Here is a 40,798-nt window from a genome sequence, read left to right as displayed (position 1 = left end):
TCTGGCGCACGGTGGAGGTCAGTTCCTCCATCGAGGCGGCGGTTTCTTCCAGGTTGGCGGCCTGCTGCTCGGTGCGGCGCGACAGGTCGCTGTTGCCGGAGGCGATCTCGCCGGCGGCCAGGGTGATGCTGGAGGCGCTGGCCTGGATCTGGCCGACGATCTGGGTCAGCTGTGCAACGGTGGTGTTGGCATCATCCCGCATGCGCGCGAACACGCCATTGAACTGGCCTTCCATGCGCGCGGTCAGGTCGCCGGCGGCGATCGACTGCAGCAGCTGCGAGAGCTGGCCGAGGTTGCCGTCGGCCACCTGCATCATGGTGTTGAGATGCTCGATCATCAGCTTGAAGTCATGCTGGAAACGCTGTGCGTCGCCGCGCTGGCTGAAGTCACCGGCAGCGGCCGCCGCGGCCAGCTGCTGGATCTGCGAATTGATCGCCAGCAGGCTGGCCTTGGCCGCGTCCATCGATTCGTGCAGGATCGCGCGGCTGCCGGGCAGGCGGCGTGCATCCGGGGTGAGATTGCCGATGGCGTACTGGTTGAGCACGTCGATGGCATCGCGGATCGCATCCAGGTGCTCGAAGATCACCGTATTGATGCCGCCGGCCAGCTGGCCATAGACACCCGGGAAATCTTCCGGAATGCGATGGCTGATGTCCGGTCCCGCGTGCATCTGTGCCATCAGCTGGGTCTGCTCGCTGAAGCGGCGGAGCATTGCGGTCATCTCGGTCGTGGCGGCCAGCATCCTGCCGGCTTCGTCCTTGCTGGTGGCCTGGGTGCTGACGCTGAGGTCGCCGCGGGCAACCGCCTGGATGGCATGCACGGCCTTGCCCAGCGGGCCAGTAACGGCGCGCGAGATGACGATGGCCAGCGCGGCGGCCACCAGCGACAGCAGCACGATGCAGCCGATGATGGCGATCATGCTGGTGCGATGGGTGGCGTTGGCGTCGGCGATCTTGCCGTCCATCTGCCCGGCGATGTGGGTGCCCAGTGCCTTCATCGCAGCGAACAGGTCGCGGCGCGCCGGGCGTGACTGCTCATCGGAGATCTGCTGGGCCTGCGCGCCATCACCGGCGGCCACGGCGTCGCGCATCGCCTTGTTGGCAGCGAAGTAGCGATCCAGCTGGGTGCTGGCGGCGCGATACAGTTCGCGCTCCTTGTCCAGCGCCGGCAGCGCCGCGTACGCCGCCAGTTCGTCATGTACGGCCTTGGCGGTGTCGTCCATGCGCTTGTTGTAGTCGGCGACCTTCTCCGGCTGGTCGAGCATGCTCAGCTGGGCCAGTTCGTAGGTGCGGAACTCACCGAGCTGCGAGCGCGCCTCGCCCAGGTGCTGGACCGAGGGGATGTCGTTGCCGGCCATCTCGCGCAGCTGCGCGTTGGCTTCGCTCAGTCGCAGCAGGGCGAACGCGCCGAGGACCAGGGTCATCAGGGTGGTAAGGGTGAACCCCACGGCCAGCTTGCGGGCGATGGGCAGATCTTGGAACCACTTCATGCAGGGTGCTCCAGGTGGGCAGAGTGCCGGCGTCTGTGCGCCGGTTTGGGGGTGGTTGCAGAGCGAACGGTGGTGCCCGGTGGGGTTCGGTGACGGCCGTCATTGCGAAATAACGGCGCCGTCCGCGTGGACTTTATGGACGCAGATCACATTCGGTTGCGTAGGGATGACAGCGCGAAAGCGTTGCAGCGGCGTGCTTTCGCTTGGATGAAGTAGTTGCGCCCGCAACCATCATGGCGACGGAGTTCACAGAAGGGATGGGGTCGGATCCCTTTCCTGCGGAAAGGGATCCGACCCCCTTGGCAGAGCGCGCAAACAAAAACCGCCGCCCCGAAGGGCGGCGGTCCAGTACACGCATGCAGTGTGGATCAGGCGGCCTGCGGCATCCGCAGTGAACGCACCAGCCCGCCGATGTCGACGATCAATGCGACGCGGCCGTCGCCGAGAATGGTCGCACCGGACACCCCGCCGATGCGGCGGTAGTTGTTCTCGATGTTCTTCACCACCACCTGCTGCTGGCCGACCAGTTCGTCCACTTCCAGGGCGATCTTCTGGCCATCGCCTTCGACCACCACCACCAGCGATTCGCTGCCGGGTGCACGGTTGCCGTAGCCGTAGTACTCGCTCAGCGACAGGATCGGCAGGTATTCACCGCGCACGCGCAGCACGCGGCCTTCGCCGGCCATGCTGCGGATGTCCTCGGCTTGCGGCTGCAACGCCTCAAGCACATAGGCCAACGGCAGGATCAGGGTCTCACCGGCTACCGCCACGGTCATGCCATCGAGGATGGCCAGGGTGAGCGGCAGGCGGATCAGCGTGCGGGTGCCAGCGCCGAGGCTGCTTTCAATCTGCACCTCGCCCCCCAACGCCTGGATGTTGCGGCGGACCACGTCCATGCCGACGCCACGACCGGACAGGTCAGTGACCGCATCGGCCGTGGAGAAGCCGGGCTGGAAGATCAGGTCCCAGACCTGCGAATCGGTCGGGTTGTCCGGCACCGCCAGGCCGCGCTCGGTGGCCTTGGCCAGGATCTTGGCGCGGTCCAGGCCGCGACCGTCGTCGCTGACTTCGATGACAATGTGGCCGCCCTGGTGCGAGGCCGCCAGGGTGATCGTGCCGGTTTCGTCCTTGCCTGCACCGCGGCGCACGTCGGGCATTTCCAGGCCGTGGTCGATCGAGTTGCGCACCAGGTGCACCAGCGGATCGGCGATCTTCTCGATCAGGCCCTTGTCCAGCTCGGTACCTTCGCCGACGGTGCGCAGCCGCACCTGCTTGCCGAGGCGGCTGGACAGGTCGCGGACCAGGCGCGGGAAGCGACGGAACACCGCATCGACCGGCAGCATGCGCACGCCGATCACCGCTTCCTGCAGGTCGCGGGTGTTGCGTTCAAGCTGGTCCAGGCCAGCGAACAGGCTCTCGGCGTGGACCGGGTCCAGCGCATGCGAGACCTGCTTGAGCATGGCCTGGGTGATGACCAGTTCGCCGACCAGGTTGATCAGCGCGTCGACCTTGTCGACGCTGACGCGGATGGAGGTTTCCGCTTCCTGGCTGGCGCCACCGCTGGCGGCAGGCGCGGCGGGTGCCGACAGCGACGCTGCCGCCGGAGCGGGAGCAGCCGCGGCCGGCGCCTGGGTGGCCAGGCTCGGCGGTGCGGCCGGACGGATGTCCAGCTCGCAGTCGTCCAGTACCCACGCGAAGGTGTCTTCGATCTTGCTGCGCGGCACCTTGCCGACCAGACCCAGGTCCCACGCCAGGTGGGCTTCGAGCGGATCGAGCTGGGCGAAGCCCGGCAGGCGGTCCATGCGCGCGGCGACCTGCAGCGAACCGAGGTGTTCCAGTTCGCGGATGATGCGCAGCGGGTCGTTGCCGCTCATGAACAGCGACGGCGCCGGGGTGAAGCCGATCTGCCAGGCTTCCGGCGTATCGTCCACCTTGGCTGCGGCGGCCGCCGGGGCGCTCGCTGCGGCCTGGCCGGACAGAACCGCTTCCAGGCGTGCCTTCACCGCAGCGACGGCAGCCGGATCGGCAGCCTGGCCATGTTCGGCTTCGCGCAGCAGGGCGCGCAGCACGTCCACCGAAGACAGCATGGCGTCGACGGCGTGGCCTTCCAGTGCCCGCTTGCCGGCGCGCAGCTCATCGAGCAGCGTTTCCAGCACGTGGGTCAGGCCGGCGATCGCGTCGAAGCCGAAGGTGCCGGCGCCGCCCTTGATCGAATGGGCAGCGCGGAACACCGAATTGATGATCTCCGCGTCCTGCTGCCCCGATTCCAGGGCCAGCAGGCCAGCCTCCATCGCGTCGAGGCCTTCGCGGCTCTCCTCGAAGAAGGTGGCGTGGAAGCGTTGCAGGTCCATGCTCATGGCAGTGGTGGTCCGGAAGCGAAGAGGGGGAGCGGTGCCGGGCGATCAGCCCAGCACTTTCTGCACGGTGGCGACCAGCTGTTCGGGATTGAACGGCTTGACCAGCCAACCCGTAGCGCCAGCGGCCTTGCCTTCGGACTTCTTGTCGGCGGCAGATTCGGTGGTCAGCATCAGCAGCGGGGTGAACTTGTAGTCCGGCAGCTGGCGCAGTTCGCGGATCAGCGCGATGCCATCCATGTTCGGCATGTTGACGTCGGTAACCACCGCATTGAAGCGCTGGCCCTTGGCGCGACCGAGCGCGACCGCGCCGTCTTCAGCTTCTTCGACGGCAAAACCGGCCGAGGTGAGGGCGAAGGACACCATCTGGCGCATCGACGCCGAATCGTCCACCACCAAGATACGTGCGCTCATGCAGCGTTCTCCACAGATTTCAGGTTGTCATGGGTTACGTCCAGGCCGAGGGCCTGGGTGACGCCCAGCAGGCGCGCGGCGTCACGGAAGGTTGCAGTGCAACCGTGGAAGCCGGTGCCCAGGCCTGCCTCGCGGCGGGCCTGCACGAACGCACACAGCACCTGCACGGCGGCCGTGTGGATGCGGGCGACCTGGCTGGCATCCAGGGTCAGCTCGCCTGCCTGCTCCACCAGGGGGGCAAGGCGGTTCTTGAGCTCGGTAGTGCTCTCGATGCCGAGATCCCCACCCAGTTCGACAGTGCTCATCGTTGCTCCGGACAAACGGTTCCGTGATCCATAACGGCATCCCGGTGGGGTTCTTTAGAAGAATCGACGCGGTGCGTCGATGTGGTCGCTGTTGAAAAGGGGACGGAGGGGATTAAGTCGCAAGCGACCTGGCTCTGCCGCAGCCCCCTCGGCAACGGCGACCGCGCAGTGGGGATGTAAGGTGTTGATCCAACGGATCAACCCCTTGCGTCCCCGACAGGCACCGCTTCGGCGCCAAGCGCCGAGCCACTTGCGACTTAATCCCCTCCGTCCCCTTTTTGGGGGTCAGCTCAACAGCCGTGTGGCGTCGAGCAGGATCATCGGGCGCTGGCTGACGCGGGCCACGCCGCGGAACAGGTCGTTGGAAATCTGGCAGATGCGTGCGGTATCGGGAGGTTCGATCTGCGAATCGGTGAGGTTGGCGACATCTTCCACTGCCGACACGCGCAGGCCGATGGTCTCGCCGTCTTCTTCCAGCACCACGATGCGGGTCTGGGCGTCGTCCTCGGCGGCAGCCGCGCCCAGGTGCAGGCCCAGATCCATCACCGGGACCACCTGGCCGCGCAGGTTCATGATGCCCAGCATGGCGGCAGCGGTGCCGCGCAACGGCAGCAGCGGCACCGGCAGCACGACCTCCTGGACCTTCAGCAGTTCCAGCGCATAGGCCTGGGTGCCACAGCGCAGGCGCAGCCAGCGCGAGGTGCGTTCACCGGCGCGACGGTTCTGCGGATGCGGGCTGCGGGCCGGTTGGTGGGCCTGCGCCTGCAGCTCCTGCCAGGTGCCGGGGCGGTTGCCTGCGGGTGCATCGACGGCGACGCGCGGCGGCGGCGTGGCGGCGCGTGCGGCCGGGGGGGCCACCGGCGCTGCGACCACGGCGGGCGGCGGCGCAGGCACGTCTTCGCCACCAGCGGCCGCCTCGAAGGCGGCCTGCAGGCCGGGGCTGTCGGTGTGGGCGAGACGATGGCTGTCCGCCGGGTCGGTCTCGTAGATCACTTCGTCCGGCAGATCGTCCCAGGTGGGTTCCGGGCCGGTGTTCGCAGCGGCCGCAGCGGGTGCCGGCGCGGTTTCGTGGATGACCTCGTCGGGCAGGTCATCCCAGGTCGGCTCGCGTTCGGTGGACGAGGCGCTGGCCGGCGCGGCGGCGGCCTCGAAGGCGGCCTCCAGTGCAGCCTCATCCTCGGCCGGGGCCGCGACGACGGCATCCGTTTCGTAGACCACTTCAGCGGGCAGGTCGTCCCACGTGGGTTCGCGTTCGGCATCGATCACGCTGACGGGCGCGGACGCAGCATCGAAAGCGGCTTCCAGTGCGGCATTGTCCACGGCAGGGGCAGCGGCAACGCTCTCGGTTTCGGTTTCGTAGATCACCTCGGCCGGCAGGTCATCCCAGGTGGGTTCGCGTTCGGCGGCGGCTTCGGTGGACGTGGCCGGGGCGGTGCTGATCGGCGCGGGGTGGGGAGCGGCGGCCGGGGCGATCGCCTCGCCCAGCAGTTCGTCCAGGTAGTCGTCGAGGATGCCGGTGCTGTTCATGCGGCCTGCTCCAGGGCGCGGGCATCCTCGCCGAGGATCCAGTTCAAGGCGCGCCGGTAGGCGGCCAGGCCACGCCCCGGGTAGTCTTCGCCGACGCTCGGCAGGGTCAGCCCGGCGGCGTTGCTGATGCGGGTGTCGATCGGAATCGCGTCTTCCCAGACGCGGCTGCCATGGCGGTCCTGCATGGTGCGCAGCGATTCGTTGCCGGCGCGGGTGCGGCGGTCGAACAGGGTTGGCAGGATCGAGATCGGCAGCGGCCGGCGGCGCGAACGCTCGACCATCTCGCCGGTGCGGACCATGCCATCCAGGCCGTGCAGCGCCAGCGGCTCGGCCTGGGTCGGAATGATGAGACGGTCCGCTGCGGCCAGTGCGTTGATCATCAGCAGGCCGAGCGTCGGTGCGCAGTCCAGCAGGATGTAATCGTGCTGGCCCTGGTGGCGCGCCAGCGCGTTCTGCAGCGCCAGGCCGAGGCCGGGTTGGTTGGCGCTACGGCGTTCCAGCGTGGCCAGTGCGGACTGCGCGCAGACGTAGTCCAGGCCCTGGATGTTGCTGGCATGGCACAGGCCGGACAGGTCCGCTGGCGGTGCGCCGAACAGCTCCAGCACGCCGGCCGGCGGCGGGTCCACCGGCACGCCGAAGGCGCGGCTGAGCGAAGCATGCGGATCGAGGTCGATCAGCAGCACGCGATGGCCGAGCGCGGCCAGGCCGCGGCCGAGGGCGAGGGTGGTGGTGGTCTTGCCGACTCCGCCCTTCTGGTTGGCGACTGCCCAGATGCGCATCGGATTACTCCTTCATTGCCGGGGGAACGGCGGCGCCGACGCGGCTGCCAGCCGGCACCGGTGGCAACGTCACCGGTGCGATGGGGGAGGTGGGGGCGCTGGCCGGCGTTGCGGCGGCCTGTTCGGTGACGGTGCTGCCGGTGGCGCCGGTGGCTGCGTTCAGGCGCTGGCCGAGCGGGTCCACCGAATGCGAGGTGTCGGCCAGGATGATGACCATCACCCGGCGGTTGCGGTTGCGGCCCTGTGCGCTGTCGTTCTCTTCGCGCGGGCGGAACTGGCCATAGCCGACCATCGCCAGCCGCGACGGCTGCACGCCCTGGTCGGCGAACAGATGCACCACGCTGGCGGCGCGTCCGGCCGACAGCTCCCAGTTTGACGGGAAGGTGGCGGTGGCGATCGGCACGTTGTCGGTGTGGCCTTCCACGCGCACGCTGTTGGGCACGTCGCGCAGCACCTCGGCCAGGCTGGCCAGGGTCTGCCGCGCATGTACGTCCAGTGCGGCCGAGCCGGTGGGGAACAGGATGTCGCTGTTGATCTCGACCTCGATCCACAGTTCCGTGCGGCGCACGCTGATCATGCCGCGGTCGATCAGCGGCGCCAGGGCGGCGGTGAGGCGGTCGGCAATCGTATTGAGCTGGCGCTCGGCACGGGCGATCTGCTCCTGGTTGTGCACCGACACCGGCATGCGCATCTGCGAGGCCATCGACGGCAGCAGCGTCGGGTCGTGCGAGGGTGCCGGCGCGGACGGTCCGATCTTGGTGCCGGACTTGATCACCGACGGGCTGTCCCAGCCGCCACCCTGCACCTGCTTGTTGCCCACCTGCACCGGATTGATCGTGCGCGGCGCGCCACCGAAGGCATCGGTGAGCGCGTCGGCCATGATCCGGTACTTGCCCTCGTTCACCGACGAGATCGCGTACATGACCACGAAGAAGGCGAGCAGCAGCGTCATCAGGTCGGCATAGGGGATCGCCCATGCTTCGTGGTTGGCGTGCTCTTCGTGGTGCTTGCGGCGGGCCATGTCAGTGCAGGAAGCCGGAGAGGTTGGTTTCGATGTTGCGCGGGTTCTCGCCCTGGGCGATCGAGATCAGGCCTTCGATGACCATTTCGCGGTCGCGCGTGTTGTGCGAGATCACGCTCTTGAGCTTGGCGGCGATCGGCAGGAACAGCAGGTTGGCCGAGGCGATGCCGTAGATCGTGGCGGTGAACGCCGCAGCGATGCCGTGGCCGAGCTTGCTCGGGTCCGCCAGGTTCTTCATCACCGCGATCAGGCCCAGCACGGCGCCGATGATGCCGAGCGTCGGTGCGTAGATGCCCATCGCTTCGAACACCTTGGCGCCGGCCTGGTCCTGGTGTTCCTGGCTGCCCAGTTCGATTTCCAGCATGTGCCGCATCGATTCGGGCTCGACACCGTCCACCAGCAGCTGCAGGCCCTTGCGCAGGAACGGGTCCTGCTGCGCTTCCACCTGCGATTCCAGGCCGAGCAGGCCCTGGCGGCGGGCGATGTTGCTCCACTCGACGATCTGCTGGATCAGTTCGCGACGATCGCTGTGCGGCGGGCGCACGACCCAGCGCACGATCTTGAACGCATGCTTGAACACCGCCGGCGAGGTGTGCAGCAGGATCGCGGCAACGGTGCCGACGATGACGATCACGAACGCCGCAGGCGACCACAACGACGCCAGACCGGCGCCCTTGAGGATGCTGCCACCGACCAGCGAGGCCAGGGCGAGAAAGAGTCCAATGAGGCTGAGTCTATCCATGGATCCGGTATCGGCTTGTATGAATGGGACTTGAGACACCGGTACGGGCTACTGGTGCGACTTCACGGTTTTACGGGTTCAGCAAGCGGGTCAGTCGTGCGGGCTGCGCAGGCCATCCACATCCAGGATCAGCGCCATGCGACCATCGCCGATCAAGGTTGCACCGGCGTAACCGCGCAGGCCGCGCAGGGCCTTCGGCAGTGGCTTGATGACCACTTCCTCGCGCCCACGGACCTGGTCCACGACCAGGCCGAAGCGCGCTTCGCCGGCCTGCAGCACCACGATGGTCAGCAGGGTCGATGCGGCCGGCGTCACATCCAGCCACTGGCGCAGATCGACCAGCGGCAGCGTGTGCGAACGGCGGTCGAGCACGGCACGGCCATCGAACCAGCCCAGCGAGGTGCGCGGCGCGTGCAGTACCTCCATCACGCGCGCCAGCGGCAGCGCATAGACGTCCTCGCCGGCCTGCACCAGCAGGGTCGGCAGGATCGCCAGGGTCAGCGGCACGCGGATCAGGAAGCGGCTGCCGCGGCCCAGCTCCGACTGGATCTGGATCTGCCCGCTGAGTTCGCGGATGCGCGACTGCACCACGTCCATGCCGACGCCGCGCCCGGAAATATCCGTGACCTGCTGCTTGGTCGAGAAGCCGGGCAGGAACACCAGGTGCAGGCACTCCTCGCTGCTCAGGCGGGCGGCGGCTTCCGGATCGATCAGGCCCTTCTCGCGTGCCTTCGCGCGCAGCTTTTCCGGATCGATGCCGGCGCCATCGTCCTGCACCTCGATGCTGACGTAGTCACCTTCCTGCTGCGCCGACAACCGCACATGGCCCATCCGCGGCTTGCCCTGCGCTTCGCGCAGGTCGGGCATTTCCACGCCATGGTCGATGGCGTTGCGGACCAGGTGCACCAGCGGGTCGGCCAGCGCTTCGACCAGGTTGCGGTCGAGCTCGGTCTCCGCGCCGATCAGCTCCAGGTCCACTTCCTTCTTCAGCGAGCGGGCGACGTCGCGGGCGACCTTGGGGAAGCGCGAGAACACCTTGCCCACCGGCTGCATGCGGGTGCGCATCACCGCCGACTGCAGGCGCGCGGTGGCGATGTCCAGGGTGGACACGGCGCGGTCCAGCTCCTCGTCGCGCAGGCGCGCACGCAGGGTCTTGAGCCGGTTGCGCGACAGCACCAGTTCGCCGATCAGGTTGACGATCGCATCCAGGCGCTTGGTGTCCACGCGCACGGTGTGTTCGGCTTCGGCCAGCGGCTTGGCGGCCGGCTTGGCCACCGGTGCCGGTGCGGCGGCCGGGCGCGGGGCGGCGATCGGTGCCGGCGCCACCGCAGCCGCGGGCCTGGCGCCGGGTGCGGCGCCGCCGTGCAGCTGGTCGAGCAGGGCTTCGAACTCATCTTCGCTGATCAGGCCGTCGTCGGCCTTCTTTGCCGGCGCCACCGCAGTCGGTGCGTTGCCACCGTGCAGCTGGTCGAGCAGCGCCTCGAACTCGTCGTCGGTGATCAGGTCGCCGGCACCGGCCGTCGGTGCGGCGGCAGCGGCGGCAGGCGCTGCTGCACCTCCATGCACGTCGAACTGGGCGATCAGGTCCGGCGGTGCATAGCCCGGCTCGGTGCCGGAAGACACGGCATCGAGCATCGACTGCAGGTAGTCCAGCGATTGCTGGGCGGCGTCGAAGTGATGGGCCTGCAGCACGGCCTGGCCGGCACGTGCAGCGCCCAGCGCTTCTTCAGCGGCGTGGCACAGCTCGACCATGGCGGTGACACCGAGGAAACCCGCGCCGCCCTTGAGCGTGTGGTAGCCCCGGAACACCGCGTTGAGCTGTTCGGTGTCCTGCGGTGCCTGCTCCAGCGACACCAGCTGTTCGCCGAGGCGATCCAGGATTTCCTGTGCCTCGATGATGAAATCGGCAGTGATGTCGTCGGATACCGCGCTCATGCTTACAGCCCCAGATCCGACAACAGGTCGTCGGCGTCGTTCTGCGAGACCGCGTGGCGGTCCAGTCCCTTCAGTGCCGGCCCGGCCAGTTCCGGGTCGGTGCGATGCTGTTCCGGCGGCAGGCCGAGCGCGCCGAAGCCTTCATGCACGCGGCGGACGATGCCGACCACGCGACGGATGATCTGCCCGGTCAGGTCCTGGTAGCTCTGGGTCAGGGCGATCTCGGTCAGGTTGTGGCGGATGCGCTCGAGCTGCGCGTCCTGGCCTGGCTGCAGGCCTTCGGCGCGCAGCTGCTCGGTCAGACTGCGGCATTCCTCGGCCAGGTCCAGGGTGCGGTGGGTGGCCTGTTCGGTCATCGCCACCACGTGGTCCAGGCGTGCGCACGCATCGTCCAGTTCGCCGGCCTCGCTGGGCACGGTCGGCAGTTCGCCCAGGGCCTGCCCCAGCTCGCGGGCCAGCCGCGAGAGGCCGCTCATCATCGGCTGCGTGCGCAGCGCGACCAGTCCGTCGATGCGTTGCCGCCAGGCGGCTTCGTCACCGGACTCCAGGGCATCCAGGGCTTCCTGCAGGCGCAGGGCGAGGGCGTTCTTGTCGACCGTGGTATCCATCAGGCGCTGGCCGCCAGGCGTTCGAAGATCTTGCCCAGCTTCTCTTCCAGCGTCTGCGCGGTGAAGGGCTTGATGATGTAGCCGTTCACGCCGTTCTGGGCCGCTTCGATGATCTGCTCGCGCTTGGCTTCGGCGGTGACCATCAGCACTGGCAGGGTCTTCAGCTTGGCGTCGGCACGGATCGCCTTGAGCAGTTCGATGCCGGTCATCACCGGCATGTTCCAGTCGGTGACCACGAAATCGAAGGGCTGGCTCTGCAGCAGCGACAGTGCGGCATGCCCGTCCTCGGCTTCGGCGGTGTTGGTGAAGCCCAGATCGCCCAGCAGGTTCTTGACGATTCGACGCATGGTCGAGAAGTCGTCGACGATGAGGATGCGCATGTTCTTGTTCAAAGCAGAGTTCCTTTGTTGTTCATTCCGGGCGGCCGGGGGCAGTCGCCTCGGGGATGTTCATTCTTCCAGGCCGGCGTCGACGGCCTCGAAAATCTTCAGGCGGCCGCGCAGGCGCAGCACGGCCTGGCCATGGATCTGGCAGACCCGCGACTCGCTCACGCCGAGCACCGCGCCGATCTCCTTCAGGTTCAGCTCCTGCTCGTAGTAGAGCGAGAGCACCAGCTGTTCGCGCTCGGGCAGGTGGCCGATGGCCTTGCCCAGCTCGCGACCGAACTCGCCGCGCTCCAGCACCTGCTGCGGGGTCGGGCCGCCCTGGGCGACGGTATCCAGTTCGCCCTGGTCTTCGATGCGCGACTCCAGGCTCAGCACCTGGCCACGTGCGGCGTCTTCCATCAGGCGCAGGTACTCGGGCAGCGGCATCTCCATCGCGGCGGCCACTTCGGTGGCGCTGGCGGCACGGCCCGTGCTCTGTTCCAGGCGGCGGATGGTGGCGGCGGCATCACGGGCACGGCGGTGCACCGAGCGCGGCACCCAGTCGCCACGGCGGATCTCGTCGATCATCGAGCCGCGGATGCGGATCGAGGCATAGGTCTCGAACGAGGCGCCCTGGTCGGCGTCGTAGCTGCGCGAGGCTTCGATCAGGCCCATCATGCCGGCCTGGATCAGATCATCGACTTCGACGCTGGCCGGCAGGCGCGCGGCCAGGTGGTGGGCGATGCGTCGCACCAGGTCCGAATGCTGGGCGATGACCTCGTTGGCCGCCGAGCGCTGGACTTCCCTGTACTGGTGGGCTGCGCCTTTCATGCGGCCACCCCACGCTGCTTGAGGATGCGTTCGAGGAAGAACTCGACGCCACCGCGCGGTTCGGTCGGTGCCTGCCAGCGCGCGGTGCGGCGTGCGATCTCGGTGATCGCCAGCGCCGACGGGCTGGATGGATAGGCCTTCACCACCGGCTGCTGGCGCTGCACCGACAGGCGCAGCCAGTCATCCTGCGGCACGCAGCCCAGGTAGTTCAGCGAGACATCGGCGAGGAACTTCTCGCAGACGCGGGTCAGCTTCTCGTACAGCACGCGGCCCTCGTTCGGGTCGCGCACCATGTTGGCCACCACCTGGACGCGGTCCACGCCGCGCTCGCGCGACAGCACCTTGATCAGTGCGTAGGCGTCGGTGATCGAGGCCGGTTCGTCACAGACCACCACCACGGTGTCCTGCGCGGCCTGGCAGAAGGTCAGCACGCCGTCGGTGATGCCGGCGGCGGTATCGACCACCATGATGTCCAGCTCGCGTTCCAGTTCGGAGAACACGTTGACCAGGCCGACATGCTCGGCCGGGGCAAGCTCGGCCATGTGCCGGCGGCCGGAAGCGGCCGGGACCACCAGCACGCCGTTCGGGCCTTCGACGATGACGTCGTCCAGCGAGCAGCGGCCGGCCACCAGGTCGGCCAGCGTAAAGGTGGGGTTCAAGCCCAGGATCACGTCGATGTTGGCCAGGCCGAGGTCGGCGTCCAGCAGCAGCGTGCGCTTGCCCATGCCCGCCAGCGCCACCGCCAGGTTGGCGGACACATTCGTCTTGCCCACGCCGCCCTTGCCGCCGGTCACCGCGATGGTGCGCACAGGGCCGAGCGGCTCGCTGCGGGTGGCCGACAGCGGGAAGGTCTTGGTCAGCTTGGCGTACTCACGCGACGGCATGGTTCAACTCCGGGTTGCAGGGCATATCGGCCGCTCGGCGCAAATCTTCAAGGCGAAGTACAAGATTGGCTGCACTGGCCCGGTGCAGGTCCTCCGGGACGTCCTGGCCATCGGTCACCCAGGTGATCGGCAGGGCGTGGTCCACGGCCACCGACAGGGCGTTGCCGAAGCGGCCGGTCTCGTCCAGCTTGCTCAGCACCAGGCCCTGCAGGTTGGCCGCACCGAAGCGGCGCACCACCTCGTCCATGTCGCCGAAGCTGGTGTTGGCCGGCAGCACCAGCAGGGTGCGCACCTGGCGCGCGGCGCGCAGCCACTGCAGCTGGGCGGCCAGGGCACGGTCGCGCGGGCCCAGGCCGGCGGTATCGATCAGCACCAGCTTGTAGTCCTTCAGGCGTTCCAGCAGCTGGTCCAGGTCGGTGCCGCTGTTGGCCTCGTGCACGGCGATGCCGAGCTGGCGGCCGTAGCCATACAGCTGTTCGCGGGCGCCGATGCGGGTGGTGTCGGTGGTGACCAGGGCGACGTCACGCGGGGCGTGCTTCTCGGCGAAGCGCGAGGCCAGCTTGGCGATGGTGGTGGTCTTGCCGGCGCCGGTCGGGCCGACCAGCGCGATCACGCCGCCTTCCTCCAGCGGGTCGACCGGGGCGATCGGCAGCTTGCGCGAGATCAGCCCCAGCATCAGGCCGCGGCCACGATGGGCTTCGGTCTCCAGCGGGATCTGCATGGCCACGTCGCGGGCCAGCCCGGCGTCGAAACCGTACTCGTCCATCAGGTCCAGCGCGGTGGCGCGCACCGGGCTGCCACGCAGGCGCTCGTCGGTGAAGCGGTTCATCTCGCGCTCGATCACCTGGCGCATGCCGGCCACTTCCTGGCGCAGCTGGCGGATCTCGGCGTCGTCCTGGGGAACCACGGTCAGCGTCGGTGCCGGGGCCAGCATGGGGGCCGGGCTGGCCTCGATAGCGGCTTCGACCGCTGCCGGTTCGCTGGCGGCGATCCCGGGCTGCGCGTCGATCACGGCAGCGGTCGGCAGCGGCGGCGGCAGCACGGCCGGGGCCACGCTTTCGTGATGCGCCTCGTGCGGCGGGTCGATCTGGAAGCGCGCGCGGTTGGCCGGCACGGTGGCGGCCGGTGCAACGATGGCCTCGGCGAACGGGGCGAAGGTCTGGTCCGGCGGTGCCGGTTCGTTGACGGCGGCGCGGGCCAGGGTGGCGGCGAAGCCGGTGCTGCCCCGGGTCGGCACGATCTCGTCGGCGCTGTCCAGGGTGCGGCCGGTGGCACCGACGGCGGCGCGGGCGAGGGCGGCCACTGCCGAGGTGGTGGCCGCGACCGGTTCCGGCGCCGGGGTGCTGCTGCGGCGGCGGGTGACGGCGGCGATCACCGCGTCGGCGGCGGTGCGCGGCTTGGGTGCCGGCGGCGGTGCGACGTCACGGCGCGAGGCTTCCAGTGCACGCTGCACGGCGCTCTCGTCGTAGTTGGCGGCGGCGACGATCTCGATGCCTTCCTCGATCCGGCGGTTGGACAGGATCACGGCGTCAGGACCATGTTCCTTGCGCACCAGGTTCATGGCCGAGCGCATGTCGGCGGCGACGAATCGTTTGATTTTCATGCTGTGGTCACGGGGCGAAGACGGCGGGGTGGCGGTCGGAGAACTCGGGTGGTCGGTGGTCTGCACGGTGCGGGTTCCCCTTGGTATCTGTCTGTTGCGTTGGTTCGAAAGTGGTGTCTGTTTTCTGGCGCATCGCAGGGCGGCGTCAGCTGATCGTTCCGACCAGCTTCAGGCGCTTGTCCTCCGGCACCTCGCTGTAGGCCAGGACCGACAGCGACGGAACGCTGTGGCGGACCAGGCGGGCCAGCGCGGCGCGCACCGGGCCAGGTACCAGCACGACCGCGGGCTCGTTGCGGGCTTCCTGCTTGCTGACACATTCGGCCAGGCTCTGGTGCAGTCGCTCAGCGAGTCCGGGTTCCAGCGCGGCGCCGTTGCCCTGCGTGGACTCCTGCAAGACACGTTCCAATTGCGGGTTGAGGGTGAACACCGGCAGCTCCGCCGACATTCCGGCGATCTCCTGCACGATGAAGCGGCCCAGTGCGGTGCGAACAGCGGCGGTCAGCACGGCCGGGTCCTGGCTGCTGGGCGCATGTTCGACCAGTGCCTCGGCGATCTTGCGCAGCTGGCGGATCGGAATGCGCTCGACCAGCAGGTTCTGCAGCACGCGCACCACCGCCGACAGCGGCAACGCCTTCGGCGTCAGATCTTCGACGAGCTTGGGCGCGCTCTTGGCCAGGTTGGCCAGCAGGTGCTGCACTTCTTCGTGGCCGAGCAGTTCCGGCGCGTGCTCACGGATCAGGTGCGACAGATGGGTGGCGACCACGGTGGCCGGATCGACCACGGTGTAGCCCAGCGTTTCGGCCTGGGCGCGCTGGTGCGGCTGGATCCAGGTGGCGTCCAGGCCGAACGCGGGGTCCTTGCCGGCGATGCCTTCCAGCGCGCCGAGCGCGCTGCCCGGGTCCAGCGCCAGCTCGCGGTCGGGGTGGATCTCGGCGGTGGCCACCGGCACGCCGTGCACCAGCACGCGGTAGCCGTTGGCCGGCAGTTCCAGGTTGTCGCGGATGTGCACCGACGGGATCAGGAAGCCGACATCCTGGGTCAGCTTGCGGCGCACGCCCTTGATGCGCGCCATCAGTTCGCCGCCCTGGTTGCTGTCCACCAGCGGGATCAGCCGGTAGCCGACCTCCAGGCCCAGCGGATCGACCGGGCGCAGTTCGTCCCAGCTCAGTTCGGCAGTCGGTGCCGGTGCGGCCGGGCGGCCGAGTGCGTTGAGTGCGGCGGCATCGGTGCCACCGCCTGCCGCATCGGCAGCCGGCGCCTTGCCCTTGCGGTACAGCTTCCAGGCGATGAAGCCGAGGATCGCGGCCAGCGTCAGGAAAGCGACGTTGGGCATGCCCGGCACCAGGCCGACCACGCCGATGATGCCGGCGGTGATCGCCAGCGCACGGTACTGGCCGAACACCTGGCCGGTCATGGCCTGGGCCATGTCCTGCGAGCGCGAGGCGCGGGTAACCAGCATGGCCACGGCGCTGGAGACCAGCAGGGCCGGCAGCTGCGCTACCAGGCCGTCACCGATCGACAGCAGGGTGTAGGTGGCGGCGGCTTCGCCGAACGGCATGCCATGCTGCAGCACGCCCACGGCCAGGCCGCCGAGCATGTTGATGAACAGGATCAGGATGCCGGCAATGGCATCGCCGCGGATGAACTTGCTGGCGCCGTCCATCGCACCGTAGAAGTCGGCTTCCTCACGCACTTCCTCGCGGCGCAGCTTGGCTTCTTCACGCGTCAGCAAACCGGCGTTGAGGTCGGCGTCGATCGCCATCTGCTTGCCGGGCATCGCGTCCAGGATGAAGCGCGCGGTCACTTCCGAAACGCGGCCGGCACCCTTGGTAATGACCACGAAATTGATGATGGTCAGGATCGCGAACACCACGATGCCGACCGCATAGTTGCCGCCGATCACGAATTCACCGAAGGCGGCGATGACCTTGCCCGCGGCGTCGTGGCCGTTCTGGCCGTTCAGCAGGATCACGCGGGTGGAGGCCACGTTCAGCGCCAGCCGCAGCATGGTGGTGATCAGCAGCACGATCGGGAAGATGGTGAAGTCCAGCGGGCGCTTCACGTAGACCACCGCCAGCAGCACCATCAGCGAGATGGCGATGTTGAAGGTGAACAGCGCATCGAGCACCGGCGCGGCCAGCGGCACCACGACCATGGCCAGCAGGGCCAGCACGATCAGCGGCGCGCCAAGGCCCTGGCGGATCATTTCCAGGGCGCGGCGGGTGTTGAAACCGGCGGAGGGCTGGGCGCTCACGGGCGGCCTCCCTTGCCGAATTCATCCACCTGGATGTGCGGGGCGTCCGGCATCGGGCCAGTGCGCCAGGCGCGCAGCTGGTAGACGTAGGACAGGACCTGGGCGACGGCCGAATACAGTCTCACGGGGATTTCCTTTCCGAGTTGGCCTTCCCGATACAAGGCGCGTGCCAAAGGCGGGGCGGAGACGATCGCCACCTTGTTGCCGTCGGCCACTTCACGGATGCGCAGGGCGGTTTCGTCCACGCCCAGCGCGACCACGGTGGGGGCGTTCATGGCGCCGCCCTCGTACTTCAGGGCCACCGCGTAGTGGGTGGGGTTGACCACCACCACGTCGGCAGTGGGCACCGCCTCCATCATCCGGCGGTTGGCCATCTGCTGCTGCAGCTGGCGGATGCGGCCCTTCACCTCGGGGCTGCCCTCGCTTTCCTTCATTTCCCGGCGCAGTTCCTCGCGGGTCATCTTCAGCTTGCGCGTCCAGTTCCAGCGCTGGTACGGCGCATCGATGGCGGCCAGCACCAGCATCGCGCCGGCGGTGGCCAGCAGCAGGCGCAGGGTGAAGCCCAGGCCATCGGTGATGGCGGTTTCCAGCGGGTGGTGGATCAGCCCGCGCAGGGTGTCGAAGCCGGTCCAGACCACCAGCCCGGCGGCGACGCCGACGAAGGCCACGCGCAGCAGCGATTTGGTGAATTCGGCAATCGCCTCCGGGCCATACAGGCGCTTGAGCCCGCTCATCGGGTTCATGCGGTTGATGTCGGGCAGCAACGCCTTCTGCGACCAGCGCAGGCCGCCCATCACCAGCGGGGCGACGAAGCTGGCCAGCAGGCAGACCAGCACCAGCGGTGCGATCACCAGCATGAACTGCAGCAGCAGGTCGCCGAAGTGGCCGAACAGTTCCTTCGGGTTCTGCCGCAGGCTCTGTTCCGGGCTGAGCGCGTGCTTCATCCAGGCCGTGGCGCTGCGGCCGATCGAGCCGCTCATGGCCATCACCGCCAGCACGCCGGCGCCGAACACGGCGGCGGTGCCAAGTTCGCGCGAGCGCGGCAGGTTGCCCTGTTCACGGGCATCGCGCAGGCGTTTTTCGGTCGGTTGTTCGGTCTTTTCGCCGGCGGATTCGTTCTCGGACATCACGGGCACTGCGGCAGGGGGTGCCGGGGTGCGTGCAAGAACCGTTCCACGCCTGGCGTCGATCTACCGACGGCCCGTTCTGTAGAGCCGAGCCCACGCTCGGCTGCGGTTGGGGCCAGGCGCGAAGCACAGCCGGGCATGGGCTCGGCTCTACAGGAGGGTGCCGCAGGAATCGTTCCGTGATGGCGGGCGCGCGTGGCCCGGTGTCAGCCGGGCGGGTATTGCGGCGGCGGGCTCTGCGCCAGTTCCACCCGCGGCCGCGGCAGGTCGTGCAACTGCATGAAGCGCGCCGCGTCGACCGGGCGGCCCAGCAGGTATCCCTGCAGGAAGTCGCAGCCCAGGCGTTCCAGATAGGCGCGCTGCGCGGCGGTCTCCACGCCCTCGGCGACGATGTCCATGTCCAGCGCATGGCCCAGCGCCACGATCGCCGAGACGATCACCACGTCTTCGGCACTGTGTTCCAGGTCGCGCACGAACGCATGGTCGATCTTGATCTCGGTGGCCGGCAGCCGCTTCAGGTACAGCAGGCTGGAATAGCCGGTTCCGAAATCATCGATGGAGATGCCCACGCCCAGCGCCGACAGCGCCTGCAGCAGGCGAAGACTGGTATCGGTATCGCGCATGACGGTGCTTTCGGTGATCTCCAGCACCAGGTGGCGCGGGGCAATGCCATGGCGCTCGATCACCTCGCGCACATCCTGCAGCAGGTGCGGCGAACTGAACTGCACCGGCGACAGGTTCACCGACATCGACCAGCTTTCATGCCCGGCGTCGTGCCAGCGCCGCAGCTGCTGGCAGGCCTGGTCCAGCGCCCAGCGCCCGATCTCGTTGATCGCACCGCTGCGCTCGGCCAGGCGGATGAAGCGGTCGGGGGGAATCAGGCCGTGTTCCGGATGGCGCCAGCGGATCAGCGCTTCGGCGCCGGCCACCTTCTGCGTGGCCACGCGGATCTTCGGCTGATAGTGCAGGAACAGCTGCTCGCTGCCGATGGCGCGGCGCAGGTCGGCCAGCAGCCGGAACTGCTGCTCGGCGCTGTCGTTCATCCAGTCGGCGAACAGCACGAAGGCGTTGCGTCCGGACTCCTTGGCCTGGTACATCGCCGCATCGGCGAAGGCCATCAGCTGGCGCTCGCTGGCGGCGTGGTCCGGGCAGATCGCCACGCCGATGCTGGCGGTCACCTGCAGTTCGTTGTCCGGCAGCAACGGGCCGCTGCCCACCGCCTGCAGGATGCGCCGGGCCAGGGTCGGCAGGTCCTCGTCGTGCTCGATGCGCACCACCAGCACGAACTCGTCGCCGCCCAGCCGTGCCAGCATATCGTGCGGGCGCAGCAGCTGGCGGGTGCGTTCGGCCACCGCCACCAGCAGCGCATCACCGGCCTGATGGCCGTAGGCATCATTGACCTGCTTGAAGCCGTCCAGGTCCATGAACATCACCGCGAAGCGGTTGCCGCCCTGTTCGGCCTCGGCCAGTGCCTGCACGATGCGCCGCTGCAGCAGCAGGCGGTTGGGCAGGCGGGTGAGCGGATCGTGCAGCGCGGCCTGGGTCAGTTCCTGCTGCGCGTCGGTCAACGAGGTGCTCAGCATCGAATTGCGCAGCCGCAGCAGTTGCGCTTCCACGCGCTGGTCCAGCCATGAGACCACCAGCACCACGGCCAGGATCGCCACGGTCAGCACCACCACCAGCATCGCCAGCCACTCGTTCTGCAGGCCATCGCCGACCGCCTCGCCGCAGACGCTGCCTTCCGGGAAGCGCGCAGCGGCCATGCCGGTGTAATGCATGCCGACGATGGCCAGGCCGAGCAGGCCCGCCGCCGCCAGTCGATCACCGATGCGGGTGCGCTGGGCGCGCAGCCGGAACGCCACGTACAGCGCGGTCCAGGAGGCAGCCACCGCCACCATCAGCGAGAACAGCAGCCAGCCTGGGTCGTAGTCGATGCCCGGCTGCATGCGCATTGCAGCCATGCCAACGTAATGCATGCCGGCGATGCCGGTGCCCATCAGCAGGGCGCCGACCGCCAATCGCGGGTGGGGCAGGGTGCGCAGCGAGACCAGCCACAGCGCGAACACCGATGAGGCGATGGCAAGCGCAAGCGAGAGCAGGGTGATGGGAAGGTCGTAGCCCAATGGAATGGGCAGGTCGAAAGCCAGCATGCCGATGAAATGCATCGACCAGATGCCCAGGCCCATGGCGAAGCCGCCGCCCAGCCGCCACCACCAGGCCGCGCCCCTGCCCGGGGCGGTCACCGTGCGCCCGGCCATCGCCAGCGCGGTGTATGAAGCCATCACGGCGACCAGCAGCGAGATCGCCACCAGCCACGGGTTGTACGTGCCTACCAGCATTCGTCAGTCTCCCGGACCTGCCTGTCGACGGAAACCACGGTGGGGCATGCATGAGGCAGGCCGACGCACGACGCCGGCCATGTGCGGCATCCCCCCGGTTGCCGCGCATTCACTCTAACGCGCAGACCGGGGGGGACTTCAAGCGGCAATACGTGAAATTGCGCCCCTGTAGAGCCGAGCCCATGCTCGGCTGCCTCCGGCAGGAGCGGCAGCCGAGCATGGGCTGGGCTCTACAGAAACAAATGCATGGCAAGCAGTAGAACGTGATGATCGGGTCAGTGTGTGACCGCGTCCGCAGCCTGGAAGGCGGCGTCGAACAGGCGCTGTACCGGCGGCCCCATTTCCCCGGCCAGCAGGGCCAGCAGGAACAGGCCCAGCAGCAGCGAGACCGGCAGGCCCAGCTGGATCGGATTCAGCGCAGGGGCGGCACGCGCCAGTACGCCGAAGGCCAGGTTCACCGCCAGCATCGCCACGGTGAGCGGAATGGCCAGCGTCAGCGCGCCGCGCAGCACGGTCAGCAGGAAGGTCGGGGCGATGCTGAAGAAGGCGTGCGGGTCCGGCAGCGGGGCGCCGATCGGCAGCGCGCGGTAGCTGTCCACCAGCAGCGAGATCAACGCCAGGTGGCCGTTGGCGGTGAAGAACAGCAGGCCGAACAGCAGGTAGAACCACTGGCCGATCACACCCGAAGTGCCACCGCGCAGCGGGTCGCTCATCTGCGCGAAGGCCAGGCCGGTGCCTTGCGCGATCAGTTCGCCGGCCATCGCACCGGCTTCGAATACCAGCCGCAGCATGAAACCGATGGAAACGCCGATGGCCAGTTCGCGCGCGATGGTCAGCACGGTAGCCGCGTCGAAGCCGGTCCAGTCCGGTACCGGTGGCAGCAGCGGCGCCAGTGCAATGGCCAGGGTGCCGGCCAGTACCACGCGCACCCGCGACGGCACCGCACGCGTGCCGACCATGGGCATGGCCATGGCCACCGCGCCGATGCGCAGCATGGTCCACAGCACGGTGCCGATCATGCCGAAGGCCTGCAGGCCGTCGGCCGCCATCTGTGTCGCGGCATCCATCGAAGCGCGTGTCCTAGCCGATCAGGTGCGGAATGCGCTGGAACAGCAGCGTGGTGAATTCAACCAGGTGGCCGATCAGCAGGCTGCCCAGCGCGAACAGCACTGCGGTCAGCGCCGCCGCCTTGGCGACGAAGGCGATGGTCGGTTCATTGAGCTGGGTTGCAGCCTGCACGACACCGACCACCACGCCCACCACCAGTACGGTGAGCAGCAGCGGGCCGGCCACCCACAGCACGGTGATCAGGCCGCCACGCAGTTCGGTCAAGGCAAGTTCGGGAGACATTCGGGTTCCACCTTCTTATATAGAGTCGAGCCATGCTCGACTGTCTTTCAATCGCGCCGGATCGCGTCACGCGGGATTGAAGCTGGCCGCCAGCGTGCCCACGGTCAGCACCCAGCCATCCACCAGCACGAACAGCAGGATCTTGAACGGTGCCGACACCAGCATCGGCGACAGCATCATCATGCCCATGGACATCAGCACGCTGGCGACGACCAGATCGATGATCACGAACGGAATGAAGATCAGGAAGCCGATCTCGAAAGCGGTCTTCAGTTCGCTGGTGACGAACGAAGCGACCAGCACCGGGAACGGGATCGCATCGGGGCTGGCGTAGGTGCCGTGCCCGGCGATGCCGGCGAAGGTCATCAGGTCGGTCTCGCGGATCTGCGCCAGCATGAACCCGCGCAGCGGCTGCGTGGTCAATGTCCAGGCGGTCTGGAAGTCGATGTCGCCGTTGAGATAGGGCGCCATGCCCGTGCTCCACGCCTTGTCCCAGGTCGGCATCATCACCATCGCGGTGAGGAACAGGGCCAGGCCCAGCAGTACCTGGTTGGACGGCGTCTGGCCGGTACCCAGTGCCTGGCGCAGCAGGCCCAGCACGATGATGATGCGGGTGAACGAGGTCAGCACCAGCAGCATCGACGGGATCAGGGTGATCGCGGTCATCAGCAGCAGGGTCTGCAGCGGCAGGCTGACCGGCTGGCCGCCGATCTTGCCGACGTTGACGTCCGGCAGCGGGGTGGCCGGGGCGCCGGGCGCGGCGAACGCCAGCGCCGGCAACAGGCACAGGGCAAGCAACAGCAGCCACGGCATCAGGGTGGCAACACGGGTACGGGTGACACGCATGTCAGGGGTCCTTGCGCAGCCGCTGCTGCAGCAGCTGGGCGAAATTCGGCAGGTTCTTGAAGTCCGGCACGCGCACCGGCGCCGGTGGCGGCAACGGTTCGGGCAGGGTATGCAGGGTGTTGATGCCGCCGGCAGTGACGCCCAGCAGCAATTGCTGGCCGTTGACCTCCACCACCACCACGCGCTCCTTGGCGCCGACGCTGAGGCTGGCCACCAGCTTCATGCCTTCGGCCGGGCGGAAGCCGCTGCCGGGCATGCGCTTGAGCAGCCAGCCCAGGCCGATCACCAGCGCCAGCACCGCCAGCAGCGCCAGCACCGCACCGAACAGGCTGGGTGCGGCGGCCGCGTGCTGGCCGACCTGCGGGCCGATCGGCGCTGCGGTCTTGCCGACCGCCAGCAGGGTGGAGGCCAGCAGGCTCAACGCAGTCTCCGGATCCGCTCGCTCGGGCTGACCACGTCGGTCAGGCGCACGCCGAAGCGGTCATTGATCACCACCACTTCGCCGTGGGCGATCAGGGTGCCGTTGACGAACACGTCCAGCGATTCGCCGGCACCGCGCTCCAGTTCCACCACTGAACCCTGGTTGAGCTGCAGCAGGTTGCGGATCGGCAGGCGGGCACGACCGACTTCCAGCGACAGGGTCACCGGCACATCGAGGATCACGTCCAGGTTCAGGTCCGGACCGTTGGCCTCGTCGGCCTGCAGGCTGCTGAACTGGGCCGGGGTCGGTTCGAGGGCGTCGATATCGTTCATTGCGGGTCTTCCTGGATGACGGGTACGCGCGGGCGGGTGCCCGGCGGATGGGGAGCGGTGATCTTCACGGCGTTCATGCCGTTGGCGATGCCGAACTCGCCGGTGAACACCGGAATGTTCTCCACGCACAGCGGCACCTGCGGGCTCAGCTCGATCGGCAGGATGTCGCCGACCTTCAACTGGGTCAGGTCGCGCAGGGTCATGCGCTTGCTGGCCAGTACGCTGGACAGGGTGACTTCGGCGATGTTGAGCTGCTCGCGCAGGGTCTTGCCCCAGCTCTCGTCGCGGTCGTTGCGGTCGCTCTGGATGCCGGCGTCGAGCAGTTCGCGGATCGGTTCCAGCATCGAGTAGGGCAGGGTGACGTGGATGTCACCACCGCCGCCGTCGAGCTCGACGTGCAGGCGGCACACCACCACGTACTCGCGCGGGGTCACGATGTTGGCGAAATGCGGGTTGATCTCCGAGTTGATGTACTCGAAGTCGACGTCCATCACCGGTGCCCACGCTTCGCGCAGGTCGGCGAAGGTCTGCTTCAGCAGCAGGTGGATCACCCGCATTTCGGTGGCCGTGAATTCGCGGCCCTCGATGCGGGTCGGGTAGCGCCCGTCGCCGCCGAAGAAGTTGTCGACGATGGCGAACACCAGGGTCGGCTCGAACACGATCAGGCCGGTACCGCGCAGCGGCTTGAAGCGGATCAGGTTCAGGTTGGTCGGCACATACAGCGAGTGCATGTAGTCGTTGAACTTGATCAGTTCGATGCCGCGCACCGACAGCTCGGCCGAGCGCCGGATCAGGTTGAACAGGCCGATCCGCCACAGGCGCGCGAAGCGCTCGTGGACCATTTCCAGGGTCGGCATGCGACCGCGGATGATGCGGTCCTGGCTGGCAAAGTCGTACGAACGCGCTTCGCCTGACGGGGGTTCCGCATCGGTCTCGACCGCGCCGCTGTCCACGCCGTGGAGCAGGGCATCGATCTCGTCCTGGGACAGCAGATCATTCATCGGGGGGCCCTTACTGGGTCACGAAGCTGGTGAACAGCAGATCGTCGGCGCCGTTGCTGCCGGTCTCGGCCTTGAGCACCTTCTGCACCTCGGCCAGCGAACTGGCCTGCAGCTTCTGCTTGCCGGCGACATCGGCGATCTGGTCCGGGCTGACCTGCGAGAACAGCATCAGCAGGCGCGCGCGGATGGCCGGGGCATGGGTCTTGATCGCTTCCAGCGCGGCCGGGTCGCGGGTCATCAGCTGGACCTCCAGCTGCAGGTAGCGCGGGCCGTCGACCGGGCCATTGAGGTTGACCACGAACGCCGGGTCCAGCGCGAAGTACTGTGCCGGGGCCGGGGTCGCGCTCTTCTTCGGCGCCTGCGCGGTCTTCTCTTCGTGCTTGGACTGGGTGAAGAACCACACGCCGCCACCAGCGGCAGCGGCGGCCAGTACGGCCACCAGTGCGGTGATCAGGATCGGACTACGCGGCTTGGCGGCCTTGTCCTTCTCGGCGGTCTTCTTGGTTTTGTCAGCGGCTGCGGCCACGGGGTGAAGCTCCTGAGGGTTGCTTCACCGGGATATGCAAGGGGTGTGCCGAAGGCTGGGCCCGCAGGGTGCGACGGAATTCCGTCGGGGTGCCGGTGGGGCCGTGCGGAGCAAGCTCCGCACCCACCAACGCAATACGGGGAGGTGCCGACCGCCCGCCCTGGTGGGTGCCAACCGCCCGCTCTGGTGGGTGCCAACCTTGGTTGGCACACCTGTCAGGCGTAGGCGTCCAGCAAGCCGCGCTGGCGGATCAACTGCGCGGACGACACGCTGGCATCGCCCGGCGTCGGTTCTCCGTCGCCGGTCATGCCGCCGCCACCGGGTTGTCCCGACGCATTGCCGTCACCACCAGACGCCTGGTGGCCGACATCGGCGTGAGCCAGCTGGAAGCCCTGTTCGCCCAGCAGCTCGCGCAGGCGCGGCAGGCTGCTTTCCAGTGCCTGGCGCACGTCCACGTGCGGGCTGCTGAAGCTGGCATGCACCTTGTCGCCGTTCAACTGCAGGCGCACGTCGACCGGCCCCATGTCGTCCGGGCTCAGGCGGATGTGGGCATGGCCGATCTTCTGGTCGGCCAGCCAGCCCAGGCGTGCGCCGATGGCCTGGTCGAAGCCATCGTCACCCAGCACCGGCTTGGGCGTGGGTTCGCCATTGAAGATCGCGTTGCCGGTGGCGAGCGCCGCCTTCAGGTCCTGCACGGCGGCCGCTGCCGGTGCGTGCAGCAACGGTGTACCTGCGCGGTCGCCAACGGCGGCCACGTCACTGCCTTCGCCGCGCTCGCTGCGCCTGCCGGGCAGGATCATCGCCGGCAATGGCAGCGCGGTGGCATCCTCCGCGCTGGTCGCAGCCGGTTTGCCGTCGGCCGCCACGGGGGCTGCGGTTGCCGCTGCCGGCGCGGCTGCAGGCAGTGTCGGGGTCGCGACGGGGGCAGTGGTGGGTAGCGCCGTACCGTCGCTGGCCAGTGACGGTGCAGCGCTGCCCGCCAGAGCGACGGCCGGATCGGCAGGCGTCGGCATCGCCAGCACCAGGCCGGCCAGGCCGATCGGTGGCCACGGGGCGTCCTCGGTCGCGGCGGGCTTGTCCTTGTCGGTGCCGGGTCCAGCCGGGGGCAGGGCAACGGGCGGTAGCGGCGGCGTTTCGGCAGTTGCCGCTTCCGCGTCCGCGCTGCGTTCGCCCGGTGCCTGGTCATTGCTGTCGGCGGTCGATGGCTGGCTGGGCGTGGACGGCGTCGGTGTGGTAGCGCTGCCGGCAGGCGCGGGCGCGGAGGGCGCACCGCCCTGCAGCAGCTGGCTGAAGTCCTTTGCGCCTTCGCTGCGCGCGGCGCGCGCGGCACTGTTGCTGGTGGCGGGCGGGGCCGGGTTGGCGCTGCTGGCGAGCGGGGCGGGCATCACGGGCGGCCTCCCTGCTCGGCGCCGTCCTGGTCTTCGGCCTGCACCAGACGCGCGCGCCGCGCGCCAATGTCGTCCATCTCGCGCTGGTCGCGGCGGTCGGTCACCACCTTTTCCTGCGCGCGGTAGCTGGCGGCCAGCTGCTCCAGCACCGCCTTGTCACGGCTGGCCAGGATCAGCCGCGCGCGCTCGGCCTCCACTTTTTCGCGGTTGCCGTTGACCGTGGCCTGCTGCTGCTCGACCGCACTGTCCAGGCGATCAAGGAAGGCGCGGCGGTTCAGCAGCTGTGCCGGGCTGGTCGCTGCCATCTGGGCGTTGGCGTACTCCTCGGCATAGCGGCGCAGTTCGTCCAGGCGCGACAGATGGGTGTCGAGCACGCGCTGGCGTTCGGCCAGGTCGCGGGCGACCGCGTCCTCGTGTTCCTGGGCCCGCTTGAGCAGGGGATCGATGCGCTTGGACTGGTTCATGGCTTAACTCTCTTGTTCCACCAGGCGCTGCAGCGCCGCCTGGCTGTGCGGGAGATCTGCGGCCTTGGCAACGTCCTGGCCGAGGAACTCCATGATTTCCGGCCAGCGTTCCAGGGCTTCGTCGGTGGCCGCGTCGTTACCACGCTGGTAGGCACCGATCGCGATCAGGTCACGGTTGACCGAGTACGCCGAGACCAGTCGCTTCAACTTGCGGATGCGCAGGCGCCACGGCTCGTCGGCGATTTCCGTGACCACGCGGCTGACCGACGATTCGACGTCGATGGCCGGGTACAGGCCGCTGTCGGCCACCCGGCGCGAGAGCAGGATGTGGCCGTCGAGGATCGCGCGTGCGGCGTCGGCGATCGGATCCTGCGGATCATCGCCTTCGGTCAGTACGGTGTAGAACGCGGTGATCGAGCCGCGGCCCTTTGCGCCGTTGCCAGCGCGTTCGACCAGCGCCGGCAGCTTGGCGAACACCGAGGGCGGGTAACCGCGGGTGGTCGGTGGTTCACCGACCGACAAGCCGATCTCGCGCTGCGCCTGGGCGAAGCGGGTCAGCGAGTCCATCAGCAGCAGCACGTTCAGGCCCTGGTCGCGGAACCACTCGGCGATGGCGGTGGCACGGTAGGCACCGTGCAGGCGCGCCAAGGGTGGCCGGTCGGCGGGGCTGGCCACCACCACGGCGCGGCGCAGGCCTTCCTCGCCCAGCGTGGTCTCGACGAAATCGCGTACTTCGCGGCCTCGTTCACCAATCAGGCCGACCACGATCACGTCGGCAGCGGTGTAACGGGTCATCATGCCCAGCAGCGTCGACTTGCCGACGCCGGAACCGGCGAACAGGCCGACACGCTGGCCGCGGCCGATCGGCAACAGCGCGTTGATCGCGCGCACGCCCACGTCCAGCGGCTGGGTGATCGGTTCACGCGCCAACGGATTGATCGACACGCCGGCCATGCCGACATGCCCTTCTGCGCGGATCGGGCCCTTGCCATCCAGCGGCACGCCGTCGCTGTCGATGACGCGGCCGAGCAGGCCTTCACCCACTTCCACGCCGCCACGCCGCGCCGACGGTACCACGCGGGCGTTGGGCAGCAGGCCGTGCAGTTCGGCGCTGGGCATCAGGTAGGTGCGCTCACCGGCAAAGCCGACCACTTCGGCATCGACCCAGCCACCATCGACCACTTCCACCTTGCAGCTGGCGCCCAGCGGCGCCTCGCAGCCGACCGCTTCCAGGGTGAGCCCAACCGCGCGGCGCAGCACGCCCTCGCGGATCAGCCCACGGCCATGCGCGGTATCCACGCGCAGGCCGTCCAGGCGCCGGGCCAGGCGCAGGTTGCGGGCCACGGCCCAGTCGGCCGGCGGCGGCGTCGTTTGCGGTGCGGCGCTCATGCCGTCGCCCCGGTCTGGCGGATCACCGCATCCAGCGCACCGCGCAGGCGGGCCTCCAGGGTGCCGTCGATGCGTACGGCTTCGGCGTGCACGCGCAGGTCGCCACGGCTGAGGCTGGTATCCGGTACCAGGCGCTGCGCCGGCGACAGGTTCAGCAGCGGGGCAAGCGCGGCGATGTCATCCGGGTGCAGCCGCACTTCCACCTCGCGGGTGCTGCCGCCCACGGCGTCAATCGCTTCGCCGACCAGCTGCGCCAGCAGTGCCGGCTCGGCCTCGTAGGCGCGGCCGACCAGCGCGCCGGCGATGCGCACCGCCAGTTCACCAAGGGCGCCGACCACTTCGTTCTCCAGCCGCACCAGCGGCCGGCTGAAGTTGTCGAGGATGCCTTCGATCTGCGCGGCGAGGCGACGCACCTCCGCCTGGCCCTGGCCGTAGCCTTCGGCATGGCCCTGATCGAATCCTTCCTTCTCCGCGCTGTCCTGGATCGCCTGGATTTCCTCCAGGGTCGGCAGCTGCAGCGGCGGCTCCGGTTCGTGTTCCGGGTCCGGCTCGGTGAGTTCGAACGCGTCCTCCTGCTCCAGCGCCGGTTCGGGCTGGGCCAGCAGGTCCGGGGCAAGCCAGCGCACGACGTTGCTCACAGCATGGCCTCCGCGCTGCCGCCGATGGTGACGGTGCCTTCATCGGCCATGCGCTTGACGATGGCCAGGATCTCGCGCTGCGCGCCTTCCACGTCGGACAGGCGCACCGGCCCGCGGGCTTCCATGTCTTCCAGCAGGATCTCGGCCGCGCGCTGCGACATGTTGCGGGTGATCTTGTCGCGCACCTTGATGTCGGCGCCGCGCAGGGCCAGGCCCAGGCGCTCGCCGCTCACCTCGCGCAGCACCAGCTGCATCTCGCGGTCGTCCAGGTCGACCAGATCGTCGAACACGAACATCAGGTCCTGGATGCGGTTGCTCAACGGCGCATCGATGCGGGCGATCTCGCCCAGGATCGCCTGGTCCTGGCCGCTGTCCATGAAGTTCAGGATGTTGGCCGCGCACTGCACGCCACCGATGTTCGACGACTTCAGGTTCTGGTTGCCGGCGAACTGGCGCTCCATGATCTCGTTGAGTTCATTGAGCGCGTTCGGCGGAATGCCGTCGAGGGTAGCGATGCGCAGCAGCACGTCCACGCGGGTACGGTCCGGCAGCAGTTTCAGCGCGTCGGCGGCCTGGTCGGTTTCCAGGTGCGCCATCACGATGGCGATGATCTGCGGGTGCTCGTTGCGCACCAGGTCGGCCACCGCACGCGGGTCCATCCACTTCAGCGCGTCCAGCCCGGTGGTGTTGCGGCCCAGCAGGATGCGGTCGATCAGGTTGCCGGCCTTCTCGCTGCCCAGCGCCTGCACCAGCATGTTGCGGATGTAGTCGTCCGAGCCAACGCCGAGTGAGGTCTTCGAGCCCAGCTCCTGGCCGAACTGGTCCATCACCCGTTCCACCTGCTCGCGGGTGATGTCGGTCATGGTGGCCATGGCGATGCCGATTTTCTGCACCTCCTTGGGTTCCATGTGGCGCAGCACTTCGGCCGCGTCCAGCTCACCCAGCGAAAGCAGCAGTACGGCGGCGCGCTGCACGCCAGTCAGTGCGGCCTCAGTCATTTGCCACCCAACCCTTGACCACCTGGGCCACGCGCTTGGAGTCGGTCTTCACGGCTTCACGCGCCATCCGCAATCGTTCCTCATATGAATCCACCGGCAGGGCCAGTGCTTCCGGCCCGCCCAGGCTGGCCCGGTCAGCGCCCAGCGCCGGCAGCGGCATGCCATCGTCATCGACCAGCTGCACGTCCGCGGTATGCGGCTCGAGTGCCTGTTCGTCGTTCTTCCTGCTCTGGCCGGTGATCGCGCGCAACGCCGGACGCAGCACGCCGAACAGCAGCGCCAGCACCACCACCGCGCCAAGCAGCATGCGGCCGGCATCGTGCACCCACGGCAGCTCCCACCACGACGGGCCTTCGACCGGCGTGGTGTCACGCACGAACGGGGCATTCATCACCGACACGGTGTCGCCACGCTCGGCGTTGAAGCCGACGGCCTGCTTGACCAGCGCTTCGACGCGGGTCAGTTCGGCAGCCGACAGCGGCTGCGGGCTCATCTTGCCGTTGGCGCCGGCGCGCGGCACGTTGTCCACCAGCACCGCCACCGAGACGCGCTTGATGCGGCCGGCCGGCTGGCGGGTGTGCTGCAGGGTGCGGTCCAGCTCGTAGTTGCGGGTCGCGTTCTTGCTGCTTTCGGTCGGGGCCTGCGCGGTGGCCGGTGCGGCCTGCTGGCCCGGCGGGCTGTTGCTGGTCGCACCCGGCACGCCCTGCGGGCCCGGCGTGCTGGTGGTGTTCTCGCTCATCTGCTCGCTGCGCAGCTTCTGCGGCTCGCCGTTGTAGAGCTCGCGGGCTTCCTCGGTCACCGAGAAATCCATGTCCACGCTCACTTCCGGGTTGACGCGGCCGGGGCCAGTCATCGGTTCCAGCAGTTCGCGGATGCGCTGGTTGAACGAAGTTTCCTGGCGGCGCACCTGCTCGAACTGGGCCGCGTTGACCGCCGCCTCGCTGTTCGGGTCGGTAATGCTGAGCATGCGCCCGCTCTGGTCGACCACGGTCACCCGTTCCGGCGCGAGGTCCGGAATGCTGGCGGCGACCATGTGCACGATGGCATCGACCTGGCTGCGTTCCAGTTGCTGGCCGCCACGCAGTTCCAGGGTGACCGAGGCGCTGGCCACGTCACGCTGGCGGGTGAACGCGCTGGGCTTGGGAATGGCCAGGTGCACGCGCGAATCGCGCACCGGGCGCAGCGTGTTGATGGTGCGCGACAGCTCGGTTTCCAGCGCGTGCTGGTAGCGCGCGCTTTCCACGAACTGGCTGACACCAAAGCCGGGGTCGCGTTCCATCAGCTCGAAGCCCAGCTTGCCGCTGTCGGTCAGGCCGGAGCCGGCCAGCTTCAGGCGGGCATCGTGCAGGTTCTTTTCCGGCACGGTGATGCCACCGGTGGCCGGGTCGAGCGCGAACGGAATCTGCGCGGCGCGCAGCAGGTCGGTCGCTTCAGCGGTCGCCTTCTGGTCCAGGCCGGTGTACAGCGGGACCATGCCCGGCTTCTGTGACCAGAAGAACACGGACAGGCCTGCCGCCACCGCCACCGCGATCATTGCCATCAGGCCCAGCCGACGGGTGATCTGCAGACTCTGCAGGCGGTCGAACCATTGCCCGGCCTTCTCGGCGTTCAGGCTGTCCTTGGAGAGCGTCAGTGCCATGCGTCAACGTTCCTTACAGCGGCATGTTCATCACGTCCTGGTAGGCCTGGACGAGACGGTTGCGGACTTCCACGGTGGCGCGGAAGGCGATCTGGGACTGCTGCGAGGCGACCATCACCTTGGCCAGGTCGGCGCTGGGGTCGCCCATTTCGAAGGCCTTGGCGAGGGCGCCGGATTTCTGCTGCGCGTCGTTGACGCCGGCAATCGCACCACGCAGGGTTTCGGTGAAGCTGGCCGGCTGCACCTGCGGCGCATCCAGCACCGTGCCCGGCAGGGCATTGCTGCGCGGCGTTTCGCCCAGCGGGTTGAGCGCCGGCTGTCCCATCTGGGTCTGATAGGAGCGGATCTGCGAAAGGATCGAAGTGACGGAGTGGGACATCTGCAACGGTTCCAGAAACAGGGATGGGGTTGTCTGCTGGAGCCAGTGCAAGTGCCGTGCCGAAACCGGTTTTCGATTCAGTGAAGTGAGGAGGTTGGATGTGCGTGCGGGGTTGCACCCCGCGCCCCGCGGTAGTGCCGGCCGCTGGCCGGCAACCTCAACGGCAACGGCCGAAGCCGAAGCCGGAGCCGGAGCAACAGCAGAAGCGGGTCTACTGAGGGATGGCGGGGTGGGTCCGGTTACGGGGGACGCCGTAAATCCGTCCATGGAGGCTCGGTCGCGCCATCCATGGCGCTCACGCCCCCGCAACCGGACCCACCCCGCCTTCGACAGGTGGCCGCGATCTGTTGGAACCTGCTGCTGATGGTGGGTGCCGACCGTTGCTCGGCACGGGGTCGGATCCCGTTGCAACGCAACGGGCTCTGACCCCATTGGCGGCGCCATTTAACCGGCGTCGGTTTTCTGGCCTATGGCTGCAGGGTCCATCGGCCGGAATTCTGGCGCTGGCGCGGTGCGATGGGGCCGTCATGCTGGGTGTAGATGAAACGGCCCTGGCGGTCGCTCTGGCACGTCAGCAGCAGGGTGTAGTGGGCGGGGCCGGCCGGGTGGGCCTCGGTCATCTGGATTTCCGCGATATGCGGGGCCAGGCGCTGGTAGCGGTAGCTGCCGCCGATGCGGAGGTCGGTGCCGAGGATGTCCAGCACGTACTGGCTGCCAGCAAAGCTGAGCTGCACCATGCGTCCGGCGTTGGGGTTGTCCGGCGCGTACAACGGGTCGCTGAGGTTGGTGAACTGCCGCTTGTCGAGCGTGGCGGGCAGGGCGCAATTGGAGGCGGTGGCCAGGGCCGGGCAGAGCAGGGCGGCGAGCAGGATCAGGTGATGCATGGTGGGACCTCCTTGGGATGTCCCTGCCATGCTCCGCACTGCGATTCCGTTGTCTCTAGGAAAACGTGCAAATGCAATGGGGTCAGATCCCTTTCCGCAGGAAAGGGATCTGACCCCGGGCACCAGGAAAGGGATCTGACCCCGGGCACCACAAACACCAACGCCCGGGCAAGCCCAGGCGTTCGTGCCCCCTTCATGCGGGTCGCGCGCTTCAGCCGGCCAGTTCGGCCTGCTCGCGCTCGATGCCGTACTTGCGCAGCTTTTCCACCAGGGTGGTGCGGCGCAGGCCGAGCAGTTGGGCGGCGTGGGCGACCACGCCCTGGGTGCGTTCCAGCGCTTCGTTGATCAGGCCCAGTTCGATGTTGGCCATGTGGTTGCGCAGGTCCAGGCCATCGTCGGGCAACGCCGCCGGTGCCGCCGGGCGATTGACGGCGATGCCGTGCTCCAGCGCCGGCTGGTTGCCGCTGCCGGGCGTGTGGAACGAGAAGCTGCGCAGGTCCAGGCGTTCTTCGCTGGCAACCGGAGCTGCCGGTACCGCTGCGGCCACCGCTGCCAGCGCGGCATCGCCACGATAGCGGGCCGGCAGGTCCTGCACGCGCACCGAGCCGCCCGGATGCAGCACCGCCAGGCGCTCGACCAGGTTGGTCAGCTCGCGCACGTTGCCCGGCCACTCGTAGCCGGCCAGGGCCTGCAGGGCTTCCGGGGTGAAGCGCACTTCGCCACGGCCGGTTCGCGCCAGCTGCGCGGCGATGGTTTCCACCAGTGCCGGCAGGTCTTCGCGACGCTCGCGCAGCGCGGGCACGTCGATCGGGAACACGTTGAGGCGGTAGAACAGGTCCTCACGGAACTTGCCTTCAGCAATGCGCGTTTCCAGATCGCGGTGGGTCGCGGCCACCACGCGCACGTTGCAGCGGATGGTCTGGTTGCCGCCAACGCGCTCGAAACTGCGTTCCTGCAGCACGCGCAGCAGCTTCACCTGCATCGGCAGGCTCATGTCGCCGATTTCGTCGAGCAGCAGGGTGCCGCCCTCGGCCATTTCAAACCGGCCCTTGCGCGCGGTCAGTGCGCCGGTGAAGGCGCCCTTCTCGTGGCCGAACAGTTCGCTTTCCAGCAGGTCGGCCGGAATGGCGCCACAGTTGATCGCCACGAACGGGCCATCACGGCGCGGCGAGCGCTGGTGGATGGCGCGCGATACCACTTCCTTGCCGGTGCCGGATTCGCCCAGCACCAGCACGGTGGTGTCGAACGCGGCCACCTGCTCGATCATGGTGCGCAGCGCGGTGACCGCCGGGCCGTTGCCGGTCGGCCCCTGGTCCTGCGCGGCGCCGGCCTGGTGCTCGGCATCCAGGCGCTTGAGGCTGGCACGGCGCAGCAGGGCTTCCATCTGCGCGTGGCGCAGCGGCGTTTCCAGTGGCCAGATGTTGGCCTCGTGCAGCCCGTGCTGCTGGGCAAACGCTGCAGCATCACCATCGGCCAGCAGCACCGGCGGCGGCAGGCTGCTGCCGCCCAGCCAGTGGTACAGCGCGGTACTGGCGGCGCTGTCGTCCAGGCTGCCGACGATCACCGCCATCCAGTCGTTCTGGCGCTGGCGGCCCAGGTCGAAGTCGGCCGCGTCGGACACCCAGCGCGGGTTGAAGTCCATGAATTCCAGCAGGGCAACGGTGCGCTCTGCGCGCACGGCGTCGTTGTCCAGCACCAGGATGCGCGATTCGCTCACGATCGATCCTCCCTGAGGCCTTCCAGGATCGGCATGACTTCCTGGATGTAGGACAGCTTGCTGACAAAGTTGTCGGCGCCGGCGCGCAGCGCGTGTTCGCGGTGCTCGGCGTCGTCGAAGTGGCTGGCGATCACGATGTACGGTGCATCGTCCTGCGACTTGATCAGGCGGGTGGCCTGCAGGCCGCCCATTTCCGGCATCGCCAGGTCCATCAGCACCACCTGCGGGCGCAGCGTTTCCGAGCGCTCGATCGCTTCCAGGCCGTTGCCGGCACTGCCGACGATCTGCAGCCAGTCGATCTTGCGGAAATGGCGCATCGCCGCGTTGATGAAGCCCTCGTGGTCATCGACCAGCAGGACCGTGAGCTTGTTCATGTCCAACATCCTTTTCAGCCCACCCGGGCCAGCTGGGGTTGCCTGGCGCTGAGCCGGCGCCGTTCGCGGGCCGGGGCGATATCCAGTTGTTCTCGGTATTTTGCGACGGTTCGGCGGGCAATGTTCACCCCCTGGCGTGACAGCAGGCCGGCAATGGCCTCATCGGCCAGCGGGCGGCCGGCCGGTTCGGCGTCGATCAGGCGGCGGACCATGGCCTTCACCGCCTGGCCGGAGACGCTGGCGCCTTCCAGACGCACGGCGAAGAAGTGCTTCAGTTCGAAGGTGCCGCGCGGGGTCTGCAGGAACTTGCCGGTGGTGATGCGCGAGACGGTGGACTCGTGCATGCCGATCTCCTCGGCCACTTCCTTCAGGGTCAACGGCGCCATGGCCTCTTCGCCACGGACCAGGAAGGCGGCCTGGCGCTCGACGATCACCCGCGCGGTGCGCAGCAGGGTGTCGTAGCGCATCGACAGGCCGCGGCTGAACCAGCGCGCCTCCTGCAGCATTTCGCGCAGTGCCGGGGCGGCGTCGCTGGTCTCGGCCAGGGCCTGTTCGTACTGGCTGTTGATCGACACGCGGCGGCTGGTGGCCGGGTTCAGTGCGACCTTCCACTGCCCATCAGCGTGCCAGGCGACCACGTCCGGCACCACCACGGCGTTGCGTTCGGGCAGCAGGCTGTCGCCGGGGCGCGGCTGCAGCGAGAGGATCAGGCGCACCGCCTCGCGCACGTCGTCGATCTCGGCGTCGTGCTGGCGGGCGAGGGCGGGGTAGTCGTGGGCCGCGAGCGCGTCGAGCGCGCCATCGAGAATGCGTGCGGCCAGGTGGCGGGCCGGCACCACGCCATGCAGGCTGCGCAGCTGCGCCTGCAGGCCTTCGCGCAGGTCCTGCGCGGCCATGCCGGCGGGCTCGCCATGCAGCAGCTGCTGGCGGATGGCTTCCACGCCGTCGGCAGCGATGTCGAACTGGGCGCTGGCCAGCAGCTGCAGCTGGGCCAGCGGCGCCTGCAGGTAGCCGGCTTCATCGCAGTGGTCCAGCCAGAACGCGGCCACCGCCAGCTGGCGGTCGTCCATGTCCAGCGCCAGGCGCTGCAGCACGCGCAGCTGCGGGTCGGTCGATTCGCCGGCGGCGATGCGTGCCATGCGGTCGTCATCACCGTCCTGCCAATTGGCACCGGCCACATCCCACATCGACGGCTCGGGCAGCTCGTCGAAGGCGGCGGTGTCGAGGGTGGTGGCACTCGCTTCGGTGGCTTCAGCAGCGGGCGCTTCGGCCTCCTCGATCTCCAGCAGCGGGTTGGAGTCCAGCAGGCGCTGGATTTCCTGCTCCAGGTGCAGGCCATCGAGCTGCAGCAGCCGGATCGACTGCAGCAGTTGCGGGGTGAGGTGGAGTTGCTGGCCCAGCTGGGTCGAGAGTGCAGCCTTCATCGTGGTTCCCCGGCACCGCTCCCCGGCGCCTTGTGGAACGCATCTTGCTTTTGATCCGGCGGGGGCGGAATCGGGGGGTTCCTGATGCATTTCATGGAACGCCCGACAGGGTGTAGGGGAATTCCCTACACCGACGCGGGAAATTGACGAAATGCGTCGCCAAGTCATTGATTTGTGGTGGCGAAGCCGCTGGGCGCGCGGCGGTCGGGGCACGGATTCCTGTCAGGGAATGTCGGGGTGACGGGATGTCGTCGCCAACGCAGGGTGTCGCGGGGTCAGATCCGTTTCCACGGGAAAGGGATCTGACCCCGATACCGGCGCCTACTCGAGCTCGTGCTGATGGCGCGCGGCCAGCAGCAGCAGGTCATTGGCGCGGCGGCAGCCCAGCGATTCCATCATCCGTGCGCGGTGGGTCTCCACCGTCTTGACGCTGATGCCGAGATCGGCGGCGATTTCCTTGTTGCTCTCGCCCTTGCCGATGCGGCGCAGGATCTCGCGCTGCCGTGGTGAGAGTGCGGCGATGCCGGTGGGTTTCTCGCGGCCCAGCATCGGCGCCAGCATCTTGGCCGAGATCTGCGGGCTCAGGAACACCTGGCCGGCGTGCGCGGCCCGCAGTGCCAGTTCCAGTTCCTGCGGTGCGGCGTCCTTCACCACGAACCCGACCGCGCCACGATCCAGTGCATCGCGCACGTGGGCGGCATCGTCGTGCATGGTCATCATCACCACCCGGGTACCGGGGGCACGCAGGCGGATGTCGCTGAGCGCTTCCAGGCCGGTGCGGCCCGGCAGCGAGAGGTCCATCAGCACCACATCCGGTGCGTGCTGCAGGGACAGTTGCAGTGCCTGTTCGGCGTTGCTGGCCTCGGCCACGAGCTGCACGTCGGCAAACCCCTGCAGCAGCCGCGCCAGGCCGGCGCGGACAAGGGTGTGATCGTCGACGATGAGAACTCGCACAGGCACGCAGCAGATCCGTGTAGGGGCATCCACCTTAACTTAGCTGAACGGGCGCGCCAAGGGTCGGCCGTACAGCGCCAAGGGGGCGGGTTTCAGCGTGCGCGGCGTGCCTCGGCCACCTGGCGGCGGTGCAGGCGGAACAGGTGCCGCTCCATCGCCATCTCCAGGCCATCGCCCAAACGCTGGAAGCGCAGCCACAGGAAGTGCCCGCCGCTACCGTCGGCGGCTTCTGCGACGACCTCCACGGGCAGGTCGATGTGGTCGGGCAGCCAGTCGCTGGGCTGCAGGCGCACCACGCCGGCCTGGCCGGGGCTTGCGCCACTGCGCGGGCCCAGCTGCAGGCGGATGCCACGGCGCGACCAGCGCACCGGGCGCAGGGTCAGCTCCTGGCCCTGCTGGCGCACCAGCCGGCCGAGCAGCACCATCGCCAGGTCCAGCTTGGCTTCCAGGCGCTGCAGCTGCAGGCTGGCTTCGTTGCGTTCGTCGTGCTCGTCGACGCGGCTGTCCTCGACCAGTGCCAGGCTGCGCAGCAGGCCTTCGGCGCTGCTGGTGCGGCCGGCCGCGCTGCCCGCCTGGAACTCGGCCGGCAGGGCCAGTTCGCAGCTGAGCGTCTCGTCGAACAGCTCGCTTTCGGCCGGGTGATGCAGCGAGGTGGTCGGCAGCGAGGTCATGCCAGCGATTCTGCCTGCAGATAGGCATGCGCCGCGCGAAGGGAGCGCTGGCCGTCGTTCATCAGTGCGGCCACGGCATCACGGCGCTGGCGCAGCAGGCCGAGCAGACTCTGCTGGCGCTCGAACAGGGCGCTCAGCGGCGCGTGGTCCGCAGCGGTCAGCGGCTGGCTGAGCAGGGCGTGCAGGGTGCTGTCGTGGCCGTCGAGCAGGCTGTCGGCCTGGTCGAGGGATTCTTCGCCCAGTGCCTTCTCGAAGGCATCCAGCTGCGCATGCAGTTCCTGCAGGCTCATGGCGCCACCGCGGCCGGGCGGCGCTGTTCGTGCGGGATCGCGTTCCAGGCGCTGTCGATCTCGCCCAGCAGCTGCAGCGATTCATCCAGCGCGGCACGGTCGTTGTGCAGGTTGGCCTCGGTCAGGCGCTGCAGCACGTAGTCATAGAGTGCCGACAGATTTCCGGCGATCTCGCCACCGGCCTCATGGTCCAGCGAGCCGTTGAGGTGGCCGACGATCGCGCAGACTTCGCCGATCGCCTTGCCCTTGCCGGCCTGGTCACCGCGTTCAAGGCTGGCCAGGGCGCGGCGCACGCGCTCCAGCGCGCCGGCCAGCAGCATCGCCACCAGCTTGTGTGGATCGGCATCGGCGACCGCACTGGTCACCCCCACCTGGCGGTACTGCTCGGCATATTGACGGCTGGAACCGTACATTCGTGATTCTCCTTGCGCGGGGTGCCGTCGGGTGATCGCGGGGACCGGTGCCGACGGCGCGGCGATGATTGCTGTTGCGTCCGTTATCGGTGCATTGCGCGGCAAACTTGAGTGCCGTGCATGTCCGTCAGCGGTTCAACTGGGCCAGCTGCTGCTGCAGCGCGGTGTTGCTCTGCTGCAGCTTGCCCATCAGGCTGTCCAGCGCCAGGAACTGCTTCTTGTAGCGCTCTTCCACGCTCTTCATGCGCGTGTCGAGGTCCTTGCGGCGCTTGTCGATGTTGTCCAGCGTGGTGTTCAGGCCCTTGGTGCGGGCAACGAAGGCGCCTTCCTTGCCGACCGTGGTACTGACATAGCCGTCGACCAGCGTGTACAGCTTGCCGGCACCGCCGGTATCACCGGTGATCGCCTGGCGCATCTTCTCCGGCTGGCTGGCCAGTGCGGCGGCGAACTTGGTGGTGTCCAGGATCAGCGTGCCGTCGGCATTGGGATAGCCACGGGTATCCAGGCCGATCGCCTTGGCATCGAGCTTGTCACCGGCCAGGTCCTTGAGCACGCTCGACATCACCGAGCGCAGCTGGCTGGTGGCGCCGCGCATCTGCGCATCGCCGGTCAGCGTGGAGGCTTCCTTGGTCTTGGCGTCGTACTTGGTTTCGGTGTTGATGGCGGCCAGTGCAGCGTTGTAGGCGGTGACGAACTCCTGCATCACCTTGGTGGCTGCCGCAGTGTCCGTGCTGATGGTCACCGTGCTGGTGCCCGGCATCTTCAGGTTCAGGGTCAGGCCCGGAACCGCATCGGCCACGGTGTTGCTGGCGCTGACGACCTTCACACCATCGATGGTCAGCTCGGCGTCGGCGGCGGCGGTGTTCTGCTTGAGGCTGTTGACCAGGCCGCCCAGTTTGGCGTCGCTGCCGGCGTATTCGAGCTTGATCGCGTTGGCGGCACCGGTCTTCTCCTGGGCGATCGACAGGTACTGGTTGTCGCCGGAGCTGATCAGGGTGGCCTGCACGCCTTCCTTGCGGCCGGCCGCATCGATCTTGTTGCGGATGGTGGTCAGCGTGTCGCCGTCCTCCACCTCCACGTTCATGGTCTTGGCCTTGTCGCCCACGCCAACGGTCAGCGTCAAGGTTCCGGCAGCAAACGTGTCGGTCTTGGGTACCGAGGTATCGGCGATCAGTTTGTGCGCTGTCGCCAGCGAGGTGACATTGACCACGTGCGTGCCGTTGGAGGCCGCAGCCTTGGTGGTGCCAACGTCATACAGCGCGACCGACGCCGTCAGGATCTCGTCGGTGCCCTTGTCGCCGCCCTTGCTGGCGGTCACCGTGCGCGTGTCGAACGCCGTGGTGGCCTTCAGTGCGGTCAGCGCCGTCTTCAGCTTGTCGAAGGCAGAGGTGATGGTGCCGATCGACGACAACTGCATCTTGGCCTTGGACTGCTGCAGGTTCAGCGCATTGTCGGCGGGCTTGCGGTCAGCTGCGACCAGCTGGTTGACGATGCTGGAAATATCCAGTCCCGAGCCAATGCCACCGTATCCAAAGTCTGCCACGTCGTTTCTCCTGGTATCCGGGCCTGGCCGCCGTGCGGTGGCCCGTCGTCAACGAAAATAGCGGCCTGCGCCGCTGGGTCTTGAGGACTTCGTCGATGCACGTGCCGTGCCAATCGCCTTGGCGCGGGTTCTGGCACGCGGGTTGCAGGAGGGCTGGGGCAGGGTGCGGGTAGGTTCACCGCGGGCTGCCGGGAGTCTGCAAAAAGCCCTCCCCCAATGCAGGGGAGGGATCAGGCTACTGACAATCGGGGGGAGACGAAGCCGCCCGGTACGTACAGTCAAAGGTACAGCGCTGAAAGAGAGGTCCGCAGGAGCGGGCGATGCCAAGCCGGTTCGGGAGTGATCCCGGGCCGGGCATGGCCCGCGCCTTCGTGCATCGTGGCTTCCCGGTTGCCGCTACCGTCGGTTCGACCCGACGGTAGCGGCGCCTTCTTGCCGTGGATCAGCGCAGCAGGCTGAGCACGCCCTGCGGCACCTGGTTGGCCTGGGCCAGCATGGCCGTACCGGCCTGCTGCAGGATCTGGGTGCGGGTCAGTTCGGCGGTTTCCTTGGCGAAGTCGGTGTCCTTGATGCGGCTGCG

41 protein-coding genes are annotated in these 40,798 nt (G+C 68.3%); all 41 read right to left on the bottom strand.

Annotated features, from left to right (window positions below; translation table 11 throughout):
- Positions 1-1,489, bottom strand: a 1,489-nt coding sequence (locus tag AC5QAB_RS20755) for an MCP four helix bundle domain-containing protein (protein WP_495233598.1), incomplete at its 3' end; no start/stop codon positions are given.
- 368 nt (positions 1,490-1,857) lie between these two features.
- Positions 1,858-3,846, bottom strand: a complete 1,989-nt coding sequence (locus AC5QAB_RS20750; protein ID WP_197561560.1) for a chemotaxis protein CheW — start codon at positions 3,844-3,846, stop codon at positions 1,858-1,860.
- Between the two features lie 45 nt (positions 3,847-3,891).
- Complete coding sequence (locus tag AC5QAB_RS20745) at positions 3,892-4,257, bottom strand: response regulator (protein ID WP_005409521.1); 366 nt, start codon at positions 4,255-4,257, stop codon at positions 3,892-3,894.
- Positions 4,254-4,562: an STAS domain-containing protein gene (locus AC5QAB_RS20740; RefSeq protein WP_014647026.1), complete on the bottom strand. Its 309-nt coding sequence runs from the start codon at positions 4,560-4,562 to the stop codon at positions 4,254-4,256. The genes AC5QAB_RS20745 and AC5QAB_RS20740 overlap by 4 nt, the downstream gene beginning before the upstream one ends.
- A 285-nt stretch (positions 4,563-4,847) precedes the next feature.
- Complete coding sequence (locus tag AC5QAB_RS20735; protein WP_495233597.1) at positions 4,848-6,089, bottom strand: chemotaxis protein CheW; 1,242 nt, start codon at positions 6,087-6,089, stop codon at positions 4,848-4,850.
- Entirely contained in the window at positions 6,086-6,868 is a 783-nt protein-coding gene (locus AC5QAB_RS20730; protein WP_014647028.1) for a ParA family protein, read from the bottom strand. The genes AC5QAB_RS20735 and AC5QAB_RS20730 overlap by 4 nt, the downstream gene beginning before the upstream one ends.
- 4 nt (positions 6,869-6,872) lie before the next feature.
- Positions 6,873-7,889 (bottom strand): flagellar motor protein MotD, encoded by a 1,017-nt coding sequence (gene motD, locus AC5QAB_RS20725; RefSeq protein WP_014647029.1) that lies wholly within the window; start codon positions 7,887-7,889, stop codon positions 6,873-6,875.
- Position 7,890: 1 nt separating this feature from the next.
- Positions 7,891-8,631: a flagellar motor protein gene (locus AC5QAB_RS20720; protein ID WP_005409527.1), complete on the bottom strand. Its 741-nt coding sequence runs from the start codon at positions 8,629-8,631 to the stop codon at positions 7,891-7,893.
- Positions 8,632-8,721: 90 nt separating this feature from the next.
- A complete protein-coding gene (locus AC5QAB_RS20715; protein WP_100449999.1) occupies positions 8,722-10,566 on the bottom strand; it encodes a chemotaxis protein CheA in 1,845 nt (614 codons plus the stop codon).
- A 2-nt stretch (positions 10,567-10,568) separates the two neighbouring features.
- A complete protein-coding gene (locus AC5QAB_RS20710; RefSeq protein ID WP_006442968.1) occupies positions 10,569-11,174 on the bottom strand; it encodes a protein phosphatase CheZ in 606 nt (201 codons plus the stop codon).
- On the bottom strand, positions 11,174-11,566 hold the full coding sequence (gene cheY / locus AC5QAB_RS20705; protein WP_005413247.1) for a chemotaxis response regulator CheY: 393 nt from the start codon (positions 11,564-11,566) through the stop codon (positions 11,174-11,176). The genes AC5QAB_RS20710 and cheY overlap by 1 nt, the downstream gene beginning before the upstream one ends.
- A gap of 57 nt (positions 11,567-11,623) precedes the next feature.
- Positions 11,624-12,370, bottom strand: coding sequence for an RNA polymerase sigma factor FliA (locus AC5QAB_RS20700; protein WP_014647032.1), 747 nt, complete (start codon positions 12,368-12,370; stop codon positions 11,624-11,626).
- The gene (locus tag AC5QAB_RS20695; protein ID WP_032959426.1) at positions 12,367-13,254 is read right to left on the bottom strand and encodes a MinD/ParA family ATP-binding protein; all 888 of its coding nucleotides are present in this window, start codon (positions 13,252-13,254) and stop codon (positions 12,367-12,369) included. The genes AC5QAB_RS20700 and AC5QAB_RS20695 overlap by 4 nt, the downstream gene beginning before the upstream one ends.
- Positions 13,241-14,857, bottom strand: a complete 1,617-nt coding sequence (gene flhF, locus AC5QAB_RS20690; RefSeq protein ID WP_197561562.1) for a flagellar biosynthesis GTPase FlhF — start codon at positions 14,855-14,857, stop codon at positions 13,241-13,243. Before flhF ends, AC5QAB_RS20695 begins: the two co-directional genes overlap by 14 nt.
- Before the next feature lie 145 nt (positions 14,858-15,002).
- Positions 15,003-17,063 (bottom strand): flagellar biosynthesis protein FlhA, encoded by a 2,061-nt coding sequence (gene flhA, locus AC5QAB_RS20685; protein ID WP_153643679.1) that lies wholly within the window; start codon positions 17,061-17,063, stop codon positions 15,003-15,005.
- A 44-nt stretch (positions 17,064-17,107) separates the two neighbouring features.
- Complete coding sequence (gene flhB / locus AC5QAB_RS20680; RefSeq protein WP_197561563.1) at positions 17,108-18,238, bottom strand: flagellar biosynthesis protein FlhB; 1,131 nt, start codon at positions 18,236-18,238, stop codon at positions 17,108-17,110.
- Between the two features lie 206 nt (positions 18,239-18,444).
- On the bottom strand, positions 18,445-20,577 hold the full coding sequence (locus AC5QAB_RS20675) for a putative bifunctional diguanylate cyclase/phosphodiesterase (RefSeq protein ID WP_495233596.1): 2,133 nt from the start codon (positions 20,575-20,577) through the stop codon (positions 18,445-18,447).
- A 275-nt stretch (positions 20,578-20,852) separates the two neighbouring features.
- Positions 20,853-21,644, bottom strand: coding sequence for a flagellar biosynthetic protein FliR (gene fliR / locus AC5QAB_RS20670; protein ID WP_014037103.1), 792 nt, complete (start codon positions 21,642-21,644; stop codon positions 20,853-20,855).
- Between the two features lie 13 nt (positions 21,645-21,657).
- Positions 21,658-21,927, bottom strand: coding sequence for a flagellar biosynthetic protein FliQ (locus tag AC5QAB_RS20665; RefSeq protein WP_005413254.1), 270 nt, complete (start codon positions 21,925-21,927; stop codon positions 21,658-21,660).
- Positions 21,928-21,993: 66 nt separating this feature from the next.
- Entirely contained in the window at positions 21,994-22,773 is a 780-nt protein-coding gene (fliP, locus tag AC5QAB_RS20660) for a flagellar type III secretion system pore protein FliP (protein ID WP_032959420.1), read from the bottom strand.
- A gap of 1 nt (position 22,774) precedes the next feature.
- A complete protein-coding gene (fliO, locus tag AC5QAB_RS20655; protein WP_014037105.1) occupies positions 22,775-23,194 on the bottom strand; it encodes a flagellar biosynthetic protein FliO in 420 nt (139 codons plus the stop codon).
- Entirely contained in the window at positions 23,191-23,526 is a 336-nt protein-coding gene (gene fliN, locus AC5QAB_RS20650; RefSeq protein ID WP_005409543.1) for a flagellar motor switch protein FliN, read from the bottom strand. The genes fliO and fliN overlap by 4 nt, the downstream gene beginning before the upstream one ends.
- Positions 23,523-24,527 carry a flagellar motor switch protein FliM gene (fliM, locus tag AC5QAB_RS20645; RefSeq protein ID WP_197561564.1) on the bottom strand — a complete coding sequence of 335 codons (1,005 nt, stop codon included), beginning with the start codon at positions 24,525-24,527 and terminating at the stop codon, positions 23,523-23,525. The genes fliN and fliM overlap by 4 nt, the downstream gene beginning before the upstream one ends.
- A 10-nt stretch (positions 24,528-24,537) precedes the next feature.
- Positions 24,538-25,053, bottom strand: coding sequence for a flagellar basal body-associated FliL family protein (locus tag AC5QAB_RS20640; RefSeq protein WP_049441913.1), 516 nt, complete (start codon positions 25,051-25,053; stop codon positions 24,538-24,540).
- Between the two features lie 215 nt (positions 25,054-25,268).
- Positions 25,269-26,438 carry a flagellar hook-length control protein FliK gene (locus AC5QAB_RS20635; protein WP_197561565.1) on the bottom strand — a complete coding sequence of 390 codons (1,170 nt, stop codon included), beginning with the start codon at positions 26,436-26,438 and terminating at the stop codon, positions 25,269-25,271.
- Complete coding sequence (fliJ, locus tag AC5QAB_RS20630; RefSeq protein ID WP_014647043.1) at positions 26,438-26,905, bottom strand: flagellar export protein FliJ; 468 nt, start codon at positions 26,903-26,905, stop codon at positions 26,438-26,440. The genes AC5QAB_RS20635 and fliJ overlap by 1 nt, the downstream gene beginning before the upstream one ends.
- A 3-nt stretch (positions 26,906-26,908) precedes the next feature.
- The gene (locus AC5QAB_RS20625; protein WP_197561566.1) at positions 26,909-28,294 is read right to left on the bottom strand and encodes a FliI/YscN family ATPase; all 1,386 of its coding nucleotides are present in this window, start codon (positions 28,292-28,294) and stop codon (positions 26,909-26,911) included.
- Complete coding sequence (locus AC5QAB_RS20620; RefSeq protein WP_014647045.1) at positions 28,291-28,932, bottom strand: FliH/SctL family protein; 642 nt, start codon at positions 28,930-28,932, stop codon at positions 28,291-28,293. Before AC5QAB_RS20620 ends, AC5QAB_RS20625 begins: the two co-directional genes overlap by 4 nt.
- Positions 28,929-29,915 carry a flagellar motor switch protein FliG gene (gene fliG / locus AC5QAB_RS20615; RefSeq protein ID WP_024958226.1) on the bottom strand — a complete coding sequence of 329 codons (987 nt, stop codon included), beginning with the start codon at positions 29,913-29,915 and terminating at the stop codon, positions 28,929-28,931. Before fliG ends, AC5QAB_RS20620 begins: the two co-directional genes overlap by 4 nt.
- Before the next feature lie 7 nt (positions 29,916-29,922).
- Positions 29,923-31,569: a flagellar basal-body MS-ring/collar protein FliF gene (gene fliF / locus AC5QAB_RS20610; RefSeq protein WP_014647047.1), complete on the bottom strand. Its 1,647-nt coding sequence runs from the start codon at positions 31,567-31,569 to the stop codon at positions 29,923-29,925.
- A 13-nt stretch (positions 31,570-31,582) separates the two neighbouring features.
- Positions 31,583-31,948: a flagellar hook-basal body complex protein FliE gene (fliE, locus tag AC5QAB_RS20605; protein ID WP_014037113.1), complete on the bottom strand. Its 366-nt coding sequence runs from the start codon at positions 31,946-31,948 to the stop codon at positions 31,583-31,585.
- Positions 31,949-32,415: 467 nt separating this feature from the next.
- The gene (locus AC5QAB_RS20600; RefSeq protein WP_197561567.1) at positions 32,416-32,832 is read right to left on the bottom strand and encodes a hypothetical protein; all 417 of its coding nucleotides are present in this window, start codon (positions 32,830-32,832) and stop codon (positions 32,416-32,418) included.
- A 211-nt stretch (positions 32,833-33,043) separates the two neighbouring features.
- Positions 33,044-34,549: a sigma-54 dependent transcriptional regulator gene (locus AC5QAB_RS20595; RefSeq protein ID WP_014647049.1), complete on the bottom strand. Its 1,506-nt coding sequence runs from the start codon at positions 34,547-34,549 to the stop codon at positions 33,044-33,046.
- Positions 34,546-34,923: a response regulator gene (locus AC5QAB_RS20590; RefSeq protein ID WP_010485922.1), complete on the bottom strand. Its 378-nt coding sequence runs from the start codon at positions 34,921-34,923 to the stop codon at positions 34,546-34,548. The genes AC5QAB_RS20595 and AC5QAB_RS20590 overlap by 4 nt, the downstream gene beginning before the upstream one ends.
- 14 nt (positions 34,924-34,937) lie before the next feature.
- Positions 34,938-36,347 (bottom strand): RNA polymerase factor sigma-54, encoded by a 1,410-nt coding sequence (gene rpoN, locus AC5QAB_RS20585; RefSeq protein WP_069116900.1) that lies wholly within the window; start codon positions 36,345-36,347, stop codon positions 34,938-34,940.
- 321 nt (positions 36,348-36,668) lie between these two features.
- The gene (locus tag AC5QAB_RS20580; RefSeq protein ID WP_032959406.1) at positions 36,669-37,301 is read right to left on the bottom strand and encodes a response regulator; all 633 of its coding nucleotides are present in this window, start codon (positions 37,299-37,301) and stop codon (positions 36,669-36,671) included.
- Between the two features lie 92 nt (positions 37,302-37,393).
- Complete coding sequence (locus tag AC5QAB_RS20575) at positions 37,394-37,972, bottom strand: PilZ domain-containing protein (RefSeq protein ID WP_049405341.1); 579 nt, start codon at positions 37,970-37,972, stop codon at positions 37,394-37,396.
- Complete coding sequence (locus AC5QAB_RS20570) at positions 37,969-38,262, bottom strand: hypothetical protein (RefSeq protein WP_100450007.1); 294 nt, start codon at positions 38,260-38,262, stop codon at positions 37,969-37,971. The genes AC5QAB_RS20575 and AC5QAB_RS20570 overlap by 4 nt, the downstream gene beginning before the upstream one ends.
- Entirely contained in the window at positions 38,259-38,675 is a 417-nt protein-coding gene (gene fliS, locus AC5QAB_RS20565; RefSeq protein WP_005416447.1) for a flagellar export chaperone FliS, read from the bottom strand. Before fliS ends, AC5QAB_RS20570 begins: the two co-directional genes overlap by 4 nt.
- A 127-nt stretch (positions 38,676-38,802) precedes the next feature.
- Entirely contained in the window at positions 38,803-40,218 is a 1,416-nt protein-coding gene (gene fliD / locus AC5QAB_RS20560; protein ID WP_014647054.1) for a flagellar filament capping protein FliD, read from the bottom strand.
- Between the two features lie 442 nt (positions 40,219-40,660).
- The coding region (locus AC5QAB_RS20555) for a flagellin (RefSeq protein WP_279923195.1) at positions 40,661-40,798 on the bottom strand (138 nt) is incomplete at its 5' end.

The organism is Stenotrophomonas sp. YJH_SMC_127 (genome assembly GCF_059372445.1).
This window is presented reverse-complemented; position numbering and strand designations above follow the sequence as displayed.

Coding starts and splice junctions, on each gene's coding strand:
- AC5QAB_RS20735 (WP_495233597.1), bottom strand. CDS start 6,089: ATGAACAGCACCGGCATCCTCGACGACTACCTGGACGAACTGCTGGGC.
- AC5QAB_RS20715 (WP_100449999.1), bottom strand. CDS start 10,566: ATGAGCGCGGTATCCGACGACATCACTGCCGATTTCATCATCGAGGCA.
- AC5QAB_RS20600 (WP_197561567.1), bottom strand. CDS start 32,832: ATGCATCACCTGATCCTGCTCGCCGCCCTGCTCTGCCCGGCCCTGGCC.
- AC5QAB_RS20590 (WP_010485922.1), bottom strand. CDS start 34,923: ATGAACAAGCTCACGGTCCTGCTGGTCGATGACCACGAGGGCTTCATC.
- fliN (WP_005409543.1), bottom strand. CDS start 23,526: ATGAACGATATCGACGCCCTCGAACCGACCCCGGCCCAGTTCAGCAGC.
- AC5QAB_RS20665 (WP_005413254.1), bottom strand. CDS start 21,927: ATGTCTCCCGAACTTGCCTTGACCGAACTGCGTGGCGGCCTGATCACC.
- AC5QAB_RS20695 (WP_032959426.1), bottom strand. CDS start 13,254: ATGCCGTCGCGTGAGTACGCCAAGCTGACCAAGACCTTCCCGCTGTCG.
- AC5QAB_RS20740 (WP_014647026.1), bottom strand. CDS start 4,562: ATGAGCACTGTCGAACTGGGTGGGGATCTCGGCATCGAGAGCACTACC.
- AC5QAB_RS20720 (WP_005409527.1), bottom strand. CDS start 8,631: ATGGATAGACTCAGCCTCATTGGACTCTTTCTCGCCCTGGCCTCGCTG.
- AC5QAB_RS20625 (WP_197561566.1), bottom strand. CDS start 28,294: ATGAGCGCCGCACCGCAAACGACGCCGCCGCCGGCCGACTGGGCCGTG.
- AC5QAB_RS20575 (WP_049405341.1), bottom strand. CDS start 37,972: ATGACCTCGCTGCCGACCACCTCGCTGCATCACCCGGCCGAAAGCGAG.
- AC5QAB_RS20635 (WP_197561565.1), bottom strand. CDS start 26,438: ATGCCCGCCCCGCTCGCCAGCAGCGCCAACCCGGCCCCGCCCGCCACC.
- fliF (WP_014647047.1), bottom strand. CDS start 31,569: ATGGCACTGACGCTCTCCAAGGACAGCCTGAACGCCGAGAAGGCCGGG.
- fliJ (WP_014647043.1), bottom strand. CDS start 26,905: ATGAACCAGTCCAAGCGCATCGATCCCCTGCTCAAGCGGGCCCAGGAA.
- fliP (WP_032959420.1), bottom strand. CDS start 22,773: ATGCGTGTCACCCGTACCCGTGTTGCCACCCTGATGCCGTGGCTGCTG.
- rpoN (WP_069116900.1), bottom strand. CDS start 36,347: ATGAAGGCTGCACTCTCGACCCAGCTGGGCCAGCAACTCCACCTCACC.
- fliM (WP_197561564.1), bottom strand. CDS start 24,527: ATGAATGATCTGCTGTCCCAGGACGAGATCGATGCCCTGCTCCACGGC.
- motD (WP_014647029.1), bottom strand. CDS start 7,889: ATGGCCCGCCGCAAGCACCACGAAGAGCACGCCAACCACGAAGCATGG.
- AC5QAB_RS20570 (WP_100450007.1), bottom strand. CDS start 38,262: ATGAGCCTGCAGGAACTGCATGCGCAGCTGGATGCCTTCGAGAAGGCA.
- AC5QAB_RS20730 (WP_014647028.1), bottom strand. CDS start 6,868: ATGCGCATCTGGGCAGTCGCCAACCAGAAGGGCGGAGTCGGCAAGACC.
- fliR (WP_014037103.1), bottom strand. CDS start 21,644: ATGGATGCCGCGACACAGATGGCGGCCGACGGCCTGCAGGCCTTCGGC.
- fliE (WP_014037113.1), bottom strand. CDS start 31,948: ATGTCCCACTCCGTCACTTCGATCCTTTCGCAGATCCGCTCCTATCAG.
- AC5QAB_RS20710 (WP_006442968.1), bottom strand. CDS start 11,174: ATGGATACCACGGTCGACAAGAACGCCCTCGCCCTGCGCCTGCAGGAA.
- AC5QAB_RS20700 (WP_014647032.1), bottom strand. CDS start 12,370: ATGAAAGGCGCAGCCCACCAGTACAGGGAAGTCCAGCGCTCGGCGGCC.
- flhB (WP_197561563.1), bottom strand. CDS start 18,238: ATGTCCGAGAACGAATCCGCCGGCGAAAAGACCGAACAACCGACCGAA.
- AC5QAB_RS20745 (WP_005409521.1), bottom strand. CDS start 4,257: ATGAGCGCACGTATCTTGGTGGTGGACGATTCGGCGTCGATGCGCCAG.
- flhF (WP_197561562.1), bottom strand. CDS start 14,857: ATGAAAATCAAACGATTCGTCGCCGCCGACATGCGCTCGGCCATGAAC.
- AC5QAB_RS20750 (WP_197561560.1), bottom strand. CDS start 3,846: ATGAGCATGGACCTGCAACGCTTCCACGCCACCTTCTTCGAGGAGAGC.
- AC5QAB_RS20675 (WP_495233596.1), bottom strand. CDS start 20,577: ATGCTGGTAGGCACGTACAACCCGTGGCTGGTGGCGATCTCGCTGCTG.
- flhA (WP_153643679.1), bottom strand. CDS start 17,063: ATGATCCGCCAGGGCCTTGGCGCGCCGCTGATCGTGCTGGCCCTGCTG.
- fliS (WP_005416447.1), bottom strand. CDS start 38,675: ATGTACGGTTCCAGCCGTCAATATGCCGAGCAGTACCGCCAGGTGGGG.